Annotated in this window: 48 protein-coding genes (1 of these 48 running past the window's edge); 22 read left to right on the forward strand and 26 right to left on the reverse strand. The window is 41.9% G+C overall.

Going from position 1 to position 57671, the window contains the following annotated elements; translation table 11 throughout:
* Window positions 1-197 precede the first annotated feature (197 nt).
* Window positions 198-362, forward strand: coding sequence for a hypothetical protein (locus RM347_RS12740; RefSeq protein WP_322720404.1), 165 nt, complete (start codon window positions 198-200; stop codon window positions 360-362).
* A 47-nt stretch (window positions 363-409) separates the two neighbouring features.
* On the opposite strand, the gene topA is transcribed toward RM347_RS12740, so the two are convergent.
* The 6 genes from topA to ftsH all read right to left on the reverse strand — a co-directional run bounded on the left by topA (window position 410) and on the right by ftsH (window position 9380).
* Window positions 410-2578 (reverse strand): type I DNA topoisomerase, encoded by a 2169-nt coding sequence (gene topA, locus RM347_RS12745; protein ID WP_322720403.1) that lies wholly within the window; start codon window positions 2576-2578, stop codon window positions 410-412.
* Between the two features lie 140 nt (window positions 2579-2718).
* Window positions 2719-2916 carry a hypothetical protein gene (locus RM347_RS12750; protein WP_428850549.1) on the reverse strand — a complete coding sequence of 66 codons (198 nt, stop codon included), beginning with the start codon at window positions 2914-2916 and terminating at the stop codon, window positions 2719-2721.
* Between the two features lie 105 nt (window positions 2917-3021).
* The gene (locus tag RM347_RS12755) at window positions 3022-3573 is read right to left on the reverse strand and encodes a hypothetical protein (RefSeq protein ID WP_322720401.1); all 552 of its coding nucleotides are present in this window, start codon (window positions 3571-3573) and stop codon (window positions 3022-3024) included.
* Window positions 3570-5777 (reverse strand): CHAT domain-containing protein, encoded by a 2208-nt coding sequence (locus RM347_RS12760; RefSeq protein WP_322720400.1) that lies wholly within the window; start codon window positions 5775-5777, stop codon window positions 3570-3572. The genes RM347_RS12755 and RM347_RS12760 overlap by 4 nt, the downstream gene beginning before the upstream one ends.
* A 596-nt stretch (window positions 5778-6373) precedes the next feature.
* Complete coding sequence (locus RM347_RS12765; protein ID WP_322720399.1) at window positions 6374-7294, reverse strand: DUF928 domain-containing protein; 921 nt, start codon at window positions 7292-7294, stop codon at window positions 6374-6376.
* Between the two features lie 196 nt (window positions 7295-7490).
* Complete coding sequence (gene ftsH, locus RM347_RS12770; RefSeq protein ID WP_322720398.1) at window positions 7491-9380, reverse strand: ATP-dependent zinc metalloprotease FtsH; 1890 nt, start codon at window positions 9378-9380, stop codon at window positions 7491-7493.
* Between the two features lie 430 nt (window positions 9381-9810).
* Here ftsH and RM347_RS12775 point away from each other — a divergent pair, with 430 nt between their 5' ends.
* Window positions 9811-10356 (forward strand): NADPH-dependent FMN reductase, encoded by a 546-nt coding sequence (locus RM347_RS12775; RefSeq protein WP_322720397.1) that lies wholly within the window; start codon window positions 9811-9813, stop codon window positions 10354-10356.
* Between the two features lie 48 nt (window positions 10357-10404).
* On the opposite strand, the gene RM347_RS12780 is transcribed toward RM347_RS12775, so the two are convergent.
* Window positions 10405-11523, reverse strand: a complete 1119-nt coding sequence (locus RM347_RS12780; RefSeq protein WP_322720396.1) for a ferrochelatase — start codon at window positions 11521-11523, stop codon at window positions 10405-10407.
* A 533-nt stretch (window positions 11524-12056) separates the two neighbouring features.
* Here RM347_RS12780 and RM347_RS12785 point away from each other — a divergent pair.
* Window positions 12057-12650 (forward strand): hypothetical protein, encoded by a 594-nt coding sequence (locus RM347_RS12785; RefSeq protein WP_322720395.1) that lies wholly within the window; start codon window positions 12057-12059, stop codon window positions 12648-12650.
* Window positions 12651-12745: 95 nt separating this feature from the next.
* Here RM347_RS12785 and RM347_RS12790 read toward each other — a convergent pair whose 3' ends face one another.
* Window positions 12746-12943 (reverse strand): hypothetical protein, encoded by a 198-nt coding sequence (locus RM347_RS12790; RefSeq protein WP_322720394.1) that lies wholly within the window; start codon window positions 12941-12943, stop codon window positions 12746-12748.
* Between RM347_RS12790 and RM347_RS12795 the strand changes: the two genes are divergently transcribed.
* Together RM347_RS12795 and ilvB are read left to right on the forward strand one after the other, a co-directional pair.
* Window positions 12934-14196, forward strand: coding sequence for an MFS transporter (locus tag RM347_RS12795; protein WP_322720393.1), 1263 nt, complete (start codon window positions 12934-12936; stop codon window positions 14194-14196). The genes RM347_RS12790 and RM347_RS12795 overlap by 10 nt on opposite strands.
* A 133-nt stretch (window positions 14197-14329) precedes the next feature.
* Window positions 14330-16243: a biosynthetic-type acetolactate synthase large subunit gene (gene ilvB, locus RM347_RS12800; protein WP_322720392.1), complete on the forward strand. Its 1914-nt coding sequence runs from the start codon at window positions 14330-14332 to the stop codon at window positions 16241-16243.
* A gap of 105 nt (window positions 16244-16348) precedes the next feature.
* On the opposite strand, the gene RM347_RS12805 is transcribed toward ilvB, so the two are convergent.
* Together RM347_RS12805 and RM347_RS12810 are read right to left on the reverse strand one after the other, a co-directional pair.
* Window positions 16349-16747 (reverse strand): DUF4351 domain-containing protein, encoded by a 399-nt coding sequence (locus tag RM347_RS12805; RefSeq protein ID WP_322720391.1) that lies wholly within the window; start codon window positions 16745-16747, stop codon window positions 16349-16351.
* Between the two features lie 52 nt (window positions 16748-16799).
* Window positions 16800-17120, reverse strand: coding sequence for a hypothetical protein (locus RM347_RS12810; protein WP_416211928.1), 321 nt, complete (start codon window positions 17118-17120; stop codon window positions 16800-16802).
* 202 nt (window positions 17121-17322) lie between these two features.
* Here RM347_RS12810 and RM347_RS12815 point away from each other — a divergent pair, with 202 nt between their 5' ends.
* The gene (locus RM347_RS12815) at window positions 17323-17784 is read left to right on the forward strand and encodes a tellurite resistance TerB family protein (protein WP_322720390.1); all 462 of its coding nucleotides are present in this window, start codon (window positions 17323-17325) and stop codon (window positions 17782-17784) included.
* A gap of 157 nt (window positions 17785-17941) precedes the next feature.
* Here the strand turns inward: RM347_RS12815 and RM347_RS12820 are convergent, their stop codons facing one another.
* Window positions 17942-18541: a hypothetical protein gene (locus tag RM347_RS12820; protein WP_322720410.1), complete on the reverse strand. Its 600-nt coding sequence runs from the start codon at window positions 18539-18541 to the stop codon at window positions 17942-17944.
* A gap of 210 nt (window positions 18542-18751) precedes the next feature.
* On the opposite strand from RM347_RS12820, the gene dacB reads away from it, so the two are divergent.
* A complete protein-coding gene (gene dacB / locus RM347_RS12825) occupies window positions 18752-20224 on the forward strand; it encodes a D-alanyl-D-alanine carboxypeptidase/D-alanyl-D-alanine endopeptidase (RefSeq protein WP_428850550.1) in 1473 nt (490 codons plus the stop codon).
* A 29-nt stretch (window positions 20225-20253) separates the two neighbouring features.
* Window positions 20254-21156 (forward strand): S66 peptidase family protein, encoded by a 903-nt coding sequence (locus RM347_RS12830; protein WP_322720388.1) that lies wholly within the window; start codon window positions 20254-20256, stop codon window positions 21154-21156.
* 31 nt (window positions 21157-21187) lie between these two features.
* Here the strand turns inward: RM347_RS12830 and RM347_RS12835 are convergent, their stop codons facing one another.
* Window positions 21188-21967 (reverse strand): class I SAM-dependent methyltransferase, encoded by a 780-nt coding sequence (locus tag RM347_RS12835; protein WP_322720387.1) that lies wholly within the window; start codon window positions 21965-21967, stop codon window positions 21188-21190.
* A gap of 395 nt (window positions 21968-22362) precedes the next feature.
* On the opposite strand from RM347_RS12835, the gene RM347_RS12840 reads away from it, so the two are divergent.
* The 4 genes from RM347_RS12840 (at window position 22363) to RM347_RS12855 (ending at window position 26607) form a co-directional block, all read left to right on the forward strand.
* Window positions 22363-23469 carry a class I SAM-dependent methyltransferase gene (locus RM347_RS12840; RefSeq protein WP_322720386.1) on the forward strand — a complete coding sequence of 369 codons (1107 nt, stop codon included), beginning with the start codon at window positions 22363-22365 and terminating at the stop codon, window positions 23467-23469.
* A gap of 47 nt (window positions 23470-23516) precedes the next feature.
* Window positions 23517-24485: a glycosyltransferase gene (locus RM347_RS12845; protein ID WP_322720385.1), complete on the forward strand. Its 969-nt coding sequence runs from the start codon at window positions 23517-23519 to the stop codon at window positions 24483-24485.
* Between the two features lie 130 nt (window positions 24486-24615).
* Window positions 24616-25269 (forward strand): glycosyltransferase family 2 protein, encoded by a 654-nt coding sequence (locus RM347_RS12850; protein WP_322720409.1) that lies wholly within the window; start codon window positions 24616-24618, stop codon window positions 25267-25269.
* Window positions 25270-25287: 18 nt separating this feature from the next.
* On the forward strand, window positions 25288-26607 hold the full coding sequence (locus RM347_RS12855; RefSeq protein ID WP_322720384.1) for an ABC transporter substrate-binding protein: 1320 nt from the start codon (window positions 25288-25290) through the stop codon (window positions 26605-26607).
* A 226-nt stretch (window positions 26608-26833) separates the two neighbouring features.
* Here the strand turns inward: RM347_RS12855 and RM347_RS12860 are convergent, their stop codons facing one another.
* Both RM347_RS12860 and RM347_RS12865 read right to left on the reverse strand, forming a co-directional pair.
* Complete coding sequence (locus RM347_RS12860) at window positions 26834-27457, reverse strand: hypothetical protein (protein WP_322720383.1); 624 nt, start codon at window positions 27455-27457, stop codon at window positions 26834-26836.
* A 34-nt stretch (window positions 27458-27491) separates the two neighbouring features.
* Window positions 27492-28229, reverse strand: coding sequence for a hypothetical protein (locus RM347_RS12865; RefSeq protein WP_322720382.1), 738 nt, complete (start codon window positions 28227-28229; stop codon window positions 27492-27494).
* A gap of 221 nt (window positions 28230-28450) precedes the next feature.
* On the opposite strand from RM347_RS12865, the gene hemE reads away from it, so the two are divergent.
* The 3 genes from hemE (at window position 28451) to RM347_RS12880 (ending at window position 32722) form a co-directional block, all read left to right on the forward strand.
* The gene (hemE, locus tag RM347_RS12870; RefSeq protein WP_322720381.1) at window positions 28451-29512 is read left to right on the forward strand and encodes a uroporphyrinogen decarboxylase; all 1062 of its coding nucleotides are present in this window, start codon (window positions 28451-28453) and stop codon (window positions 29510-29512) included.
* Between the two features lie 182 nt (window positions 29513-29694).
* Window positions 29695-30648, forward strand: coding sequence for an NAD-dependent epimerase/dehydratase family protein (locus tag RM347_RS12875; protein WP_322720380.1), 954 nt, complete (start codon window positions 29695-29697; stop codon window positions 30646-30648).
* A gap of 475 nt (window positions 30649-31123) precedes the next feature.
* Window positions 31124-32722, forward strand: a complete 1599-nt coding sequence (locus RM347_RS12880) for a B12-binding domain-containing radical SAM protein (protein ID WP_322720379.1) — start codon at window positions 31124-31126, stop codon at window positions 32720-32722.
* A 198-nt stretch (window positions 32723-32920) separates the two neighbouring features.
* On the opposite strand, the gene RM347_RS12885 is transcribed toward RM347_RS12880, so the two are convergent.
* From RM347_RS12885 to RM347_RS12925, 9 genes are all read right to left on the reverse strand, one after another.
* Window positions 32921-33763 (reverse strand): 2-isopropylmalate synthase, encoded by an 843-nt coding sequence (locus RM347_RS12885; protein ID WP_322720378.1) that lies wholly within the window; start codon window positions 33761-33763, stop codon window positions 32921-32923.
* A gap of 51 nt (window positions 33764-33814) precedes the next feature.
* Window positions 33815-33997 (reverse strand): type II toxin-antitoxin system RelE/ParE family toxin, encoded by a 183-nt coding sequence (locus tag RM347_RS12890; RefSeq protein WP_416211927.1) that lies wholly within the window; start codon window positions 33995-33997, stop codon window positions 33815-33817.
* Between the two features lie 104 nt (window positions 33998-34101).
* Window positions 34102-34395, reverse strand: a complete 294-nt coding sequence (locus tag RM347_RS12895; RefSeq protein WP_322720376.1) for a ribbon-helix-helix domain-containing protein — start codon at window positions 34393-34395, stop codon at window positions 34102-34104.
* Window positions 34396-34463: 68 nt separating this feature from the next.
* Window positions 34464-36524, reverse strand: coding sequence for a ribonuclease catalytic domain-containing protein (locus RM347_RS12900; protein WP_322720375.1), 2061 nt, complete (start codon window positions 36522-36524; stop codon window positions 34464-34466).
* Between the two features lie 314 nt (window positions 36525-36838).
* Window positions 36839-37054, reverse strand: coding sequence for a 30S ribosomal protein S18 (gene rpsR, locus RM347_RS12905; protein WP_012411240.1), 216 nt, complete (start codon window positions 37052-37054; stop codon window positions 36839-36841).
* 2 nt (window positions 37055-37056) lie between these two features.
* On the reverse strand, window positions 37057-37251 hold the full coding sequence (rpmG, locus tag RM347_RS12910; RefSeq protein ID WP_094333178.1) for a 50S ribosomal protein L33: 195 nt from the start codon (window positions 37249-37251) through the stop codon (window positions 37057-37059).
* A gap of 43 nt (window positions 37252-37294) precedes the next feature.
* Window positions 37295-37852: an RDD family protein gene (locus RM347_RS12915; RefSeq protein WP_322720373.1), complete on the reverse strand. Its 558-nt coding sequence runs from the start codon at window positions 37850-37852 to the stop codon at window positions 37295-37297.
* 203 nt (window positions 37853-38055) lie between these two features.
* Entirely contained in the window at window positions 38056-40008 is a 1953-nt protein-coding gene (locus tag RM347_RS12920; RefSeq protein WP_322720372.1) for a DCC1-like thiol-disulfide oxidoreductase family protein, read from the reverse strand.
* Between the two features lie 36 nt (window positions 40009-40044).
* A complete protein-coding gene (locus tag RM347_RS12925; RefSeq protein WP_322720371.1) occupies window positions 40045-41349 on the reverse strand; it encodes an NAD(P)/FAD-dependent oxidoreductase in 1305 nt (434 codons plus the stop codon).
* Window positions 41350-42089: 740 nt separating this feature from the next.
* Here RM347_RS12925 and RM347_RS12930 point away from each other — a divergent pair.
* Together RM347_RS12930 and RM347_RS12935 are read left to right on the forward strand one after the other, a co-directional pair.
* On the forward strand, window positions 42090-42716 hold the full coding sequence (locus RM347_RS12930) for a PEP-CTERM sorting domain-containing protein (RefSeq protein WP_322720370.1): 627 nt from the start codon (window positions 42090-42092) through the stop codon (window positions 42714-42716).
* A 49-nt stretch (window positions 42717-42765) separates the two neighbouring features.
* The gene (locus RM347_RS12935; RefSeq protein WP_322720369.1) at window positions 42766-44079 is read left to right on the forward strand and encodes a molybdopterin molybdotransferase MoeA; all 1314 of its coding nucleotides are present in this window, start codon (window positions 42766-42768) and stop codon (window positions 44077-44079) included.
* A 93-nt stretch (window positions 44080-44172) separates the two neighbouring features.
* Here RM347_RS12935 and RM347_RS12940 read toward each other — a convergent pair whose 3' ends face one another.
* On the reverse strand, window positions 44173-45405 hold the full coding sequence (locus RM347_RS12940) for a cysteine desulfurase-like protein (RefSeq protein WP_322720368.1): 1233 nt from the start codon (window positions 45403-45405) through the stop codon (window positions 44173-44175).
* A gap of 306 nt (window positions 45406-45711) precedes the next feature.
* Here RM347_RS12940 and RM347_RS12945 point away from each other — a divergent pair, with 306 nt between their 5' ends.
* Complete coding sequence (locus RM347_RS12945; protein WP_322720367.1) at window positions 45712-45933, forward strand: DUF4327 family protein; 222 nt, start codon at window positions 45712-45714, stop codon at window positions 45931-45933.
* A gap of 732 nt (window positions 45934-46665) precedes the next feature.
* Here the strand turns inward: RM347_RS12945 and RM347_RS12950 are convergent.
* Window positions 46666-46917 (reverse strand): hypothetical protein, encoded by a 252-nt coding sequence (locus RM347_RS12950; RefSeq protein ID WP_322720366.1) that lies wholly within the window; start codon window positions 46915-46917, stop codon window positions 46666-46668.
* A 785-nt stretch (window positions 46918-47702) separates the two neighbouring features.
* Here RM347_RS12950 and RM347_RS12955 point away from each other — a divergent pair.
* The gene (locus tag RM347_RS12955) at window positions 47703-51977 is read left to right on the forward strand and encodes a PAS domain S-box protein (protein WP_322720365.1); all 4275 of its coding nucleotides are present in this window, start codon (window positions 47703-47705) and stop codon (window positions 51975-51977) included.
* 207 nt (window positions 51978-52184) lie between these two features.
* Window positions 52185-52568, forward strand: a complete 384-nt coding sequence (locus tag RM347_RS12960; protein WP_322720364.1) for a beta-lactamase hydrolase domain-containing protein — start codon at window positions 52185-52187, stop codon at window positions 52566-52568.
* Window positions 52569-53434: 866 nt separating this feature from the next.
* On the opposite strand, the gene RM347_RS12965 is transcribed toward RM347_RS12960, so the two are convergent.
* The gene (locus tag RM347_RS12965) at window positions 53435-53638 is read right to left on the reverse strand and encodes a HetP family heterocyst commitment protein (RefSeq protein ID WP_322720363.1); all 204 of its coding nucleotides are present in this window, start codon (window positions 53636-53638) and stop codon (window positions 53435-53437) included.
* Between the two features lie 636 nt (window positions 53639-54274).
* Here RM347_RS12965 and RM347_RS12970 point away from each other — a divergent pair.
* Together RM347_RS12970 and pgmB are read left to right on the forward strand one after the other, a co-directional pair.
* Window positions 54275-56686: a sucrose synthase gene (locus tag RM347_RS12970; RefSeq protein ID WP_322720362.1), complete on the forward strand. Its 2412-nt coding sequence runs from the start codon at window positions 54275-54277 to the stop codon at window positions 56684-56686.
* A gap of 204 nt (window positions 56687-56890) precedes the next feature.
* Window positions 56891-57671: the start of a beta-phosphoglucomutase gene (gene pgmB / locus RM347_RS12975; RefSeq protein ID WP_322720408.1), read on the forward strand. Its footprint extends 2378 nt past the window's final position; 781 of the gene's 3159 nt are visible here — the first part of the coding sequence; it begins with the start codon at window positions 56891-56893; the stop codon falls past the right edge of the window.

Here is a 57671-nt window from a genome sequence, read left to right on the forward strand (position 1 = left end):
TTACAACCCGCAGAAAGATTGTGGACTTTGGTTGATGAACCGATCGCCAATCAATCGTTTGAAACCCTAGATGATTTGGAGGAAGTTTTATTTCATCGATGCCAATCTCTGCTACAAATGCAAGATTTGATTCAAGGGTTAACTGGTTTTCATTGGTCGAATAAAATCGGAGTTTAATCGTAAGTCATTTACCGGACATGATATTACCTAAAGTTGATTTGATTGATGAGCAGATAAAGGAATCTTCTGAATCAGATGACTCCTTTGCTGAAGTTCGAGATTTGCTTGACTCTTCTGAGGAGGATGAAGAGGAATCTGATGAAATTGAAGATGATGAGGATATTTTTAAAGAAACTGAGTAAGTAAAAGACTAAATGTAGTGACCTGCAACACTAATAACTAAAATTAGTTAAGTTTTTGATATCTCCCCAAACTTAGGACTCCACCACCCTTTTGGCGTACTGAAATAAGCCACATCTTTATGTTTGGTATCCTTACGCGATTGTGGGTCAGAACATCGCAACATTTTTTTACTCTGCCCCTCTTTGATGTAACTGTACTCCTCTAAAGGTTTCTTACATACTGGACAGGGATATGCCGTCATTTTCACGGGAGGCTTTTGTTGATTTTCAGCTTGGACTGTTTTAGCTTGTGGTGGCTGCCAAGTTTTGTTAAAGTCGCTCCAAAACAACACGACATTTTCACAACCTTTTGTGCATTTGAGAAAATATTTCTTTTTAACTTTACTACTCGGAATTTTGGCAAGAAAATTTTTGCATTCAGGGCATCGAGTCTTGGAAGTTTCATATTTCCGCTCAGTTATCACATGAGCTTTACCTGTTGGGGAACTGGCAACTACAGTTTTAGCTTTTGAAAGTGCTGGTACAAAATAATTCTGATTCCAACTAGTTAAATAATGCTGCCAAGAGTTTTTTCCTTCAGAAATTGCATCAAGAGCATCTTCCATTTTCGCTGTGAATTCTGCCTCTAGTAAATCAGGCAATGCTTTGAGCAAAAACGCATCAACTTCTAACCCTAATGCTGTCGGTTGCAGATGGTCTTTTTTCAACTCAACATAATTTCGTTTTTTTAAAGTAGCAACAGTAGGAGCATAGGTACTTGGGCGACCAATTCCTTTACGTTCCATCAGTTGCACTAATTTTGGTTCGCTATAACGGGGTGGTGGCTGCGTCTGCTTCTGCTCATGTCCAGCATTCTCCAGTTTCAATGCTTGTCCCTGTTGTAATGAAGGTAAAACACTGTCCTTGCTGAGATTATTCCAGTACCGGGCATAACCGTAAAACTCAATCACTTGCCCTCTAGCTGACCACAGTAGAGAACCAGACTGAGTAATCACCAGAGTTTTACGCAATTGAGCAGCACGACACTGAGAGGCAATTGAGCGTTTCCAGATCATCACATACAGATTAAACTCATCATCAGGAAGTTCTAAACGCAATTGAACTGAGGGACGAAATACATCCGTTGGACGAATCGCCTCATGTGCTTCTTGAGCCGATTTGCTACTGCGATGCTTGGCGACTTGCTGCGGTACATTCTGCGGATCATTTTGCTCTAACCATTTACGGGCGCTGGCACAAAATTCTGGACTCAGCATTACTGAGTCTGTTCGCATATATGTTATCAGCCCTGCCTCATAGAGCTTTTGGGCGACAATCATGGTTTTATCAGGAGCAAACCTCAACTTTGAACCGGCTGCTTGCTGAAGGCTAGAAGTTGTAAATGGTGGAGGTGGCTGGCGGTTAACGATTTTTCCTTCAAAATGAATCACCTGATGAGGATGTCGCTGTGCTTCTTCTACTAAACGTGTAGCCTCTGCTTCGGAAAGAACGCGCTTAGACTCCGGTGTTTCTGGATTATTACCTACCTTTGCGTCATCGTGAGTTTCAGTTTCTTGCTCTGCTGCATCTTTTGCAGCATCAACCGTCCCTTTGTAAAAAGCCCGAAATCCTTCAGCATAATCGACCCAAACACTCCAGTAATCTTGGGGGACAAAAGCCAGAATTTCGTTTTCTCGCTGACAAATCAAGTGCAACGTCGCGCTTTGGACTCTGCCAACACTCTTAGCGCCGTTATTCAATGCCCAAACTAAAGGACTACCCTTATAACCTACCAACTTATCTAGGCAATCTCGGCACAACCCAGCACCGATTAAATTTTGGTCTAGCTTTCTGGGATTAGCGATCGCACTCTGCACTGCCGATGCTGTAATCTCAGTATAAATTACTCGTTTCGGTTCCCTTAAACCCAGCGTTTCTTTGAGATGCCAAGCGATTGTTTCACCTTCCCGGTCTGGGTCAGTTGCTAAAACAACTTCATCAACTTGCCTCACCGCAGACTTGAGCTTCTGGATTGTTTCTTTCGCTCGTTGGTCACGCGGGACGTAGTTGCATCTGACATTACTACCGTCCATGACAAAGCCCAAGGAATCGTCCCCTTCATTGCTCAGTTCTCGGATGTGACCACAACTGGCTAAAACTTTCCAATCCGAACCCAGAATTTGACTGAGTTTTTTGACTTTTCCCGGAGATTCTACCACAAGCAGGCGTTTGATCATAGCAACTGCGTTCTAGATTTTGAGCAATAAACTGGCAATTGCAATGAGCGATCGCCTATTCTCGTGATATCGATTTTCTAAAATAGTGTACCAAAAAGCTTTGGAAATTGCTTAACTGTGTAGCTCTAGCAAAAAATAAGTCAAGGTTTTCCAGCTAATTCCCCAATTGTACGTATACACAACCAAACGGAGACTAGTCCACCGAGTCCCATTGCAACTACACCATCATTACTGACAAGTTTCTCAAGGCTATCGTAATGTGTCAATGTTTTAGATATTAAATAGCTACCAGAAATTCCCCCGGAAACAGCAAGTGCTATGTGAAATACTTCATTCAATTCAAGTTTCCACTTAGAGGTTCGACGACCACGTATAAGCAAAATGATCAGTGCAGCAAAAATAGTAAGAATAAGCCAAGCTGCGTATAGATATTTCTGAGTCATCTAACCATTCCTATCCGATCTAGTCTGTGGGTCGGTAAACCATGCATAGATAGCGGCAAGCAGTCCACCAATAATAGCACCAGGAATTTGAGCTAATAAAACTCCCAGAAATGCACCTCCGCTTGCTAACGCCATAACACGATCGCCCCGTTTCCAAAAGTCAGCTTGCTTAGAACTATCTGCTAGGTGAGAATCCAAGCGAGATATGAACCTCTTTGCTGCTCCAGGGATATCATCTGCGTTCAAAATCTGAGCAATCTGACTTTCAAGATCAAGCGATGTTGATCCATTTACTGCAATTGCTAAACTCTTTGTTCGTTCCTGAGCTTGGTACTGCTTTAGTAAATTTTTATAGGCAGATTGATATTGCTCATTGAGAACAATATCCTGTTTCACTAAGCTTGGTATCTCTTTTATAACTTCAAGCTCATGATTTTCTAAAGCACGGCCTACTCTAAGAATTTCCTGGTGTAAATCCTGCGACAGCGGTTTTTCCATCTGAGAAACAGCTCTCAGAAAAGCCTCAAGTGTTCTAGCTTCAAAGGAATTCATACAAAACCTCTTCCAGTGAGGGTAAAAGCTGCCCAGTAGTAGGGATTAGCATACGGAGAAGACAATAGTTCAATTGTACTATATTCTTCCAGAATGCTATATGCTTGTTGTTCTAAATCCTGTTTAATTAATGGATCTAAGCCTTCTAGAGTGCTAAGAGTACAGAGCCAAGTTGCAAGGTCAGCACTCGTAACAGTGCGGAGCCATTGTTGTGCTTGATTCAGTGCCCTTGCTGGAGGCATACCTTCTTGAAGAAATTGATAAAACCGAATCATAATCCAAGCACTGGAAGTTTCTTCAACTGTCCATAAGGAGCTAAGGACGTTAGTAACTTTAGCCCGCAGAAAAGCACTAACTAGCCCGACATATTCAGTGGTGATAGTTTGGTTTCCGGTCAAAGCGGTTTCACAAGCAGCAATTGTCACTAAATCACAGGACTCAAGATTGAACTGGCTAATTTCCTTTGCACTCAGATAATCGTCATTTGCCAAGCCAAGTCGAGAGTTTTCCGGCTGATCGCTATTGTATTCTCCGTGTCCAGTGAAATGAAATACATGATAATTGTTATCTAACTTCTCAATAACATTAGCTTTGGTAGCTTGGTCTCCAATAATAGCAGTGGAGTTGGCAAACAGTTGCCGAACTATTGCGGATTCCAGTTGAGCATAGGGCATTGGATCAATACCGTCAATTGCAGGATCGTCTACATTTAATAACGGTTTTGTATGCCATCCCTCCATCGGATCTTGATTTTGCATATTCAGTCCAACTTGAACACTAGGTAGATAGGCAATAGTAAAACGCTCATTAAACAGAGCATGGAGGGGAAAACGGTGTAAATCCCGGTGAGGAATTAAAATCAGATCGTTGACACCAGTAAGTTGAGCTTCAATCGCAGGAATATCCAGAATGCGTTTGAGTTCCTCCAAAGTAGTGTCCATAGTGATTCGCCAAGGATTGTTCTGCTGGTCTCTAGTCTCCTCTTTACCCTTATCTCGGTAGTTTGAATATACTTGATCCCAGTCGCTGACCCACTTTTCAAATTCCAGTAAGCGTTTTAGAGATTCTGGTATTTTGCTGTGGTTGCTAGATGGGCTTGAATTAATCAGGACAGGAACTGGGGTATTGGGTTTCAAAACAAAAGTGGTCAGCGCAGCGGGACTGAGATGCCAATAAATTGCTGCTGTTGAAGTATTGAGAAACTGCTGAGTTTGTTCATACGTAGGAATTAACAAATCCTGCTCCCATAACAGCCACTTCAAACAAATATTTTTTCCTTCTTCTGCTGTTTGCCAAGCTTTTAAAATTTTTCCATTCCTTACCAAGATATCTACCGTTAACTGATTGAAACCTGTAAATTCAAGAGCTAGTAATCTTTTTTGTCGAAAGCTTTTAGCCTCCGCTAATAAACGGTTCAACAAATCTAAGCCTACTCTCTGCAAATGTTCTGCTTCCTGAATTTTTCCCAAAGCTAGAAAGACTTGAATTAGATCCTCAATGACCTTCAAATATTCTTTTGTCTGAGCATTTAAAAACCGTAAAGCTTGTTGATAACTTTTCTCAGCCTCCTTCCAATACGGGAAGGGATCTGCTGACTGCCGCAATCCATGTTTGTAGTGAATTTTTCCTTTAGCGCGATGGAGTTGCCCACAACCTTGTTTATGATAATTACGTACTCCTGAACGTAAATGCTTTAGTTGAGCTTGAGATAGCGGCAATCCTTCATCCAGTTTTTCCAAAGCCGTCGAGTATTCATGAAACCAACTAAATATTAGCGATCCCCATCCCTTACGAGCTTGCCAATAGCTTGGATCTATCTTTAGTGCTTCTTGATAAGCATCAATGGCATAATTATTCCTAGTTAAATCCTTTAGAACATTGCCACGACCATTTAAAACTTGTTTGCAGAAATTGTTTTTCTCAGTTTCTGTACGTAAATTGTTGTCGTCAGTAACAAACTTGAGTGCATTATCAAAAGCTTCGAGGGCTTGTAGCGATTTTTTAAGATTGTAAGCTAGTATTTTCCCTTTCTGATACCAAAACTTGGAATTTCTGGGTCTTAGAGCAAGAGCCTGATCCAGTAAATCAAGTGCAGCTTGGTATTCACCTTCTTGAGCTTGCTGATCAGCTTGGTCAAACAACTGCTCTGGAACTTTTAAAGCAGACTGAATTGCTCGCCCAATTTCTTTAGCTTTTGATAACATACTTTGAGTTTGAATAATTTGACCAAATATAAAGACTAAGTAGTAGTAAGAGGTTAAGTGTAGAATAATCGATTTTACACTTAACTGGAATTGAGCCGAGATAGGTTCAAATCCCTGTATACTTAGTCCTTAGACTGCTTATCCCCAAATTTAACTAGTGTTTTCGGGTTGTATATGCATATTTAGATTAGCGCTAGTCTCTCCATATATTACGTTCAAAATACAAACCTTTTTCTACGAGCATTTGCGTGATATCACGGCTTTTACAATCCATGCTAGCCTGTTTGCAGAGAAATATGCATATTTTTGAGTGTCAATAAGACGATCTAGCTTGGTTCTTTAATAAGCTAAAACATTAAGAATCTAGCTTTGTCATGCAAGTTAACCAACTCAACTATTGAGTTTGTGTAGCATGATCACTAATTTTTCTTCTAAGGCGATCGCACTTCCTGTTTCTCTACCAGCTTGACTTACAGCAGTAATTAGCGAGAATTGATACCGTCCACGCCATAAGTATTTGCGATCGCTTAATCTTAAATTGAAGGGTAAAAAACCCGGCTTCTCTATGAAAACCGGGTTTTTAAGTAATTTTTAACTTATTTCTGAGCAGTACAACAGGGCAATAAAGGCTTATTTACAACTTCTTTAATTTCTACTGAATTTAACAAATCTTCCCAATACTTCTGAACTTCAGGATCGTTAGGACGCTGGCGACGTAAATTAGCTAAGGTTCTCAGAGCATCTTCCCAAAACCCAGCTGTGGCAAATAAAACTGCACGATCCAAGTCTGTGTTTGGTTGGTTTAGCTGAAGAGATAGGTTTTCATCTTGCGATCGCACAATTGTGCCTTCTACATACGAGTCTTTATCGCGGTTACTCAGATCGCAAATCATCGAAAAAGTCCAATTATACTCTTTACCGATTTGTAGAGATGGCTGATTAACAGGTAAGTTTACACTAACAATACCATTCTGCCCAACAGGTTTGAAAGTTCCCTTATACAATGGGTCAACGCTATCATCATCCTGCAAAACAAATTCTAGTGCTTGCACTGTTGTCGAGGTTTGAGGAATGTAGAAAAAGAATGTGGGACGCTCTGCTGTAGTTCGTTGAGCTTCTTTATCTGTTGGTGTCAGGGGAATAATATATTGTCCAGTTTGAAAGCAACTTCCTCGTGTTCCTGCTGACCTTACCCTACCAGGTCTACCTGGGACAAAGGCGATACGATTTCTAGCGTTACCCCGTTGAATGTAACCTCTAACATTTCTAATTGCAGCAGTAGCATATCTATCTCCAGGACGTAGCCGCTCTGCTTGCTGAAAATTCAATAAAGCTTTTCTATAGTTTCTTCGTTTGGTTTCATTATAGCCTAATAGCATATATTGGGTGTAAGCAGATTTGGCTTGTGCCACTTGGTAAACTGACTCTGTTGCCAAAACCTGAGTAGTGCTTACAGGCTCGAAGGGGAGAAATGCTAAAGCAGCAAGCAGATAGCTTGCCCAAAATCTATGTTTCATGATGTTTATGTCCACTTGTAGTACATTGCTTGGCTATATATAATACAATAGCCTAAGCTTTACAGTGGCAAGACTTTGTCTGTGCTAGTTTTTGGGAAGGCTGAGGTAGCCTTCTAACTTTTTTTACAAAAAGATTCCCGACTTCTTAAAAAAGTCGGGAATCTGAGCCTTTAGATTTTCACTAGTCTAAAGTTGATTAATGAGGTACAGCCAATTTTTCATCAGTTACGTGAGCATTATCAGCAACAATTTTGCGGAATAAATCGCCTTCAATAGTCTCCTGTTCTGCTAGCAAATCTACTAAACGCTCCAAAACTACGCGGTTTTCTTCCAACAGTTCTTTAGCCTTGATGTAGGAATTGTTAACAATTTCGCGCACTTGCGAATCAATTTTGGCGGCAATTTCCTCAGAATAGTCTGATTTATTCATCCAGTCGCGTCCTAAAAATACCTCTGCACTCTGATTTTCCAAGGACAGTGGCCCTAATTCTGACATCCCGAAGCGTGTCACCATCTGCCGCGCCATCCCTGTCACATGCTGCAAGTCATTGCTTGCACCTGTGGTCACTTCTGGCTTACCAAAAACGATTTCCTCGGCGGCGCGGCCACCTAAAGTAGCAGTAATCCTGGATTTGAGTTGGGAACGGGAAATTAACCCCTGTTCTTCGTTGGGAGTAAACCAAGTTAATCCTAGTGCTTGTCCTCGTGGAATTAATGTAACTTTCTGTACAGGGTCATGGTCTTTGAGCAATGTGCCCACTAAAGCATGGCCAACTTCATGATAGGCAATCAAGCGCTTGCTCTTGCTGTCTACTAAGGCGGTACCTTCCATACCTGCAACAACTCGGTCTACAGCAGCATCAATTTCTAAAAGGGTGACAGCTTCTTTGCGCCTCCTCGCAGTGAGAATGGCGGCTTCGTTGAGTAAGTTGGCTAAATCTGCGCCAGTAAAACCAGGGGTACGGCGAGCGATCGCTTCTAATGATACGCTAGGGTCAATTTTCTTATTCCGGGCGTGGACTTTCAAAATTTCCAGTCGTCCTTTTAGATCCGGTGCATCCACCATCACTTGTCTGTCAAAGCGTCCTGGTCTGAGCAGCGCTGCATCTAAAACATCTGGACGGTTAGTGGCAGCAATAATAATAATGCCTGTGTTACCTTCAAAACCATCCATTTCGGTGAGCAGTTGGTTGAGGGTTTGTTCGCGCTCGTCGTTACCACCACCGATTCCAGCACCCCGTTGTCTACCTACTGCGTCAATTTCATCGATAAATATTAGGCAAGGAGCATTCTCTTTGGCTTTTTTGAAGAGGTCACGCACACGAGATGCACCCACACCAACGAACATTTCCACGAATTCCGAACCGGAAATACTGAAGAATGGTACACCTGCTTCACCTGCGATCGCTTTTGCTAGTAAAGTTTTACCAGTACCAGGGGGGCCAATTAACAGCACTCCTTTGGGAATACGTGCGCCTACAGCAGTAAATCTTTCAGGCTGTTTCAAGAAAGTAACAACTTCTTCGAGTTCTTCTTTAGCTTCTTCGACCCCGGCTACATCTTCAAATTTAACTCCAGTTTTTGCCTCCATTTGGAAGCGAGCTTTGGATTTGCCGAAATTCATCGCTTGGCTAGAAGCATTAGTAGAGCGCCGGAGGAACAATAGCATTAAAGCTACCAGTGGCAAAATCCACATCAAATTGATCAACAGCCCAACAGCAGCTCGACTGTTAGCAGAGGAAACCTCGCCAAAATCAACATTCTTATCTTTGAGAATGTTAATCAACTCTGTGTTTTGCGCCAGAAGTCTCACCTGTTGCGGTGGTGTATTCTCCTTTTGCCCCTTGAGATAAACCCTTGCTACCTGTTCGGTTTCGTCAAGCTCTACTTTTTGGATTTCTCCCGCCTTCGCTTTCTTGATCAAGTCGCCATAATTTAGAGAAGTGGTCTCTGCTTTTTGTGCCATAACAGGAGTACTTCCGAAAATTCCTGGCAACATAATCAAACTAGCAGCAATCGCACCAACCCAAGCAACGCGCTTTGACGACTGCCTTTTTATCAATGCTTTTTTTCCCAAATTTGTCATAATAATTACCCTTTGTCTGCTGGCACAAGTTGAGCGCTGGTTTTATGCCTATTCTTCTAGCAAAAATTGTAATAACTGGAAATTACACTTTTCTTATCTAGTCTAACTTCCAGACAAAAACATTCCCAAATGTCTTTCGACTATTGCATAAACTCGATCAGCCTGGATAATTTTACGAAGAAGTAGTCAGGAGCGGAGCAAGGAAAGCTCCGCCTTTAGTCATAAGCCAGAAGCTAGAAGACTTGTGTGCAACTGGCTCCTAAATTGTTGGTCAAAGCCTTACCCTTAGGGGGCGAAAAAACCAAAAATTTTTTCCAAAATTTTAATTTGACACATTGCGATACAAATAGCTAAGATAAACATAGTCATAACGACTTCGTTTTACAAAAAGCCTTGTGATAGTAGCTAGTTAGTAACTTGTGGGTTAATTATGGTGAGAATTGTTGGTATTGGCGGTAGTTTAAGACCCAATTCCTATACTGAGCTTGCTTTGCAGGTTGCAACGCAAAGAGTAGAAGCCTTGGGTGCAGAGGTAGAAATTCTTGATTTAAAGCAATTGCAGCTACCATTTTGCACTGGGGCTAAGGAGTATCCAGAATACCCAGATGTTCAGCGTTTGCAGGATACTGTCAGTCAGGCCGATGGATTAATTTTAGCGACACCTGAGTATCATGGTGGGGTTAGTGGTGTACTGAAAAATGCTCTGGACTTAATGAGCTTTGATCAGCTGTCTGATAAAGTGGCAGGATTTATTAGTGTCTTGGGTGGTCAGTCTAATAGCAACGCTCTAAACGAACTACGGTTAATTACCAGATGGGTGCATTGTTGGTCTATCCCTGAACAAATTGCGATCGGACAAGCTTGGGGTGCGTTCAGTCCTGAAGGCAAGCTAGTAGATGAGAAACTCTCCCAAAGATTTGATGAATTTGCTCAGAGTTTAGTTGATAATACTCGCAAGCTGCGGGGCGTAAATTAGTTTATAGGGTGGTCAAAGCTTTGCCCACCCTACAAACTCAAACTTTACTTAATGATGATGGTGGTGATGATGGTGATCCCCTGCGAGTTGGGGATTAACCGCCAAACTTTGCTCTGACAACAACTCTGCAATATGAGCATCAGCCCATTGGGCTGCCATAGCCAAAAATTCTGGATGGTCGTTGACGCAAGCCATTTGCACGTAGTTCGTACCAGGATGCTGTTTCTCTAAAGCATGGATGATATGGTGTACATCCAATAAAGTTTCGTGGTTTTCTGTGGCAAAGCCAATTGGCATAAAAATTACCACTTTTGCACCTAGTTGAATCAGGTTATTTGCCGCTTGCTCTGCATTTGGCTGTGTCCAATCAATTAAGGGCGTGTCATGATTGAGCCAACCCACGGAGATTAGGGGATAACGGTTAATCAACTTATCCCGAACTAAATCGTACATTGCTTCACTTTCGGCAATCCCAGAAGTAAAGCCTTTGGCTTTATGGGGACAACCGTGGTTCATTAGCACAATGCCGATTTGAGAAGGGAGATAAGCTCCTGCTAATTCAGCAATTTTCTCCTCAACCAGATGAGCCATCAAATCGATGTAGGCTGGTTCGTTGAAGAAAGAAGGAATGTAACGCTGTGCTTTAACCCAGTGCTCCTCACCATCAGTCAACTCAACGAGAGCATTGTTAACTTGCTCGATCGCAATCCCACTGGTAAAAATAGAATCAACAACCAGCAGTGGGTAAATCAGCAGCTTCGAGAAGCCTTGGTTTTTGATTTCTGCTAAAACTTGATTGGGTAGAAAAGGGGCACAGAAGTTGAAAGCCTTGAAAACTTCAACCTTATCACCCCATTTTTCTTGTAAATTCTTCTCAATCCCAACCCGTTGCTGTTCAAAGATGGCATTGTGTGGGGAGATAAAATCGTGGTGTGTGTGTCCCCACTCATGGCGGTCAAATAGCGCCAAAAGCTTTGCCAGGGGAGGATAAATCCAGGTTGGTACTGGTGCGAACTTTGCTGTCAGTAGATTTAAAGCCTGTTCGTTATAGTTGGCGAAATCTTCGTAGCTTTCGACTTCGCCGTAGCCCATGAGCAATACGGCTACACGGTCTTTACCTGATAGATGCTCGTGGGTGTGTTGTACTTTTTCCGGCGTGGCAACCACAATTAGTTCCTCAATATAACCAGAGTGCAGAGAAATATAAAGTCAGGGAATAGTTTGCACATTTTCCCCACTTGTAACTTATTATCCCACCCAGGGGGATAGGATAGATGGGAAAATCAAGATAATACATCAAAAGACATACAAGACTTACGCACAGATAACGGAAAATCTAACCACAGAGACACAGAGAACACGGTGAAATAAGAGTTTGAGAGGTATTTTGCGTAAGTCCTTACATATAAAACATACGTCGGGGATTGGGTATGCAAAATTGAACCAATGTGCCATCTGCCATATTGCTGGAATAGCGAAAGCGGTTATATTCCGAAAAGTTGCGTTTTCAGCGAAATTAATTTGGTGCAGCTTTTTGCTAAATGCCTCTATCAAGATTTAAGTCTTGAATAATTCCCAACATCAAGTTCAGAGTTTCAAAATATTCTCTTAAAGGCGCAAAGCTTAACACACTTTATTACTTGATTTTTGAAAAAGCTCTGTACATTTGAAGAGTCAAAAAATCAAAGGTAATGTTAAAGATGAGTATAATTATTTGCCCTGGAATTCATGAGCCAGAGTTAACTGAAAGCTTTAGAGTAGGATTATTAGATGTAGTTGGGAATAGCGCGATCGCTCCTAATGCCGAAAATATACTGATTTATCCGGGTAAAGATTTTTTAGTTTTATCAGCACTTCATATCTTGCAGTTTTTATGCGTTAGCGTAGCTCACCGCAGGTATCGCTTGACCGGCTCTTTAAAATCACCAATTATATTCATTAGCTTTAGTGCTGGTGTAGTCGGGGCAATAGGAGCAGCGCATTTGTGGCAACTCTTGGGTGGTCGTGTCAAAGCGTTTATTGCTATAGATGGATGGGGAGTACCACTACAGGGTAATTTCCCTATTCATCGGATGAGTCATGATTATTTCACCCATTGGAGTTCTTGTTTGCTAGGTTGTGGGCAAAATAACTTTTATGCAGAGCCAGCAGTTGATCATTTGTCCATATGGCGATCGCCCCAAACTGTACAAGGCTGCTGGGTAGATTCGTCCATTGAGATTATTCCACCCAAAGGTCGTCTGACAGCTACTGAGTTTTTGCTTATGCTGTTAAAGCGCTATGAAGCAAATTAATCCGGACAATGGAGTAAGTAAACAGGAGTTAGGAGTGAGGAGTTAGTCATTTGTCATTAGTTCCCCCAACTCTCCAATCCCCAGTACAGACGCGATTAATGAGCCAGCGCGTTGCGGTGAATCCAGCGCTGTAGGCGGGTTTCCCGCCGTAGGCGACTGGTGAACCCGAAGGGGGGTTCCCACGCCACTTCCTTCAAGTCGGCAAAGCCGCCCAACGGAGTGGCTCCCCGTTGTAGCGACTGGCGTCGCGTCTCTCCCACTCCCCATCTACCCAAAGTATCTAATGTTTCCAACTGAACCGGCTGCTGTTAATAACGGGTTTGGCGCACTGCTAAAAAACCGTGGTTTTATGCTCCTGTGGATTGGGCAACTGTTGTCCCAGTTAGCAGATAAGGTCTTTTTTGTTTTGATGATTGCTCTCTTGGAGAACTACTCACCGCTTCCTGGGTTGGCGCAAAACTCGATGTACTCAACCTTGATGCTGTCGTTTACAATACCAGCAATTTTGTTCGGCTCTGCCGGTGGTATCTTTGTTGACCGCTTGCCAAAAAAGCTGATTATGGTTGGCTCAGATGTTGTGCGGGGAATATTGACGCTATGTCTTCCCTTGTTACCACGAGAGTTCCTGATTCTGTTAATCCTGACTTTTGCCATTTCTACGGTGACTCAGTTTTTTGCACCAGCTGAACAAGCAGCCATTCCCTTGTTGGTGAAGCGAGAGAATTTGTTGGCAGCTAATGCGCTGTTTAGCAGCACAATGATGGGAGCTTTAATTGTTGGCTTTGCTATAGGAGAGCCGATTTTGAGTTTGGCGAAAAGCTGGATGGGAGAAGAATACGGTCAAGAGCTTGTAGTTGGCGGATTATACATATTATCGGCTGCGATCATGCAGCCAATTAAGTTTAAAGAACACAAACCCCACCGGGAACATCGGGCATCAAATCACCCTTGGGCTGAATTCACCGAAAGCCTACGCTATCTCAAGAAAAACCCTTTGATCTTGAATGCCATGCTGCAACTGACAACTTTATATTGTGTATTTGCAGCCTTAACAGTGCTGACGATTCGATTAGCCGAGGAGTTTGGTCTAAAAGAAAAACAGTTTGGCTTTTTCTTGGCAGCAGCAGGGGTGGGTATGGTATTTGGTGCAGCGATTTTAGGTCATTGGGGTGAGAAATTACATCACAAGCCCTTACCTTTAATTGGATTTTTGATGATGGCACTAGTATTAGGGGTGTTCACTTTTACGCACAACTTGTTGCTGGCACTAGGATTATGTGGATTTTTGGGTGTAGGTGCTGCCTTAATTGGTGTACCCATGCAAACTTTAATTCAACAGCAAACACCACCTACCATGCACGGTAAAGTATTTGGCTTTCAAAATCATGCCGTCAACATCGCTCTGGCGTTACCTCTGGCGATTACTGGACCATTAACTGATGCTCTGGGCTTGCGATTTGTGCTTGTAGCAATGAGTATTATTGTTGTGGTTGTCGGTGTTTGGGCTTGGCAAAATACCCGCAAAGTCTTGCAAGACGTAATTTAATTAATGTAGGCTAATAATCTAGCTTTATATTTAATATATAAAATTCTCAGAATTTGATTGAACTTTTCAATTAAAATGAAATCTTAACTACAGAAATTCAGCATTAACTTTAGCTATAGTCTGAGGTTTGACCGTGCGTTCACGAAGTGTCTCCGCAGGAGAATCGCTCTCCCAAATTAGTCTCCCACAAACCGAGAATCACAAACAGTCTCGTATTTCTAGCCCGCCAGTCGTGCCCAAACGTGCATCTGGCGGTTTTGCTCTGCTTGACAGCCTTCATCGCCACGGCGTTGATTATATTTTTGGTTATCCTGGTGGGGCAATTCTACCAATTTACGACGACCTGTATAAGGTGGAAGCAACTGGTGCTATGAAGCACATTCTCGTGAGACACGAACAAGGCGCAGCCCACGCCGCTGATGGTTACGCCCGTGCTACTGGGAAAGTAGGAGTATGCTTTGGTACTTCTGGCCCAGGAGCAACTAACTTGGTGACAGGGATCGCCACAGCCTACATGGACTCAATCCCGATGATTGTGGTGACAGGGCAGGTAGCACGCCCGTCGATTGGTACAGATGCGTTTCAGGAAACCGATATTTACGGGATTACGCTACCAATCGTGAAGCACTCTTATGTAGTGCGTGACCCCAAAGATATGGCGCGAATTGTCGCCGAAGCCTTCCATATCGCTAGCACAGGGCGTCCGGGGCCAGTTTTGATTGATGTCCCCAAAGATGTAGCTTTAGAAGAATTTGACTATGTGCCTGTAAAACCAGGTTCAGTGAAGTTACGCGGTTATCGTCCCACAGTGAAGGGAAATCCCCGGCAAATTCATGCCGCGATCCAGTTGATTACTGAAAGTCGCCGTCCGCTATTGTATGTGGGTGGTGGTGCGATCGCAGCTGGTGCTCATGAAGAAATAAAAGAGCTAGCTGAGTTATTTAATATCCCCGTCACCACAACCTTAATGGGGATCGGTGCATTTGACGAACATCATCCCCTAGCTTTAGGAATGTTGGGGATGCACGGCACAGCTTACGCTAACTTCGCTGTTAGTGATTGTGACTTGCTGATTTGCGTTGGCGCTAGATTTGACGATCGCGTGACAGGCAAGTTAGACGAATTCGCCTCCCGCGCCAAAGTAATCCACATTGATATCGATCCAGCAGAAGTTGGCAAAAATCGCATTCCCGAAGTGCCCATCGTCGGCGATGTGCGGAACGTGTTAGTAGACTTGTTGCGTCGTTGCAAAGAAACAGGCGTTAAGGCTACACCGAATCAAAACCAAGAGTGGCTAAATCTAGTTAACCGTTGGCGCGAAGAATATCCTCTAATCGTGCCGCAGCATCACGACAGCATTTCACCCCAAGAAGTGATTGTAGAAGTCAATAGCCAAGCACCCCATGCTTTCTACACCACAGATGTTGGACAACATCAAATGTGGGCAGCACAATTCCTGAAGAATGGCCCAAGGCGCTGGATTTCTAGCGCTGGTTTGGGAACGATGGGTTTTGGCTTACCTGCGGCAATGGGCGCGAAAGTGGCGTTTCCTGATGAAGAAGTCATCTGTATCAGCGGTGATGCTAGTTTCCAAATGTGTTTACAGGAACTAGGGACAATTTCACAGTATGGAATAAATGTCAAGACAATAATTATCAACAACGGCTGGCAAGGGATGGTACGCCAGTGGCAGCAAGCCTTCTATGGTGAACGTTACTCATGCTCCGACATGGAAGTAGGGATGCCAGACGTAGAGTTGTTGGGAAAAGCTTATGGCATTAAAGGCATGGTAATCAACGATCGCAGTCAATTAAAAGATGCGATCGCCGAAATGCTGGCACACAAAGGGCCAGTAATCTTAAACGTCCACGTCACCAGAGACGAAAACTGCTATCCAATGGTAGCTCCAGGCAAGAGCAACGCTCAAATGGTCGGCTTGCAGAAGCAACCGCCCAAAGCAGCAGCAGAGCCAGTTTATTGTAGTAACTGCAATGCCAAAAATGCTCCTAACCACAACTTCTGTGCTGAGTGTGGGACGAAGCTGTAACGCTTTTTGATAATTCAGACTAGAGAGGTAGGGGAGCAAGGAGAAGGGGAGAAAGATACAGGAATTCCCCTAATTCTGCTCCCTTTCCTTTTGCGTAGAGATAGCTTAATCTTCCTGATTGGGTTGAGGTAAAAAGATATTTCCTAAGTAATTCACTAAATCGCTTTGACTGGAGAAATCTAACAGCGCCTCAGCTAAGTCTTCTAGTTGAGTAATGGATAATGTGCAAATCTGCTTTTCTATCTCTGGCTCAATTGCAGCAAAGCGTCGTGTCAAAAGACGCATAATCAGTTGTAGCGCCTCCTGTTTCTTTCCTCGTTCTTCTCCCTTTTGCAGAATGTCTTGGTAAATCACAGATTCTTGCATAATTTCCTCTCTGAAAAGCTGTGTAATCAAACTTTTGTCAAACCGTAAACCAGTTAAAACCTGTACACAAGCTGATATATTCTGTCGCTCGTCTGTTTCTTCAATCATATCCACAGCAGTCGCGACTTGAGTTAACAAGTCTGCGGGTGAGTCGGTTCTGGCTAATGTCGCCAGTGGTAAAAGTGCAGGGTTAGCTAGCAGTGGTGTGGGATCTTCTTACTTCGCCAGGATTAGCGGTTGGTAGTAGTTGACTCCAGTCTCCAACACTTGCATAGCCAATTACCTGCAAATAGTGAATTGTACTGGTGACGGCTTTCGAAGAACCAATCAATAAGTGTTTAATTGGTTCTCTATTAGAGAATCGCATTTGAGCAGATTGTTTTTGCTGTTTGAGAATAAGTGCAATTAGCAACTGCGATCGCCCAATCAACAAATGCGATCGCCAAAATAATATTAGAAAGGGGAAACTAGAACATCTAATTCCCTCCCCTTTATAAGCTATGGTGTACACACAAGTACTAAAAACCTCGATCGCTTAAAGCAATTTAACCGTTTTTATACGCAGACAAATATATTCTCTGCGTATTTTTTATGAAAAAAAGATTCATCCCAATGTATATTTCCGCATTATTTTGGGAATCATAAATCGAGGAAGCATTATAAACCGCAAAATATGACTTCCTAAAATATCACGTAACTTTTAGAGGATAATTATGTCTAAACGCAAGTTGCCCAAAGGCCGTAGTGTTAGTTCAGTTGCTCTAGAACCAGAAGTTGCGATCGCACTCCTTGGACTTTTTTCCGCAGCAGCCGATGGTGAAGGTATTTCTTCCACAGAAGAATATGCTTTAAGTGAATTTCTCAGTCGGGTTGACTTATTTGAAGATTACTCTGAAGAAGACTTTGAAGAATTGACCGAAAAAGTTGTCAGCTTGATTGAAGAAGAAGAACCAGAAGATTTAATCGCCCAGTCCATCGAATCCTTACCCAATAGAGGTTATCGTGAAGCTGCATACATCACAGCTATCTTAGTGGTGGGGATTGACGAAGAAGTACCCGAAGCAGAACAGGATTATATCTCTGAGCTTCAGGAAGCCTTAAATATTTCAGACGAACGCGCACAAGAACTTATAGACGCAGTGTTCGGAGAGGAAGAAGAGGAAGAGGAGGAATAATCCTTTTTGAATTGCAGCCTCAACCATCTACCATCGTTAATTTGGGGTTGCTAATTTAGAGGATGAAATAATTTTGTTTGAGTTAAGTTATTCAGATTCCCGACTTCATGAAGAAGTTGGGAATCTTGCACGTTATCAAAATTAATCCGATAGAGGACTAATTAGAAATTGGTACATTTTTAAATGCAGCTGTATCTGGCACAAAAATGTCCAAGTTATTAACACCATCAGGAACTCTTAGCCAGATATAAGCATCTGCGGAGGCTTGTGGACGTACTTGAAACAAAGAAACGCTTTCTGTTGAGCGATTAAGAGCAACTCCTTTGTAAGTTACGCTAGTCTCAGGATTGCGGGCTGTTGTACTAGCAACCGATATAATATCGCCACCAACAACTCCGTCTGTGGCAAGGCGACGAATCCGCATTTGCAGATTTACCACATCACGGTTTCCAGTTTCTGGATCTTTAATTCTTTTTGCTGAAAGTAACTCAACTTCTGCCTTTTTGCCAAAAGCAGGCTGCACAAATTGACCAGGGCTAATTGCTGAAGTTGTAGCACTAGCTGGGGATGGTGAGACCGTTGCTTGTGGAGAAGTTGTAGCTGTAAGACTTGGCACTTGAGTGGGAATGCTGTTACTGACTGTATTAGTAGTATTTAGTGTCTGCCGTAACGTGAAAACTTCATAAGCTACATAGCCGCTACATCCCAGAGCCAAAGTAGAGAGTAATACAGCTACACCAGATAAAAATGTACTCACACCGTTGCCTCGATTTCGTATTTCTGTATGTGCAGGTTGACTTACGTTTCTATTTTGTAGTCCCATAAATTATGTTTGTGCGCTCGCCCACGTATGAAACATGTGAACATCTTCCCTATACTAGTTAAGTAACTTTACTGAGCCAAGTCTTCTCTCTCCGGAAAGAAGTTGTTGGCAAGCTAAAAATATCTATCTTTGGGATAAGGAAAATTGGTGAGACTAAAGACTTTCAATCAACCACTGGGTGTTTTGTTAATATTTTTGACTAGCCAGATAGGATTTAGTTCTATTGCGAAAGCACAAACCCAAGTCGCGCCAACAACTACCACAAAATCAATTTGCTCTACCCAACTGGGAACAGCTATAGATGCTGTAATTAATCGTCCCTTATTTAGTCGGGTGCGCTGGGGAATTTTGGTACAACCCCTATCAAGCGGGCAAACTCTTTACAGCCGGGATGCTCAGAAATATTTTACTCCTGCGTCTAACCTGAAATTGCTGACAACAGCAGCTGCATTGCAGCAATTGGGTGCTAATTTTCGGATTCGCACTTCTATTTATCAGAATGGCAATGGTGTTTTACGTGTTATCGGTAGGGGAGATCCCAGCTTAAGTGATACTCAACTGCAAAAATTGGCACAGCAGCTAAAACAGAAAGGTATTACCCAGATTCAGCGGTTGATTGCCGATGATAGTTATATTCAAGGTGATATTGTTAACCCCACCTGGCAATGGGAAGATGTGCAGTCTGACTATGGCGCACCAGTCAACAGCTTTATTCTGAATCAAAATATTTTTAGCTTAAAACTTGTACCGCAAGCTGTAGGTAAATCTTTACAAGTGGTATGGACGGATGCTGGCGAGGCGAAACAGTGGCGGACAATTAATCAGTCAGTAACCGTTGCCCAAAATCAACCAAGCTACATCAACGTTACCCGCGAATTATCAGGAACAGTATTACGAATTCAAGGACAACTGACAACGAATTCTGAACCGTCTTTAATAGATTTGCCTGTAGTTGACCCTAATTATTACTTCTTACGGCGCTTCCGCACTGCTTTGGCAACAGAAAAAATTACCTTGGGACAAATATTAGTAATAAATGGTGGTGTTAATCAAGAGGAAATAGCATTTGTAGAGTCGCCACCTTTATCTGAATTATTAATGGAAACTCTTCAGAATAGTAATAACTTATATGCTGAAGCATTGCTGAGAGCATTAGCTGTGAAAAAACCCAGAGTGAAAAATCAGACTAGCGCTGATGTCGGTTTAGAAGTTGTCAAAGCGAGTTTAACTCAATTGGGAGTTGATCCAGCAAATTATATTTTAGTGGATGGTTCGGGTTTATCACGTCGTAACTTAGTGACACCAGAAGCTTTTGTACAAACTTTGCGAGGAATAGCAAGAACACCAACAGCATATATATATCGTGCATCTTTACCCGTGGCGGGTAAAAGTGGAACTCTAAAGGGCCGCTTTCAAGGTACACCTGCTGAGGGCATTGTACAAGCAAAAACAGGTACGTTAACGGGTGTAATTTCTCTATCTGGATATATGAATGCGCCGAAGTATGAACCGCTGGTTTTTAGTATTATCGTGAATCAATCAGAACAACCTGCAACAGTTGTGCGGCAGGCAATTGATGAAGTTGTTGTGTTGTTAACACAGTTGCAGCATTGTTAATATTATACTTTTCACTCATAACTTTTTTCATGCCAGCCAAAATCTTACCACCGCCCCTGAAACCTGGAGATTTACTACGAGTAATTGCCCCTAGTGGTGCTTTGCGAGAATTTGAGGCATTTGAACGGAGTATAGAAATTTGGCGATCGCGCGGCTACCAACTAGAAATCAGCCCCAAGATAGATGACAAATGGGGTTATCTAGCAGGAACAGACGAAAACCGTCGTCAGCAATTAGCAGCAGCATGGCAAGATCCTGATTGTCGTGGTCTTCTTTGTACCAGAGGCGGTTTTGGCAGCACCCGCATCTTAGAAGATTGGAATTGGCCAAACTCAGCGCATCCTAAGTGGCTCATAGGCTTTTCGGATATCACAGCTTTGTTATGGAGCCTTTATACAGCAGGAGTTTCTGGCGTTCACGGTCCCGTGCTGACGACTTTGATAGATGAGCCAGATTGGTCGATTGAGCGATTATTCGATTGGCTGGAGGGCCGCACTATCGCTCCTCTTAAAGGTTACGGTTGGGGTGGTGGTGTGGTTACTGGTACTTTGTTGCCAGGTAATCTCACGGTGGCTACTCACCTTTTGGGTACACCAATCTTGCCACATCTGGATGGTGTAATTCTCGCATTGGAGGATGTTACGGAAGCACCTTATCGTATTGACAGGATGCTGACGCAGTGGCGTTTGAGTGGTGCTTTGTCTAAAGTCTGCGGTATTGCTTTGGGGGGTTTTACTCGCTGTGAAGCGCCGCCAACTGTGCCTAGCTTTAGTGTAGAAGAAGTATTGCGCGATCGCTTGGGTGATTTGGATATTCCGATTGTCTCTGACTTATCTTTTGGCCACGATAGTCCCAATGCAGCGTTACCAGTGGGTGTAGAGGTAACTTTAGATGGGGATGCGGGGATATTAGCGATCGCGCATCCACATTAAGTTAAAATCAGATCCGCTTCTGGTTAAACAGTCATAATCCACTTACAGAATAACCTTCTAAATGCTTTGGTAAATTCCAATTAACTTTCGGATCTGGCTGATGTTTTACTGGCTCAACATTCCCACGCCAAGCAGCACCCATAATTTGCATAGTTTGGTAAATGATTGTATTCCAACCTTTTTCCTTTAAATAGTCTAAGCCTTGTGCTACATCAGGGGAAGTTAAATCATGGAACAAAATTAAAGCATCATCCTCTGCCAATGGTTCACAAATAATCGTATCATTGAGCGGAGCCTGCGCTTCATGATCGCCATCAATGAAAATCAATGACCACTTGCGTTGTAACTGTTTAGCTAACTCCTCTACCTTTTGTGGACTATAACCAGCTACTAAATTAACTGAGTCGAGAACACCAGCAAGCCGTAAGGAATTACTTACACTTTCATAAACATCTTCTCTGGCTAAAGCAGGATCAATTACATCTAATTCCACTCCACCTAATGCCAGATGGCAGGCAGACCAACCCCGCAAACAACCAATTTCTAATGCTTTTTTCCCAGCAAATTTGATTGCCGTATTATATAAAATATGTGTCTCATCTCGATTGAGAAACCCTATAAATGGCTCATCTTTATCCACATACCAGTTATGGGGAATCTCTCGACGTAAATAAGACCAATAACAATTATTGAGGTCTCCAATAATCATATTGGGGAAAGATGAATCAGGATGAGCTATTTCAAATTCAGGTGAAATATAGTCCCAACTAGACAATGAGATATTTGGAACAACTTCATTAGTTTTTGTCATTCTTTCTTTTTCTCCAAAGATTCATTATGTACTAGTTTTGTTAGCTTTAACAATTAAATTACGTAATTCAGGATTAACAGTAACACACTATGGTTCAATAGTTAATACTGAGATCAAGTCAAATCCCCAAGCAAAAGGTAATCGCCCCTAATGCTGCCCTGCGGTAATTAGAAACATCTAGGCGCGGGTAGAAAGTAAGGCGATGCCTATGGCGGCAAGCTACGCAGGGCTTTTACTAAATGTGAATCACCCCACCAAGCCGTACTAGATTTACTGTAGAGAAAGAGAAAATCTTCTCTGCATAATCTGTGAACTGTCAGTATAGATAGATTCCAAAATAGCTTATAATGCCTAAGTCATCCTCCTTATTAAAATTTTTTGAGTCATTTACTTGTATGCCCAAACAATATGTACCTAACGTCTTCTTAAAAATTGAAGATTCACAGTTATATGCAATTTTTGCTTGGAGTCAGCGAACAGCAGAAATTGTTCCATCAAAATCGTGGCTGACAATACTAGAAATATTCGTTCACGAACATTCACTAGGGAATGCTTACCAAATATTCCAAAAAGTTAAATACGCTTCCATAGCAGATAAAGTCATTCAGGAACTAGATCAATATGAACAACTTCTTCAAGATGCTATAGTTTTTTTAGCAGATGGCAGCCTGACAATTTTCGGTAAAGGCTTTCGGAGTTTTATCGAAAAGGAAATGCAATTTGAACTTGGTTCATTAAGTAGAGAAACTTACCAAGTCCTGCCACAATTATTTTCTCAATACAAATTAGAAGATGACCTAGAATCTATTGAGAGTATAGAAGACTTTCGTAAATTAGTAGAACACTTAGAAAACCTTGGTTTCCTATCACCTGCGACAGGTTCAATAGATTGGGGTGATTTGAAAAAAGCAGTTCCCATTTGTCAAGCATTTGGATTGACAAGAGGTAAACCCGTCGATAGATACTATCTGAGCAAATTTCTTCAGGAAATTCAAACCCAAATCGGGGATAATATCTTGGAAATAGGAGGAACACCAAAAGACAAAGATTTTTATCAAATTAATCCAGGCACATCATATCAAATTCTCAACTTAGAAGCAGGCCCAGGAGTAGATATAGTTGGGGATGTTCACGATGTATCTGTTATCAAACCAGAAACTTTTGATTCAGTGATAATTTTTAATGTTTTAGAACACTGTTATGCTCCCTGGATAGCGGTGGAAAATATCCACACTTGGCTAAAACCCGGTGGAAAATGTTTTGCGATGGTACCAAGTGCGATTAGAGTTCATGCTACTCCCGTTGATTATTGGCGACCTTTACCTGATGCTTTCGCCTGGATGTTTAGAAACTTCTCACAACAGAAGTTGTATGTCTATGGCAATCCTACCACTGTCATAGCTAGTTATCACGGAATAGCCGTAGAAGAACTAACATCTGAAGAACTAGACGCTTATCATCCAGATTATCCGGTCGCAACTTGTATTTTGGCTGAAAAGTAAATCTAAAAGTTTGAGGAGAAAAAGTGTGAGGAGAAACTAAATTATTTATGAAAATTGCTCTTGTCGCTTGGGGTTATATCCCTGAACCTCCCCTATCGCATTCTGTTTTAACTGTGATAAATGAATACAAAAACTTTTTAGAGAAAATTGGACATCAAGCCGATATCTTAAACGAGAAAGATGTTAACGAGGTCATAGAATATATTAATAATAATAATTATGACTTTGTGCATTTACACGCCTATAGTTTTGTAAGCGAATTTAATCGGAACCTTAAGCAGAAGTATTGTTTTACCTGTCATGATGGCTATTTGTTTAAAACAGATAAATGGAATGAAGAATTTAGAGAAGCATATCAACATTATTTCAATGCACCTGGGATAATTGCTCTTTCTCACTTAACAAAAGATTTTTTACTGAAAGCAGGCTATTCTGGATACATATCAGTGCAAGTGAACGGTATTGATAGTCAGAAAGTAAATTTTCAAGCTAAAGGTAATAATAAAGCTATTTGTTTAGGTTGGATTCAACCAAGAAAACAGCAGAAATTACTGGCAAAAATCATAGATGGAAAGATTGGAATAGATTTTGTTGGCCCTCTAGATGATCCTGATTTTGTTGAAGGAACAACAACAAAACATTTAGGTGTATGGAGTTTAGAACAAGTTTATTCTCGGCTCACAGATTATAGCTGTTTAGTTTTAATTAGTGAAGGAGAAGTTGCACCACTTGTAGTATTAGAAGCAATGGCAGCAGGTTTATGTATCGTTGTTTCTGAATCTGCTAGCGCCAATTTACATCACAAAGAATTCATTAAAATTTTGCCAGATAATATTTTAACTGACACCACGCCAGAAGCTCAACAAGTTGTTACCGATACAATTAGCGAGATGATTGAGAAAAACCAATCTTATCGCCAAGAAATTTTAGAATATGTCAGAGAAAAATTTGATTATAGCCGGATAATTTATAATTATAATGATGTTATGCACGAATTTATAAACTTACACAGTTAAAGAGTAATTTTTTAGATTGTTAATAACTTTGTTATGTTAAATACAGCTTAATGCTTTACTCCTCAATAATTAAAAATCCCTGTTTTATTAATGGGATTTTTGTGTGAACAATTACGATGATGATTTAAAAATGGAAACTGTAATTTTTGATTTCAATTATGAAGTATCAATTATCCTCTGTACCTACAATCGAGCAAAATATCTAAATAATTGCATTGATAGTGTTATCGCTCAAACTTTTAAAGATTGGGAACTGATTATAGTTGATGACGGCAGCCAGGATAATACTTTTGAAATTGTCAATCCTTATCTTGAACAATTTCAAAATATCCGGTATTTGAAACATCAAAATAGGAAGCTATGGTATGCTAAAAATGCTGGTATTCAAGCATCTTTTGGCAAATATATAACATTTCTGGATAGTGATGATGCTTATAAAGTCAATCACCTGGATGCGCGAATTGAATATATGAAAGCTAATCCAGAAATTGATTTGATTGAAGGTGGGTTCGCCACAGAAGAAGAGATTTTGGTTGCAGATTATTTTCAACCAGGTAAAAAAATTAATCTCCGAGAATGTGTTTTAGGCCCAACCTTTTTTGGGAAGAGACAGGTATTTTTTGAGGTGAAAGGGTTTAATCATATTGCTTACGGAGAGGATACAGACTTTTGGTATCGGGCAGCAAAAATCTTCAGAACCGAAAAAATAACCGAACCCCAAACTTATATTTACACAAGAGCAGAAACTAGTATTACCAAAAGTGTTTTGGAGAATATTTCTTAATCTGGTTAACTACCTGGTATGAAGATTATCCTTTTTCTATCCCAAATAAGCCATTATTATCGCCGGGTTATTGCTTCTGTTTGGCAAATGTTACTTATAGGGATTGTCCTAAGTTCGTTTCTTATATTTTTATCTGGTTGTCAGGGACTAGCACAGAAGGATGATGGAGTAATTCGTTTAACCCTATGGCAAGCAATCAATCCCCCTGCTAATCGAGATGTGTTTGAAAAACTGGTAGACAAATTTAATCAGACTCATCCTAATGTCCAGGTAGAATCTGTCTTTTTAGCTCAACCCCACTTGCCGAAAATATTAACAGCAGTTGTGGGTAATGTGCCTCCAGATATCCTGGCATTCTACCCGCAAATTACAGGTCAGTTGGCAGATTTAAGGGCAATTATACCTTTAGAAGATTGGTTAGACAAATTGCCACTAAAGTCAGAAATCAGCCCTAACCTACTTGAAGAATTGCAATTGGACGGTCATCTTTGGTCAGCCCCATTATATACAAGCAATATAGGCATTTTTTACAGACCTAAGCTTTTTGAAGCTGCGGGAATTACGCAAATGCCTAAGACTTGGGAAAAATTGAGGGAAGTTGCTAAAAAATTGACCATAGACCGCAATGGCGACAACCGACCAGAACAGTACGGAATTGTACTGCCTTTAGGAAAGGGAGAATGGACTGTTTTTAGCTGGTTTCCTTTTTTATTGAGCGCTGGAGGAGAAGTACTAACAAATAACCGACCAGATTTAACGAACGCTGGAGCGCTGAAAGCTTTACAATTCTGGCAGCAGCTATTAAAAGATGGTTCAGCAACGCTTTCTTCTCCAGAAAGGGGTTATGAAGAGGATGCTTTTATAGCGGGTCGCGTTGCTATGCAAATTACAGGCCCTTGGACTTATATCACTAAATCTAAAGTTGATTATGATGCATTTCCCATACCTGCAAATGTTGGTCAAGCTACGGTCACAGGTGGCGGAAATCTGTATGTGATGAAAACTACACCAGCCAGAGAGCAAGCTGCACTCAAGTTTTTAGAATATGTTTTGAGTGAAGAATTCCAAAAAGAATGGAGTATCGGCACCGGTTTTTTACCAGTTAATCTTAAAGCTGCACAAAGTGAGGCTTATCAGCAATTCATGAACCAAAAACCTTGGTTAAAAGTGTTTATGGAACAAGTTCCTCTGGCTGGTGCTCGACCGATTATTGCTGGATATAGCCGCCTTTCTGACAGTCTTGGTCGAGCTATTGAGGCTACATTGTTGGGTGAGTCTCCTGAAAAAGCTCTCAAAATAGCACAAGAGCGTTTAGAAACTATTTGGGATAGCAATTAAATCAAACTGGGTAGCTCGTGATATCCTCTGAGGTGCAGTGGCTTGAGTACATAATTAACGGGAGCATCCCATTTTTGTAAACGTCATTGCGAACGCGAGTGCGTCTCGTAGAGAGGAGGAACGACGAAGCAATCCCAGTCTTTGCGATTGCTTCGTCGTTCCTCCTCGCAATGACATATTAAATTTTATTATTTCATCGAATAATAAAAACTGGGATGCTCCCTAATTAACTAGTAGCATTCGTAAGAATTCCCACAAGCACTCGCACTAATTCTTCCAAACCTTCTGGAACGCGATAAAGTTTGATATCTTGCATGATCCGTTTATCTTGGCGATAAAATATTCCAAATCGCCAATCTTCTCCATTTGTTACAGCACCATACAAAGTTGGGGTTTGAGAATCTGTCCATTGGTCAAGTGCTATCAATTCAATTGCAAGTTGAGTAAACCCTCGACTTAAATCGGATTGCTTGGCTTCAACTACTAACAGTGAATTGGAAGATGAAATATAGTAATCAAAACTTCCTTTGAGTTGTTCGCTAACATTAATGGGATACTCAATGTTCAGTTGAGTTTGCGTTTGGTCGCAAATTTCCAGCAAAATAGGAGCAATTAAAACTTCACGTTTTGCAGCTTCACTGATAGGGTTGACGCGCATGATATTGCGCCGTAAGTAACGCTGCAAAAACTCTAAATAGTCAATTACGCCTGAATATTGTGGTAGTTGTAGCGATGCGCGTTCGTAACTACATCCCAGTTCCGCCAAGATGTCTGCTGGGGTATATGGTAATTCAAAATACTTACTAAATGTATAACTTTGACCGGGTTGGAGAATTCGCGGGCGAGTCATAAACATTAAAATTAATGGAATATATCGACAAAAGTCAGGGAGAAACTTCAGTTTTGCGATGTAAATTTCTTTTCAGTGTACACAAACCAATTGCTGGGATGGCTCCCAAAATTATAGCTGTCAGCCCTTGTCCGCTCCAATATAATATGGGAGTCCGGTAGGTTTCTGGAATCAAATTTTGTATAAGAAAAAGCAACCAAACCAAAATAGTAATCAAGAAGAAAGAGATTGAGGGTAAAAAATTCCACCACCAAATGCCTGCGGTATATCGCCTCAATACCAGCCATTGGCAAATACCTAGCCAAATTCCAGAAATTATATATGCGATCGCAGACAAAAATCCGAAAATAAAAGTTTCTTCAGGTGATGATGAGGCAATGGTTGAAATGTAGTTAATCCAGGCTGTAGAAACGCCGTTGGCAATCAGCCAACCGACGCTAGTAGCAAATAGCCACTGCCAACCTAGTAAATATCGGTAAAGGACAAGGCTCTGGTCAGCAGCAAAAATTACAGCAAATACAACGTTACTGAGACTTCTGACCAAAATGCTCCATGTTTGTGGTTGGATAGCAACGTTAGGTGAGAGACTTTGGAGAATAATTTTCTCTAAGGCGATACTGGCAATGCCACCCACAACCCATCCGATCAGGGTCATTAAGGTAAACTGAATAAAGAACCTCTGTCGCTGCGATCGCGGAATCAAAAACTTTCCTGGATTAGGCTCATTATTAGCAGATGCAAGATGTTCGGGACTGTTAGAGTCAGTTTGCATAAGAAGTTAGGGGAGTAGAGAGTGGAGACAACACAAAAGAGTGACGAAATTCTTTTATATTCCACTTTTTTTGTTAATTCTTGTTTTATCCTATTCCCGACCCGATTTCCCTTTGGTGTAAAGGAACTAGGGCTTTTGCTGACAACTTGCTAATAAAGCGTAATCCCGGAATGATAAGCTAAACAGTGGCATAAAAATTGTGACTTAGGATGAAGTGATAAATGGGTGTTTATTCAACGACTCCTCATCTGTTACGGGCTGCTCGTGGTGAAGTAGTAGATCGTCCCCCTGTATGGATGATGCGACAAGCGGGACGATATATGAAAGCATATCGAGACTTAAGAGATAAGTATCCTTCGTTTCGCGATCGCTCGGAAATTCCAGAAGTAGCAATTGAAGTTTCCTTGCAACCGTGGAGAGCTTTCCAACCAGACGGAGTAATTTTATTTTCTGATATTGTCACCCCATTACCTGGTTTGGGCATTGACATGGACATTGCGGAAGGTAAAGGGCCAATCATTCACTCGCCCCTCCGCACTCAAGAACAAATTGAGCTTCTGCGTCCTTTAGAACCAGAAGCAGCTCTACCATTTATCAAAACAATTTTGCAAGCGCTACGTTCTGAAGTAGGCGATAAATCAACGGTGTTGGGCTTTGTGGGTGCGCCGTGGACCTTAGCAGCTTATGCAGTAGAGGGAAAAGGTTCTAAAACCTACTCCATCATCAAAAACATGGCATTTTCAGACCCGGTGATATTGCATCAACTGTTAGCTAAATTAGCAGATGCGATCGCGATCTATGCCCGCTATCAAATTGACTGTGGTGCTCAAGTTGTCCAAATGTTCGATTCTTGGGCGGGTCAATTGAGTCCTCAAGATTATGACACTTTTGCTCTCCCCTATCAGCAGCGAGTTTTCCAGCAAGTTAAGCAAACCCATCCCGATACACCTTTGATTTTGCTAGTTAGCGGTAGTGCGGGTGTGTTGGAAAGAATGGGACAATCTGGCGCTGATATTGTCACTGTAGACTGGGCAGTAGATATGGCAGACGCAAGAGCCAGATTGGGTAAACAAATGAAAGTTCAAGGAAATCTTGACCCAGGCGTACTATTCGGCTCTAAACAGTTTATCCGCGATCGCATTCTCGATACCGTTCGCAAAGCTGGCAATTGGGGTCACATTCTCAATCTCGGTCATGGTGTCTTACCAGAAACTCCCGAAGAAAATGTCGCTTTCTTCTTTGAAACAGCAAAGGAATTGAATCTGGCAGGAGTTAAGGGTTAGGAGTTATGGGTTATGAGTTAAGAGTTAGGAGTTATGAGTTATGAAGTTATCAGTTGTGAGGTGTAGAGTTATTTTTAACTCCTCGCTTCTAACTCATAACTTTATTTTTAACTCCTGATTCGGAACTTTTAACTTTATTTTTAACTCTTCACTTTTAACTCCTAACGTTTGATAAATTATCTATGAGCCAGAAACGGATTTTAGTGACTGGTGCAAGTGGTTGTGTAGGTCATTATTTAACAGAAACCTTAATTAAAGAAACAGATCACGAACTGTATCTACTAGTTAGGAACCCAAGTAAACTACAAGTTGATACTAAGGCCCGTTCAGGTATCAACGTTTTACAAGGTGATATGCAAAATATTCGCCAGTTTGCCGATTTGCTATCCACAATCGATACGGCGGTACTCACAGCCACAGCTTGGGGTGGTGATGAGACATTTGATATTAATGTCGTCAAGACTATAGAGTTGCTGGAACTGCTAGATCCAGAACGTTGTCAGCAGGTTATTTATTTTTCGACAGCGAGCGTTTTAGATCGGTACAATCAACCATTAAAAGAAGCCGGGGAAATTGGAACAGATTATATTCGTTCTAAATATGAGTGCTTACATAAAAAAGAAAAATTAGCGATCGCACCCAAAATTACCACAGTATTTCCAACTTTAGTATTGGGTGGTGATGCCAATAAACCCTATTCTCACCTCACATCTGGCATTCCAGAAGTGACAAAATATATTAATGTGATTCGCTTTTTGGAAGCAGATGGGAGTTTCCACTTTATCCACGGACGAGATATTGCGACTGTAGTACGATATTTAATTGATCATCCTGGCAAAAATGAGCAATCACGTCGGCTTGTTTTAGGTCAAGCACCGTTAACTGCTAATCAAGCAGTGAAACAAGTTTGTGCATATTTGGGCAAAAAGATTTACTTTCGCATTCCCATATCTATAGCATTGGCTAATTTGATTATTGTTCTGTTCCGCATTCGGATGGCCGCTTGGGATCGGTTTTGCATGAACTATCGGCATTTCACATACGAAAAATTCATCAATCCCGATAGTTTCGGCTTACCAAATTATTGTGCAACCATGAGTGATGTTTTAAAAATTAGTGGCGTTAAACGTGCATGATAAAATATCTATTCTTTGCTAATGATAGCGGTCATTTCTTGCGAAGATAAGCCGACACAAGCTGCTAGTTCTTCCAATACTGACAAATGTAACGGCAAGGAGAACCCTGAAACTTTGTGCAAAAGCTTTTGAGAGCCATTGTGCGATCATCTGATTGATTTATTCTGAAGCGCTACACTTGTTTTCTAATTTGCTTCTTTTTTTACGATACAGCTAAATGACAATAATTCTTATATATGTGGGAGTCTTTTTAAAGAAAGCCTAGTACAGGCGAAATTTTACCTATCTTTAACCAGTTTCTCTGAGCAACTTGTCTGGTTAATTGAGATAGTAGCTGGATTTACGCCGTACTGTACTAGTCGCCGATTTGAGGTAAAAATATCAGTGGTAAAATAAAACAACTTTAATAAAAAGTCAATAACTCTTTATTTTCGTTAGAGTGGGATAACAATCAAAGTGTGAGGATTGATACTACATGCGAATCTTGTTAGTGTATCCAATATTTCCCAAAACCTTTTGGTCTTATGAAAAAATCTTGGAGTTAGTCGATCGCAAGGTTTTATTACCACCTCTGGGTTTAGTAACAGTAGCCGCAATTCTCCCCCAAGAATGGGAATTCAAGCTGGTCGATCGCAACATCCGCCCAGCAACAGAAGCAGAATGGGCATGGGCAGATGTAGTAATTCTCTCGGCGATGATTGTCCAGAAACAAGATTTACTTGAGCAAATTCAGGAAGCAAAAAAACGTGGCAAGCTAGTCGCAGTTGGCGGCCCTTACCCCACTTCTGTACCTCATGAAGTTGAAAATGTTGGCGCAGATTTTCTAATTTTGGATGAAGGGGAAATCACCCTGCCCATGTTTATTGAGGCAATCAAAAGGGGAGACACATCCGGCACTTTCCGCGCCACAGAAAAGCCTGATGTCACAAGTACACCAATACCCCGTTTTGATTTATTAGAATTGAATGCCTATGACATGATGTCGGTGCAGTTTTCGCGTGGGTGTCCCTTCCAGTGCGAATTTTGCGACATTATTGTTCTCTACGGGCGCAAACCACGCACCAAAACCCCAGCCCAATTGTTAGCAGAGTTAGATTGTCTCTATGAATTGGGTTGGCGGCGGGGTGTGTTCATGGTGGATGACAACTTTATTGGCAACAAGCGAAATGTGAAATTGTTGCTGAAAGAGCTAAAAGTCTGGATGGCAGAACATAAGTATCCCTTCCGATTTGACACGGAAGCTTCAGTTGACTTGGCACAAGACCAAGAAATGTTGGAGTTGATGGTTGAGTGTGGTTTCTCGGCGGTGTTTTTGGGAATCGAAACGCCGGATGAGGATAGTTTGCAAATGACCAAGAAGTTTCAAAATACTCGCAGTTCTCTAACTGAGGCAGTGCAAACCATCACCAAAGCGGGATTGCGCCCAATGGCTGGGTTTATTATCGGGTTTGATGGCGAAAAAGCAGGTGCAGGCGATCGCATTGTCCGCTTTGCTGAACAAGCAGCAATTCCCTCTACTACCTTTGCCATGTTGCAAGCGTTACCTAACACCGCGCTTTGGCATCGCTTGAAAAAAGAAGGACGACTACGGGAAAACCAAGATGGCAACATCAACCAAACAACATTGATGAACTTCCTGCCCACCCGTCCCCTGGAAGAACTTGCCAGAGAATATATTGAGGCGTTTTGTACTTTATATGACCCAGTGCAATACCTGGATCGCACCTATCGCTGTTTCTTGATGATGGGTTTGCCAAGTTGGAAAGCACCAGCCAAAATGCCAGAGTGGGTAGTTATTAAAGCGCTACTAATTGTAATTTGGCGACAAGGAATCAAACGGGAAACGCGCTGGAAATTCTGGCATCATTTGTTTAGCATTCTCAAGCGTAACCCTGGAGTTATTGAGCATTACATCGCTGCTTGTGCCCACAACGAGCATTTTCTAGAGTATCGCCAAATAGTGCGCGATCAAATTGAAAGTCAGCTAGCTGAATATCTAGCACAAGGTGCAGAAACGCCTTATGTGCTAGTGAAGGAAAAAGTAGAAGAAAAAGCTGAAGCAGTAGTCAGTTAACGGCCAATACAGTTCAGATAAGACCAAAACACTTGTGGAGACGGCGATTTATCGCGTCTCGAAAACCCAAAATTTTTGCCAGAGTCCTTAAATGAACCGTATTGAGTTAAGGGTGGTAAATTGCAAGCCGTAGATCCCCGACTTCTCAAAAAAGTCGGGGATTTTGTTTCTCACGAATGATTTGGGATTGCTATATAGCTATTTTGCTTTTCCAATCCCAGTTATTTGAAAAATTAACTCTGCTGCTTTACTCATTAACGAAGTGTTAATCCCAAGTTGATAATTCCCCTGTTTTAAAACCTCTATCACAACTTGACTGAAATCTGCATTGCCTTTTCTCGCACCCAAACCATTAATTGCACATTCAATTTGCCTCACACCACAACTTAAAGCAATGAGTGAATTGTCTACTGCCATGCCCAAATCATCATGACAGTGTACTGAAATGACAACTTCATTAATATTAGGTACTCGATTAAAAATCATTTGCAGAAGTTGCGAAAACTCTTCTGGCGATGCCAAACCTAAGCTATCAGGAATACTAACAGTAGTAGCACCACTCTTGATTGCAGTTTCAATAGATTTACACAAAAAATCTGGTTCACTTCTGGGAGCATCAAAAGCGCTCCATTCTACATCGTCACAGTAATTGTGTGCTAGAGAAACACTCTCTTTTATTGATGTTAATACTTCTTCTTTACTTAATTTAGATTGATTTTTAAGATTTACCGGAGTATAAGTGTGAATTCTACCTTTTATAGCTGGTTTAATTGCTTCAGCAAGAGTGATAATTTCATTGGGATTAGAACTCGCTAGTCCACAGATAGTACAATTTTTAATTATTTTAGAAATTTGAAAGACTTCATCAAAATCTTTTTGAGAACTTGCTGGATAACCAACTTCAATAATATCTACTCCCATTTCTTCGAGTAATTGGGAGATGGTAATTTTTTGTTGCAGATTCATCTTTACACCAGGTGTCAATTCTCCGTCACGCATGGTGGTATCAAAAATAATGACTTTGTTATCATTTATTGACATATTTCGAGATCAAGCGATCGCTTACATCAAATACAATTTTAAGGAATATCCTCACTTAAGAAAGCTGTCTCTAAAATAACCACTGACAATACGTACAATTTCCACACCGCCATCAATGGGACGATAAAATATTAAGTAATCTTCTACTGGGAAACTCCGTAAACCACTGACAAAAGTATCGAAACTTTGTCCCATATTAGGAAAATCAGCCAACAGTTTACACTGCTGTTTAATTTTTTAGTTGAGTCTTCGAGCCGCATCAAGATTATAGCGGGCAATATAACTGCTAATTTCTTTCAAATCTAATCTAGCTGAAGGCGCTAAAATACACCTACTCATTATTTAGCAGCTTCAGCTTGTTGCATTTGGGCTTGGGCGCGTCGAATGTCTTCCTCTATTTCTGCAAATACCTCTTCACCATCAATTCCTTCACCACGTTCGAGTTCTTCAATACCTTCTTGGATTTTAGCTTTCAATTCTGCTAGACGTTGTTCTTGAACGCGTTGGCGTAGCCCGCCGCAGGCATCGCGTTCATCTAGCAATCTTAATGCTTCACCCATCACCTCACTTACTGAGTGATATAGACCACTATTAACTTTATCCTTAACCAACTGCTCCAATTCTGGGGTCAAAAATATATTTACAATTATTACCTCATTCAATTTACTCTATATGCTAACCGAAAGGAGTTGGAGCAAGGTTAATTCGCTGCTGTTTGAGCTTCTTGATAAATTATTTCTTGAAACTGGATCATATCTTTTTGTGGATCGGCGTGGCTAACTTTCACCACTATCTGTTCACCCAAGTTCACAGAACGTTTGAAACTCATTGGCAACTGCAAGCCCAAATCTTCTATCAAAATTAGGGCTAAGTTGCTGTCTTCTCGCAGCCACATCAACACTGTTACATCCCAAGTTTCCTCTGGATGACGGCGTAAATACTCTAGAGCATAATATCTATTCGTTTGTCGTTCCACCATCGTCACCTCTTGGGTAATGCCGGTGACAGTCATCATCACTTCTTTAAGTTGTTCTGCGGAAAATGGCAGAACTTCACCCCGCAAATGGGCTTTAAGTTGGAAGTGAGTCAGTAAGTCACTGTAGCGGCGGATGGGAGAAGTTGCTTGGGTGTAGGTATCCAAACCCAAACCAGCATGACGCAAAGGCGTAATGCTCATTTCACTCTTGGGCATACAACGACGCATAGCGCAAGCGCGAACGAATCCGGCGGGAAGTAGGAGCAATTCCTCATCTGGAGGTAATTCTGGTTGCGGCTGACCGCGAAACGGCAAAGGTATGTTATGAGCTTTACCATAACGAGCCGCAACTTCACCGGCAACAATCATCATTTCTGCTACCAGTTGGCGCGACGGGGAATCGTCCAAAATGTCAATGTGGATTTCCTCACCTTTGACTTTGATCGTCGCTTCGGGCATAGTGATGCTAATTGCCCCTTGAGCGTAACGCCAAGCTTTGCGCCGCTGTGCCCAAGTAGCGATCGCAGCAATTTCCGGTTCTGCTTGCACCCGTAATTGCAGCATTTCATCTACATCTTCGTAGGTGAGGCGATAAGTCGGCTTAATCAAGCTGGTATGAATGCTGTAATCTTCTACTACCCCAGTTGTACCTAAAATAATCCCGAAACTGAGGGCGCAACAAACTTTTCCCTGGATCAGACTCATTGGCCCAGTTGCCAATACCTCTGGGAACATGGGAATCATTCCCGTAGGTAAATAGACTGTGCTACCCCGCTTTCTGGCTTCTAAATCTAATTCATCTTCGGGCACTAACCATCTAGTGGGATCGGCAATATGCACCCACAGGCGTTCCCGTCCATCGGAGAGTACTTCCCAACTCAGACCATCGTCGATCTCTGTGGTAGTTTCATCATCAATGGTGTAGACCTTCAGGTGAGTCAGATCCAGACGGTTTGCATCTGAGTCAATCGGCGGGAAATCCAAACGCTGTTGCGCCACTTCTAATACCTTATGAGGAAATTGAATCGGAATTGAAGAACGACGCAGGAACAAGTTTTCATAAGGACTCCAGCAACCCAAATCCACCAACAGTTGAAAGGCTCCTTGGGGTGTTGTGGGTCGTCCCAGCATGGTCATAGTTTCTAATACTGGAGCGCTTGGCGGATAAGCGCGAGCCAAGGAGTCATAATTTACTCCCGTCCGCACGGTGTCAGCAAGCAGCGCTGCGTATTTTTCTAGTCCTTCTAAACGCTGGCGATCGTGGCGCTGCCACTCTACTGCCTCACCTTTGAGCGCCTGCTCTACACGAGTTAAAAATTCCTGCTGTCCCTTAGCTTTTAGTGCCTCTACTTCCATCTGGTGCTTGCGTTCTGCCACCTGAGCAGCAGTTCGCGGTTCGTAAGCGTCTCCTTTTTGCTTGAAATAAAGTTTGTCGTCTGACAACAAGCAATAAGCGGCGTAACAATGAGGTGCGGCTGATTCTGAAAATAGCAGATACGCCATTTGCTCTGGGGTGACTGTTTCCCCATCTTCAACCAGTAATTCCCAAGCCACTTCTAAACTAGATGGGTCTAAATAAGGCTTGACCTGCTCCAAAAAGCTGGCAATCTCAGAGGGCTTGTAAGTCTCTTTGGTAACTGTATAGGTTATTTGTCTAGGCGCGAGGCTGTGGGATTGACCACGTTCGTCTACCACAAACCAGCGGGTTTTACCGTCTGGACGTTCTACGATGCCCAGACGGCGATCGCCTTGAACCCTAAATTCAACTAGCGTCCCCTTCTCCACAACTCTCGCACTTTAATTTGGTGAACAGTTTAAATAGTTTTAAGTTAGGAGTTAGGAGTTTTGATTCTTAACTCCTGTACAGACGCGTAGACGCTCGAAGAGCGGCTTCTCGTAAGAGTATAATCGCGTCTCTCCTGTACAGACGCGATTAATAGCCAGCGCGTTGCGGTGAATCCAGCGCTGTAGGCGGGTTTCCCGCTGTAGGCGACTGGTGAACCCGAAGGGGGGTTCCCACGCCACTTCCTTCAAGTCGGCAAAGCCGCCCAACGGAGTGGCTCCCCGTTGTAGTGACTGGCGTCGCGTCTCTCCTCTTTTTAGCCTTCGGCATTAATAAATGGCAACAAAGCCACAATCCGCGAACGTTTAATTGCTAATGTCAACTCTCGTTGTTGCTGAGACGTTAGCCCAGTAATCCGACGTGGCAGTATTTTACCCCGCTCGGTGACAAACTTACGCAATAAATCAACATCTTTATAATCGATTGGTTCTCCCGGCTTGATCGGAGAAAGGCGACGACGGAAATAACTCATCTCTACTTAATTTCCTTGTGAACGGTATGTTTGTTGCAGTGGGTGCAGAACTTTTTCAGTTCTAGCCGGTTAGTGGTGTTGCGGCGATTCTTGGTACTGGTATAACGTGAAACACCAGCAGAACGCTTGTCTGAATTTGTCCGACACTCGGTACACTCTAGTGTCACAATAATGCGGGCACCTTTACTCTTAGCCATAATCTTACAAACAGTGAAGCCTGAAGAGAATTAACACAAATGACTATCTTCTCACATTCCGCCGGATATTTTCAACTAATTTTTTGACTTTTATATCAAGCGAGTAGCCACGACGCGACGAAACTATGAAAGTTCCACAATAGCGATCGTGTAAAGCCTGCCGCATCTGGGCATCAGAGAAAGCAGTCCCACAATCAATTGCTAGGGGAAGTACTAGCAGTATAGCAGTGGGATTGGCTCTAATATTGCTTAGAGCAATTGACACCAAAAGAGCACCCAAGCCGATGATCGCCTCTCGCTTCACTAGTGAGAGCAAATCTGGAATTCTACCCATTACTTGCCCATCTTCGACTTCCAACACCTTTAAATCGAATGCCCAACGCCCTAAACTTTGCCCTTGATTGTTGTATACCAGCAGCACCCGCAAAACTAGCCAAAATATGACAAAAACTAGGATTTGCACAAATTGAATCCCGATATCGCCGCCTCCCAGTAGGGAACTGACTAACCAGACAGCGAGGAAATCAAGTCCCAATGCCATACCTCGCCGCCTAATCTCAGCCTTGGGATAGTGTTTTTGGGGAACTCGTTCGATTGTCATACAAAACAAGTATTTTTATTTAGGGGTTGGGAAATAATGATTGCTCCTGTTTTTAATATTAAGGTGATGACTTGGCTGCTGGCTGCCCTCTGAACTCAAAAAAACCAGCCAACCAACAGAAATTTGTGCAACTGCCTCCTGCCTTCTGCAATAGCTCTGCTTAACATTTCGTTGCATACTTGGAAATTTTCTCCCCGACTTACTTAAGATTTGGGTTTTAAATTTAGTTCAAATATCAGCGATTGCTGAATTGGCTTCTCTAGTCGCCTTTCAGGAGCATTCCATATTGTAGTTTCATAAAATTTAACTGACTTGGCTTGCTGGAATTCGGGGTAACTACGGCTATACACCTGCCAAAGTGCGTTGAGTTGTTGCTGTTTCTTAATTGGGTCGTCAGTTTCTTTAAGAATTGATTTAGTCAAGCCAGTAAATCTATGAGCAGCAAATTCTTTTTTGAGGTCTTTTGGAGCAGAGGGAATAGGTGTACCTGTTGAGCTTATAGGGACAAGTTCAAGAATTACTGTTTGTGGGCCTGAAAGTGAGGCAAATGGGGGATAGGCGGAAAAGGGCCAACCAGTGTAAACCACAGTCAAACCAGCTATAAGATTGGCGATACACAATGTAGTGCCCACCACCATGACTACTTGCGAATAAGTTCGTGGTTGGTAATTTGGTTTTGAAATCTTAGGAATCTCTGCCTGAGGCAGACTACAGGTACGAGAATCGGCAACACGCCGATAAATTCGCTTGGCAATTACTGGTATAGGCCAAACATACAGCAAAGGTAAGATTGGCCACAGAATCGGCATTCTCCGTAATAAAACACGATAGGCTAAGAAACCCTTCCAAGACTTTGTTTCAAAAACTGTGTGCATATCAGCCATCAGTGCCTGTGAGTCTAACCAAAGGAGATTGTGGTTGGTTAGAGCTTGATTATCCAACGCATTGACAAATGTTAACCGTCCCAAAATATCAAATACTCTTAAAGTAGCAATTGTTCGACGACAGAGTTTGCAGTTACCGTCGTAGACAACATACATATCTTTGGGGAAAAGCCGATGCCCAATCCCATGAAAAATAGCATTGAAATCAAAGAATGTTACGTAGGCTTTTAGAAGACTTGTGAAGTCAATTTTCATTAGCTGATAAATCATAAAATGAAAACTGAATCCTGCAAACGGCAGTACAGTTCGAGTTCTAGAAAAGAATATTAGAAAAATAAAAGACAATTCAAAAAAGATTGAGCCAAGCGCTGACAGTTGATACAAGACCGGATACTGATCTAATCTAAACGCTGGTATCCACCCGTCTCGATCCAGCCATATTGAATAGAGCCGATATTTTAGATTCTCGCTGAACGCCCAATCAAAACCAGAATTCAATAATTTATAAAGTCCTGGAAAAAGATAAATGATACTTAATAAAAGCCAGATAAAACGTAAGGGTAGTGCATAGGCTCTAGATAAGCCAGGAGATTCTAATTGACCGCGGTCAGCCCGTTTCCAGGACTTAAAAATAGCATCTAATGATAAAACATCGGCACATGGACTAGCAGCCAAAATTGCCGCAAACCATAATAAATGATGGTAGTGATCTACCTTTCCATAAAACTGGGGAATACCAAGAACGTAGAAACTCAGGATCACGGTTAGCCATGCAGAGGTACGCGTAAAAAGCCCAATCATGGCTGTAAATGAAAATATTTTTAATAGTAAAGTACCTATCTGAGCTATTGTTGCATTTATCGGAATAATATTAATTAACCATCCTGAACCAATTGGCGGAAACAGAAGCTCTTTTGGTAGTTCGCTAAACCATACAATTTGTGAAAGGTCAAGACTAAATATTGATTCAAAAAGAAGAATCCGAAATATAGCTAGGTTAATGGGATATGTTGTTCCTGTAAAAAATTCCCTAATTTTTTTGACTACAAAATGGCGTTTTTGAACTCCCAGCACAAGGAGTTGAAGACAAATGGCAATGAAGATGACTCTTGAAAGCAGTATTCTAGTTTTCAGTTGATCGGGAAACAGGAGGTACATCAACCAAACGGCTATGGGCCACAGAAGAGCAACTAATGAATGAATGAGTACAAGAGTTTTATTGTGTTTATAAAATCTCTCTACTTTTGCTTTTAAAGATACGTTGGATATCATGAAATTTCTACCTTCCTTGTGTAATGTTCGTAATGGTTACTTATGTTGGTTAACTGAATTATTATCTACAGTTTTCCGCGAGTCCCGGTCAGCATAGCTAGCTGACTGCCAGCGATTTTTACTTACTCTGCGCTTTGATCTGTTCCCAGACAACCAGATGTGAAAGAATCTGAATAGCCAATGCTTGCCGACTTGTATGCGATGTCTAAGAGTTGGCATTCGCAGTAGTAGATAAACTAATTGGCGACTTAGATGTCCTATATATCCCTTGAGATTAATGAAGCCGAGACTAGAAACGATCGCTGTGTTTATGCCCAAGGTGAGCATTTCTCCTAAATGCAGATAGTGAAAGTGGCGCAGAGAACGTTTGGTAAGCGAAGCTCGGAGGTTATAGGCGGCACAACTAGCCTGTTGGTAAGCAGACTGTGCTGTAGCCGGGATTGGTTTACCTCGGTAATCGCAGATATTGGCTAAATCACCTAAGGCAAAGACTTCTGGATAATCTACCAGTTGTAGTGTCGGACGAGTCAGCAGTTGACCTTGAGGGTTTTGCCGACAATCTAGATGCCGCAAGGATGAGTTGACACCAGTCCCTGCCGTCCAAAGTACTAAGTCTACGGCAACTGTTTTCACTTGACCCTGGTTTTCTAGGGTCATGGAGTCATAACCTATAGATTGAATGTTGGTTTCGAGATCAACTCTGACTCGATGTGCTGCTAAAACCTGATGGGCTGTTTTCTGGCTAAAGGTTGTAAAGGACTTCAGAAGTGTTGCCCCTCGTTCAATCAGGTGTATCTGACCTCGCTCTTGCAAACGGTCAGCCAGTTTGCCGGCTAACTCTACACCACTTGGGCCACCACCTGCGATCGCAACTCGGATGATAGATTGTTCTGAAGCTTCTAGAGATCGCAGTTTTGCTTTAAGTCGGTCTGCATCAGCTAGTGTCCGAAAGGGTAAAGCATAGCTAGCAGCACCAGGAATAATGTCTAACGAGGTCTCTCTTCCTACTGCCAAGACTAGTCTATCGTAGGTTAAGACCTGTCCTGCTTGCAATCGCACTTGGCGATTTTTGAGATCAACTTGCTCTACTGTACCTCGACAAAACTGAATATCAGTACCTACTAGTAACTTGAGATAGGGAGGTGCAATTTCCCACTGCTGGAATTCTTGCGTAACGAATTCATAAAGAAATGGTGTAAATAGAAACCGGTCGTTTTTATCAATCAGAGTAATCTGAGGTTTGAGCGATCGCTTCCAAGGGAATCTATCCAACTGCAAAGCAGTGTATAGTCCAGCAAATCCACCACCCAGAATATAAACTTGAGCAGGGGTTACATTCATAAAATTTTTTAAGGAGGCAGAAGGCAGGAGGAGCAAACTCTAAGAGAATTCAACTCCGGATGATTTCGAGCCACGTAAAAAGCCTTACCCTGCGGGAAGCTGACACAACAGTGGGGTCTTAGACCCTTGCTCCCTCTGGTTGGTTTTATAAAGCAGACGGCAGTTTTCCTCCCGTCCCCTGTTTTTCTTGATAAATATCAACTACAATTCACGGCTAGAGATTGAAGTAGCATTTAACCTAAGCAATTACAAATTCTGGTTTTTAATTTTTTAAAAGTTAAGCTTGTATAAGGTTAACAACAGTAATACTACCATGATTACTAAAATCGGACTAATAAAAGCTGAAACCTTTACCTAGACTGGGTGTAGGGGTAGGGTTGCAAGTTTTGGAAGAATAAAGAAAAATACAAACAAGTCCAAACATCAATGCGTGTCCGTTCGTGCAGCCTGTCCGAAGGGCTTAGGATCAGAGTTCAGTGCCTTTATGTATATGAAGTTATTATATACATTGAATTTTTCTCGCCGCCTTACTTAAATTCGATATCTACTGAGCAATGAAAGCGTTATTTTTTAGTGAGTGTCTATATCTCTGAACCTTCGTAAACACTACTACCGAAGAAAACTTCCTATTTTCTTGATTCCTGCTAACTTTCCCAGAATGGCTTGAGCTTTCATTCTGTTTTTGAGAAATATTGTATTGTTGTAGAAACTTAATTTTAATTAATTTGGAAGTTGTATCTATGACACATCTGTTTACTAAAACAGCTATTAGTATGGTGACGACTACTGCTTTAGTATTAGCGATCGCCATCACAACTAACGATTTAGCTCATGCTGCTGAGTTCAACTTTAACTGGAAGGGAGACACTGGTTATTCAGTTAAAGGTTCATTTAACTACGATACAACAACTGCTCCAAGCGTAATTTCTGAAGCAGGTTTGGGAGCTACGAAGAACTTGCAGTCCCTCTCAATTTCCTTCTTTGATCCCTTGAGTACTCTCATAAATAGTTTCACCCCAGTGCTTAATGGTGTATCTAACTACAGCTTTTTGAGATTCAATTTTGATAACACTACTCAGCAAATCTTTGGCCCATTTGATGTTGGCAAGGATGATAACCTTCCTGGTGATACATGGCTCAATAATAATCTCGCACTCATAGACGAAGGTTTTAGTGATGAGGTTCTAGCTAAAGAATTTGGTTTTAACAATAGAGATGCAGCAGGCACAAAGCAAATACTAGATTTAAGTAACAATTCGGTTAAGGTATCCAAAGTCCCCGAAGGGAGCATAATTATAGGTTTACTAGCAGTGTGTAGCTTGGGATTTAGCGCTCAGAGAAATCTGGACAAAGCTACTCAAGAGTAGACTCAGTGTTACTTTACAGGGATAAAGAAAAAAGTCGGAGGCGATCGCTATGTTATCAGTCAGCGATGCAGAAGCAATTATTTTAAATTTAGTCCAACCGTTGGACGATCAACGGGATACAGAAGTTGTAGATTTATTGGCAGCCGATAGTCGCATTTTGGCAACACCTGTCACCAGTCCCCTAGATTTTCCCCATTGGGATAATTCGGCAATGGATGGTTACGCAGTTCGCTATCAAGATGTGCAGCACTCTAGCACCGAACAACCAGCCGTTTTAGAAATTGTTGAAGAGATTCCGGCTGGGTATCAGCCCAAGTCTACGATTCAACCAGGGCAAGCCGCGCGGATTTTCACAGGTGCGGCGATCCCAGCAGGTGCGGATACTGTAGTCATCCAAGAAAAGACACGTCGGGAGGAAAACCGCGTATTTATTCTGGATGCGCCAAAACTGCAAGAATTTGTCAGACACAAAGCATCTTTTTACCAAGCTGGAACACAACTACTACCAGCAGGAATTAAGTTAAAGGCTCCAGAAATTGCCGTATTGGCAGCAGCACAATGCCCGCAATTAAATGTTTATCGTCGTCCACGTGTGGCAATTTTTTCCACTGGTGATGAGTTGGTGACAGTCGATCAACCACTGCAACCAGGGCAGATTGTGGATTCCAATCAGTATGCGCTGGCAGCTTTGGTAAAGGAGAGTGGGGCAGAACCGTTAATTTTAGGTATTGTTAAGGATGATCCAGTTGCTCTGGAGAAAGTCATTACCCATGCCGTTGCGATCGCTGATATAGTTCTCTCTTCTGGTGGCGTCTCTGTAGGAGATTATGACTATGTTGACAAAATTATAGAGTCGCTAGGAGCAAAAATCCACATTCGGGCTGTGGAAATGAGACCAGGAAAACCCCTTACCGTCGCCACTTTCCCCAATACAGACGCGATTAATCACGCCAGTACAGACGCGATTAATCATGCCAGTACAGACGCGATTAATCGCGTCTCTACTCGTTCCCCACTTTATTTTGGTTTACCAGGAAACCCTGCTGCTGTGTTGGTGACATTTTGGCGGTTTGTGCTACCAGCAATCAAGAAACTTTCGGGAATTACTGAAGGTTGGGAACCAGTATTTTTGAAAGTGCGATCGCATCATGAATTGCGATCGGATGGCAAGCGTGAAACTTACCTTTGGGGTAAATTGCATTTAATTGATGGAGTTTACGAATTTCACAAAGCTGGTGGTAGTCACAGTTCCGGCAATTTAATTAATTTAGCTCAAACCAATGCCTTAGCTGTTCTCCCGGTGGGTAAAACATTAATTTCTTCACAAGAAGAAGTGCAAGTTTTGCAGCTTAGTAATGAGTAATGGCGAGTGGGAACGCAGGAAAAGAAGCAAGGAGAAAAGTTTTCCCCTCTGCTCCCTGCTCCCTGCCCCCCTGCCTCTTTTCAATCCCCAATTTTAAAATACCTGCTCAAAAGCCTCAATCAAGCTGTTAACTTCCTCAAGGGTGTTGTAATGCACCATACTCACCCGGACTATTCCACCTTGTGATGCTAACCCCAGGTATTCAATCAGCCGTTTAGCATAAAAGTCGCCGTAGCGAATCCCAATATAATGCTGGTCAATTTTTGCCGGAATGGTTGAGCTATGCATTCCATCTACCACAAAAGATATAGTTGGCACACGGGATTGACGGTCAGGCTTTGATTGACCAATCACTCGCACATTAGACTTGCTGTTGAGGTAATTTAGGAGGCGATCGCTAATCTTTTCTTCATGTATGCTAATTAAATCAAATGCCTGCACCATTTGATTTCTCAAATCAGGTGCAGCTTCATTCCCGTAATGCAGTTGTGCTAACTCACTTAAATAATCACATAAACCTAACATTCCATAACTTAATTCAAAATTGACATTCCCTAACTGAAATTTATAAGGTATATCTGTCTGTTCAATAAAATAATGGTTCAGACCAGGCAATCTTAATAAATGTTCTTCTTTGCCATAAAGTAAAGCATGATGTGGCCCATAGACTTTATAAAAGCTCAAAGCATAAAAATCAACATCCAAATCTTGAACATCAACTAATCTGTGGGGTGCATAAGCTACACCATCCACACAAATCATCGCGTTGCGATCGTGCACAAATGCAGCAATTTCTTTGATCGGGTTAATGGTTCCCAGAACATTAGATGCATGAGTCAAAGCTACTATTTTGGTGCGCTGACTCATCAATGGTTCTAAATCTGCTAAATGAAGTTCCAAGGTATCTGGGCGAACTTGCCACACTTTAACCTTCATTCCTTGTTTTTCAAGAGCGACCCAAGCACCAATATTGGCCTCATGGTCACAATTAGTAACAATAATCTCATCACCAGGTGTGAAGGTTTGACCCAGACAAATTGAGAGAACTTTCAACATCATTGTAGTAGATGGGCCCATGACTACTTCTTTAGAAGAATTGGCATTAATGAAAGTAGCCATTCCTCTAGTTGCTAGAGCCAATCGTTCTCCTGCAAGTTGAGAAACCCCATAAGAAGCTCCCAACTGGACATCAGAACTCAAGAGAAATTCGCTAATTCTATCTACTACTTTTTTCAAGGTTTGTGACCCGCCAGCATTATCAAAAAAAGTCCATTCACCAGCTAGGGCGGGAAAATATTGGCGAACTTTATCAAGATTCAGGAGCATAGTATAAGTGTTCTAGAGAATGTTCTTTACCCTAGCCTACCTTTTGGCAAGTCGCCCAGAGAGCACCTACATCCTCTTTTAGTGTTTACAGCTTGTTGTGCTAGCGTTCCTGCTCTGTAAGAATCTATCTAGAGGGGGTATACTTGGGACTCAAAGAGTATCTTACTGAGATATCTAACTTCCAGCAAGGATTAATGTCTTGATTCTTCACAATTTTCGCCAATTTTATTTGATAAGTTTAAGGGAGAATAAAAGCAACTATTGTTTTGATTCTTAATTCCTTGATTGAAAACAAAGGAACCAGTTATGAACACTACGGTTAAATACGACATCGAGGTTATCAAGGAAGAAGCGCTTCAACTTGTTAAAAAGAGACTTGTTAACCGTCAGCAGCCAATTTATACCCTCTGTAAATATATTCCTCATCGTGATTGGGTTAATTTTGAACTTGAGTTAGAAAAAAACGAGTTTCTACTCAGAGATAGAATTATTGACCTACTGAATCACGAATCGTGGGAAGACGATTAAAGCTGCATTTAGGAGCTAAACCCCATCAACAGCATCCCAATAAAATACAAAATTACAAATTAATTTTTCAGCATTAAAAACCCTCGCATTAGTCGGGGGTTAGAAATAAGAGATTATTCAAGTAATCAATAAATCTTGATGGATGGGTTAGGCGTTTGAGAAAAGGAGAGAGCCAACGTTAGCATCGCAATCATTCTCTGTTAAAGGCTACAGTGTACTCATATAGCAGTTTTGTTTTGCATGAAGTAAAAGTTACGGGTTTGGAGGCAGGAGGCTGAAACTCTTTAGGGACTTCCAGAAAATAAATTATCCAAATTTACTCAGATAAGATTTTTCTTTCTCCCCCTGCTCCCTGCTCCCTGCCCCCCTGCCTCCACAGCAATAGGATATTTTTTTAGTTGGAAGTCCCTTATATCTGATGCGTGAGTCCTGCATTTTGTACCTCACTTACAAAGCAAACTGCTATAAGTCTTTTAGAGTTGCCCCACATGCTTACCATTGTTCTCTCATTCCCATGCAGAGCATGGGAATGGCTGATGGAGGCAGAGCCTCCATTCGCCTAACCTCAGAAGCAATCTCACCTCTTTGGCTGTGGGTTTTAGGAAATTCCTTGTTTTTGGTCTAGCTGTATTAGTTAGTACCTTATAGTTTGGCTACAGCCTCGCTTTTATGGCAATTTACTACTGAAATCAAGAAAAAACAATTATACTAAACTATTCCAGTCAATTGGTATTAGGTAGATAACTCTTCTAGCTCTATCCATTCGGTTATAGATTGCCATCGGCTTGCGTAAACAGTACTATTTCTACGTTTTTCTTTTTGAGCTTTTCTAGGTAGTTTTCCCATAACAGTATCGGCGAATGAACTGGATTCGTTCCAATTATAAACAGGCATTTCCTGCCAGCAGTGGCGACAAAACCAGTAAGTCTCTGCACCGCGTATATGTTCTAAAAGTAAACTTGAACAACAAGGGCAGTAATTCATATTTTTTTCAAATCCTGTTAATAAAAGTGTTGTTTAAAATCAGGGCGACCAGTTGATAAGACCGTAGATATTTAAAACAACCTGTCTATATTTTGACTATAGTCTTTGAATATGAGGAACTTGTGAGGAAAATAGAATACTTAATGCTTCAGTAAAACTTATACATATTTCTTAAGTAATGCTCTCTAGCTTATTTAGCTATCTCTTCACAAGATCCTCAAATTATCTTTCGTATAACTATATATAGTGGAAATAGTGGAACTTAGGAGCAGCCTGATTGGCGGCGTGCCACCTACTATGAATAGAATAAACAAGTCAAATCCTCTTCCCTTCTGCTTTCTACCCTCTGACTTGTTTGTTGAAGTATTGCTGGAGGTTTTTTATCAAAACAGCCGAAAGCAAGAACTTTCTGGCGACGTTCACGAGCAAGGGATTAATATCTCCACTCATCAATTAATTTCAAAGATTTCACACTAACAAGACTACTAATATTCTCAATTAAGATAATCTCTTGAGATAACAGATCATCTATCTGTAATTTGACAATAGAATGAGTTTGGCGACTCTAAAATTCTATCTACTTCCTGGTTTAGTTACTAACTTGCACTATGTCCCCAGTCTTAAGTCTTGTAGGATTTACAGGGCGTATTTATCAATTTAGTTGATTAATTCTCGATGAGAGCCAAATAATTCTTGATTTTCACCAGATTGCTTCTTTTAGCTCTCACTAGCTTCTGCTAGCACGTCCTAATATCAAAAAGATCATTAGAATTGACAAATTAACCATGCGATTCAACGATCAAGTGATTAACTTACCCAGATTAAATCATGTTATTAATCGTTCTCCATTAACGATTAGCCCTGATAGTTTTGTAGTCGAAGCTATTGTCTTGATGAGTCAGGAAACATATAGTAATTATACACATACTAATTTAAATTATTCATTAGATTTAAACCCTGGAAATCAAACATTAACTGGTTGTATCTTGGTTTTGGAGGGAGCGGATTTATTAGGTATTTTTACTGTACAAGATGTAATTAGGCTTATAGCTTCGGGAATAGACTTATCCACCGTGACAATGGCTGAAGTGATGACGCAGCCAGTCGTTATGCGTAGACAATCAGATTCTCAGGATATTTTCAGCGCCTTATCGTTATTGCGTCAGCATCAGACTCACTATTTGTCCGTTTTGGACGATCGCGGGCAATTGCTAGGAATTATCACTGAAACTAGCTTGCTACAAGCCTTTGACCTGATCAAAATGGTTGGGGTGGTTGAAGGCTTACAGCAATATTTACAAAAACCCACAGATGAAGTCAGCCGAGTTAATCAGCCAATTGAGATAGAGCAAATCTGCTGCCAAACTCAAAATAACTTAAAACTATGGGTTGAGGCACAATCAGCTGAAATCAACCAAGCTAATCAGGAACTTCAGCAAGCCCTCGAAGAACTCCAGGTAGTGGAAGAAGAACTGCGCGAACAAAATGAAGAGTTGGCCGCTGCCCGTGAGCTAGTAGAATTGGAGCGTCAACGTTACCAAAATTTGTTTGAGTTCGCTCCAGATGGTTACTTGGTCACTGATACAGCAGGTGTTATCCAAGAGGCTAACCGAGCAGCAGCAACCTTGCTGGCTGTCCGCCAAAAATATTTGGTCAACAAACCATTAATTTTATTTATTGCTCGCCAAGACCGCCAGACTTTTGCCACCCGACTGAATAATTCGCAGCAGGTACAGGAGTGGGAAGCTTACCTAAAACCAAGGGTAGGTAAAGCTTTTCCAGTTAGGATTAGAGCCGCTGCCATGTACGATTCAGAGGGGAAGCAAGTTGGCTGGCGCTGGTTACTCTGCAATATTAGCGAACGCCAACAGGCAAAGGAAGCACTGCGCCAAGCTTACGATGAGTTAGAACAACGAGTGGCAGAACGGACAGCAGAACTTGTTATGTCCAATGTCCTGTTGCAACAAGAAATTACCGAACGCCAACGCGCCGAGAAAGCGTTACAACAAAACGAAACCCTCTATAGCCAACTCGTAGAAAGCCAAACTGACATAATTATCCGCATTGATTTGCAAGGACAGATTACCTTTGCCAATGTGGCTGCTTGTGAAACCTTCGGCTGGAAACGAGATGAGTTTCGTGGTCAGTCATTTTTCCAGTTTTTTCATCCAGATGACTTACCTCAAGTGATAGAAAAGATCACAGCTTTCGGATCTTCATTCCATCCCTTGACTAATTGTGAGCGACGTGCATTCACCGTCAATGGTATCCGCTGGTTTCAATGGAATGCGATCGCAATTCATGATGACAAAGGAGAGGTTGTTGAAATACAAGGGGTAGGCAGAGATATTACCGAACAGCAAGCCGCGCAGCGCGATCGCCAACTTGCAGAAGTTGCACTGCGCCAAAGCGAGGAGAAATTTCGCAATTTTGCCGAAAACACCCAGGCTATCATCTGTATTGCTAGCCCAGATTCATTCCATCCCTTGTACATTAGTCCTGCTTATGAGACTATTTGGGGTCGCTCTTGCCAAAGTCTTTACGACCAGCCAGACTCTTGGCTAGACGCAATTCATCCAGACGATCGCGATCGCGCCACCCAATCAGTAGAGCAACTACTTAGTGGTAGTCAATCTAGTTCAGCAGAATATCGGATTTTGCGACCTGATGGATCGGAGCGCTGGATTTGGAATCGGGGCTTTGCTGTCTATGATGACCAAGGAGAAGTTGACTACTATGGTTGCATTGCCGAAGATATCACCGAGCGCAAACTGGCAGAAGAATCACTGCGCCAAAGTGAGGAGAAATTTCGCAATTTTGCCGAAAACACCCACGCAGTTATCTGGATTTCCAGCCCCAATTCATTCCAAACCTTATACGTTAGTCCTGCCTATGAAAAAATTTGGGGTCGCTCTTGCCAAAATCTATTGGAGCAGCCTGAGTCCTGGATAGACTCCGTTCATCCAGACGATCGCGATCGCTTAACGATTGCAGCAAAGCAACAGCTTATTAATAAGTCGGTTTCAATAGAATATCGAATTTTGCGACCTGATGGATCGATGCGCTGGATCTGGGATCGGGGCTTTGCTATGTATGATGAGCAAGGAAAAGTTCAGTACTATGGTGGTATCGCCGAAGATATCACTGAACGCAAACTGTCCGAAGAGTCACTGCAAGAAAGTGAAGCGCGATTGAGTTTAGCTACCGAAGCTGCCCAAATGGGTATATGGGATCGGAACTTGAGCGCCAATACTAGTATTTGGTCTGCCAACATGGGGCCACTTTATGGTCTGCCGAGCAACACCTTGTGTCCAACCTATGAAGACTATCTCAACTTAATCCATCCAGAAGACCGCGAATCTGTAGCTGCGAGTATCGCTCGGATGATTGAAGAAGGAAAGGGATCTATAGAATATCGAGTTGTCTGGCCCGACGGCAGCCTACACTGGTTAAACTGCAAAGGTCAGGTCTTCTATAACGAAATCGGTCAGCCGATCCGGATAATCGGCACAAATAGGGATGTCACTGAGCGCAAGCTGGCAGAACAAAAAATCTCTGAACAAGCCGCTCTACTTGATATCGCTACCGACGCCATATTAGTTCGAGATTTCCAGTCTCAAATCTTATTCTGGAATAAAGGTGCAGAGCGGATGTACGGTTGGCTCTCTACAGAGGTTATAGGACAAGACCTCCAGGAGATTTTGTACCCAGCAGAAACTCAGCAGCAACTGGAAGTACCGCTAAAAAGCGTAATTGAGAGTGGCTCGTGGCAAGGTGAGTTATCTAAAGTTATAAAATCCGGTAAGAAAATTCTTGTGGAAAGCCGCTGGACATTGATGCGCGATCCTGAGGGAAAACCCAAATCTATCCTGACTGTTGAAACTGACATCACCGAAAAGAAACAACTCGAAGAGCAGTTTTTTCGCACCCAGCGATTGGAAAGCCTGGGTACCCTTGCAAGTGGTATTGCCCACGACTTGAACAATATATTGACACCAATTATGGCAGCGGCTCAGTTGGTAAAGGGAAAATTTTTCCAAGATGAGGAGCGTTCTGGGCAACTGTTGGCACTCGTAGAAACCAACGCCAAACGCGGAGCAGCTTTAGTGAAGCAAGTCTTGTCCTTTGCACGAGGATATAAAGGAGAGCGGACAATTATCCAAGTTGAGTACCTGATTTCAGAAATTATCCAAATTGCTCAACAGACATTTCCCAAATCTATTGAATTTTCCACGGTTATCTCAGAAAATATTTGGGCGATCGCTGGGGACAGCACACAACTGCATCAAGTGCTGATGAATCTGGTAGTAAATGCCCGCGATGCTTTGCCAGATGGCGGCAATATCAAAATTTCTGCGGAAAATAAGTTTATTGATGAAGCTTATACCAAAATGAATCTCGATGCCAAAGTTGGGCATTATATTGTGATTACCGTTGCAGATAACGGAATTGGGATACCGCCAGAAATATTAGATAGAATTTTTGAGCCATTTTTCACCACAAAAGAGGTCAACACAGGTACGGGACTCGGTCTTTCAACAGTGCTAGGAATCATTAGAAGCCACGACGGTTTTATCAAAGTGTCTAGCAATGTTGGTAGAGGCAGCAAATTTGACCTGTTTTTACCAGCAGTGCAAGCAACTCAAGCATCCAAGATAGAAGAGATGGATCTACTCCCAGGAGAGGGAGAATTGATTTTGGTTGTAGATGATGAAGCCCAAATTCGAGAGGTTGCCACAATCATCCTAGAAAACCATAACTATAAGATACTAGCTGCCAGTAATGGCATAGAGGCGATCGCACTCTATGCCCAACACAAGCATCAAATCAATGCCGTGTTGATGGATATAATGATGCCGGAGATGGACGGAATCACCGCTATTCGCACCTTGCAAAAAATGAACAAGCAGGTTCAAGTTATTGCCTGTAGCGGACTGAACTCAATGGAGGTGTTTGCTCAAGCTGCCGATGCTAATGTGCAAGCATTTTTATCAAAACCCTATACGGCCAAAGAATTATTGAACAGTTTACACAACTTATTCAGAGGCGAGGAAAGATAAGGGGAAGCAGAGGGGCAGGGGAGGCAGAGGGGCTGGGGAGGCAGGGGAAGAAGAACTATTGATTATTGACGAATGACTAATGACTAATGACGAATGACGAATGACTAATGACTAATGACTAATGACTAATCCCTCACAAGTTCCTCAAATTGTTTTCCTATAATCTCAAGTCTGGGCAACGTCGGCAAAATAGGGTTAATCCGGCTGATGAATATTGTTAGAAAGATTAATGATGAGTTAGCGATCGCAGGGCAAATTACACTAGATCAGCTACAACAAATAGCTGATGAGGGTTATAAGTCTGTCCTTAATCTCTGCTTGCCCGACGAAACAGGCTGGCTGGCTGACGAGCAGGAGAAGAGTAAGTTTTTGGGATTGTACTACGTTAATCTCCCAACTAAACCTGAAGACATTAATCATCAAGGTACGCTCCAGATATATCAGGTCATTACTGAATTACCCAAGCCCATTTTGATACATTGTGATAACTCAATTCGTTCAGCCGCAATAGTATTGTTGTATATCGCCATCAAACAAGGCATAACATTTGAAAAAGCATTTGAAAAAATTATTAGCTTAGGTTTGATATAGCTATCAAATTATTATCAAAATATTATTTGACGTTATAAAAAATATTCTCTAAATTAATTAATGCAAATTTTCTAGATATTTAAATATTGGTTTACTTAGTGAACTTATTCTAGTAGTTTAGGACATAAGGCAATCATAAATCATCGACAATAAGAGAGTTCCAAGCCTATTCTCTGTTCCTTGATATAAATGAGTTTGCCGCCATACACTATCTGTTTTTGGTACGTTCCACTCCGCTTTAACACACGCTACAAGTTTAATAATTATATCAAGTGCGATTAATCACTTATGATTACCACATCTGTGCAAAAATCGTAAAAGCCTCTTTCCCCCTGCCCCCTGCGGTCTAAATGATAAGTGGTTACCCGAACACGATATTACTTTGGGTTTTCACCCTAAATCCCTCTCCCAAATTTGGGAGAGGGACTTTAAAGCTTGCTTGTAACTTATATAAGAATCCGATTTGATTTCTGAAAAAATCTAAGTATCTGTAGGGTGTGTTATCGGCGAGAGTACGGCACCAAAGCCTTCGGACGGTGCGTTAGCCAGAGGCATAACGCACCCTACTGGCGTGTCAAGGCTAAATTGTTGCAAAAAAATTTGTAGGTTGGGTTGAGGAACGAAACCCAACACTCCTATTAATGTTGGGTTTCGCGTTGCTCAACCCAACCTACATCTAATGCATCATTTTAGCTGTGCCAGGCCACTACTGGCGTGGCAAGGCTAAAATAGTGCAATATAAAATTTGTATTTTTCCTAAAAAATAAGGTTTTACCACAATTATCTATTGCATCAATTTAGTCTTGTCACTCCACTACGTATATTTCAAAAATCAAATATGAGTCCTATAGCAAACTTTAAAGACATCATAACTGGCTATTATCTTTCTTTAAACGACTGTAAGTTCGTTGGGGAATATAGTGGGGTGGATTGCAACCAACGAAACGCAAAATTAGTACACAAGCCCAGGAATATCGACCATCAGTAATGGCTTCTATAACCTGGTCTAATTGTTCTGGACTAATAGCTTTGTGAAAATTTTTTTGAGAAGAAGAAATTTGGTAGTTCATAGCTAACCCTGATGTAACTTATCTAAATTGAGGTGTATCAGTTTATCGCACCATATTCTGTTTCCTGAATTGGGTTGAGCAACATATCTGCAATACAACGACAACAGATGATAATTTTGGCAGTGACTATTTGATCAGCCTTTAATCTGCTTACATTTGGTTTGATTATGCTAAAACCTGCTGGATTTAATTCATTTATGGGGTGATGTTCTACTGGCGATCGCTCAAATTTTGCTGTATTGCTTAATCGGGAATAGTGTTTTATGCCTGATTGAGAACTAACTTATATACATAGAATAATCTGTCTTTGCCGCTACTCCAGCCAAATTGGCAGTTTTTTGAATTGGGGATTAGGCAAAGAGGCTGAGGGGAAGGGTGCAGGGTGCAAGGGGCAGAATGAAAATTTACCTCTTTCCCCCTCTGCTTCCCCTGCTTCCCCTGCCCCCTGCTCCCCTGCCTCCCCTGCTTCTCCCCCAGTTCCCACTCCCTAATCCCATAGACTCGCAGCGTTTCATCCTAGAGCTAGACGCAAAAGTTTTTATAGTTATTTACTATCATGGGGGAAATGTGCCTCAGAGAACTGAAGACCGGAAAAAATGAGGTCGTGACCTAGCTAAAGTTCTGGGATTCGTCATCATGTATGAACTAGTTCAAGCTGTCTTCAACGGTGATGAAAAAACTGCTCTACATCAGTTAATTTATGCGTTGAGTGCTTCAGGTAAGCGTTACTTCCTGAGAAATGAGATTTTACAAGCTTTTGCAGATTACTGTCATCAATCCCAAAAGCCAGCCTATTTTTTTCACTCTTCGTCTGTTGGCAAACTGATACAGTACACCCACGAAATAATTCTCGAAGAGGAAAGTAGCTGGTTCGTGATTCGACCCAGGATTGCTAACCAAGAAGTTTGGAAGCTGACAGCCGACTTGAGTCAGTTTGAGCAGATGACGCCTCAAGCCCTCTTAGATGTGAGAGATCGCTCAGTCAACCGCTATCAACCTCACATCCTCGAAATCGACCTCCACCCCTTTTATGAGAGTTCCCCCAGAATCGATGACGCCAGAAATATAGGTCAAGGTTTAGCCTTTCTCAACCGTTACCTGTGCAGTCAATTGTTGACTGACCCCCAATATTGGGTAGAAATGTTATTTCAAGCATTACATGGGCTGCAATACGATGGTACTCGCCTGTTGTTGAGCGATCGCATTCCCTCTGGTATTCAGTTAGCCAAACAACTTAAGCAAGCGCTCAAATTACTGAGTGAGCGATCGCCTCATGAACCTTGTGAAAAATTCCGCTTTGACCTCCAAGAACTCGGCTTTGAGCCGGGTTGGGGTAACACTGCGGCACGAGTCTGTGAAACTCTAGAACTCCTTGACCGACTTATTTATTCCCCAGAACCTGGCATCTTGGAAGCATTTGTGGCCCGCGTCCCCGCCGTCTTTCGCGTCGTCCTCATTTCCATCCACGGCTGGGTTGGACAAGAAGATGTTTTGGGAAGAAATGAAACACTCGGTCAAGTTATCTACGTCCTCGAACAAGCTCGCAGCTTAGAAAACGAACTGCGTGAACAAATCAAACTCGCTGGACTCGACCAGCTAGGCATTAAACCCCATATAATTATTCTCACCCGGCTAATCCCTAACTGTGAAGAGACATTTTGTAATCTGCCTCTAGAAAAAGTCCAAGATACTGAAAATGCTTGGATATTGCGCGTTCCTTTTGGCGAATTCAATCCAGCAATCACAAACAATTGGATTTCTAAATTTGAGATTTGGCCTTATTTAGAACAATTTGCTCTAGATGCAGAAAAAGAATTACTAGCTCAATTCCAAGGCAAACCCGATCTTATCATCGGCAACTACAGCGACGGGAATTTAGTGGCTTTTCTCCTATCTCGCCGGTTGAAAGTCACCCAGTGTAACATTGCCCATTCTTTGGAAAAACCTAAATATCTATTTAGCAATTTATATTGGCAAGATTTAGAAGATCAATATCATTTCTCGGCACAATTCACCGCAGATTTGATTAGCATGAATGCAGCCGACTTCATCATCACATCGTCCTATCAAGAAATTGTCGGCACGCCCGATACCATAGGTCAATACGAGTCATATAAATGCTTTACGATGCCGCAGTTGTATCATGTGGTTGATGGCATTGATTTGTTTAGTCCTAAATTTAACTTAGTGCCGCCGGGAGTAAATGAAAATATTTTCTTCCCCTATAGTCAAAAAGAAGACCGAGATTCTCACCTTCGTACACAAGCCCACGACCTACTATTTAGCCGCGAAGATCCCCAAATATTTGGTAATTTAGATCACCCTAACAAGCGACCAATCTTTGCTGTTGATACTATCACTTCAATCAAAAATCTTACTGGTTTAGCTGAATGCTTTGGTCAAAGTCAGGCGTTGCAAGAGCGTTGTAACCTGATCCTTTTAAGTAGTAAACTGCATCCATATCAAGCTACAAACATAGAAGAAACAGAAGAAATTCAAAAACTATACGACATTATTGAGCAATATCATCTCTATGGCAAAATTCGCTGGGTGGGGATGCGTATCCCTAGCAGCGATCTCGGCGAAGCCTACCGAGTAGTTGCAGATTCTCAGGGAATTTATGTCCATTTTGCCCGCTTTGAATCCTTCGGTCGGAGTATTTTGGAAGCGATGATTTCCGGCTTGCCAACTTTCACTACTCAATTTGGCGGTTCTTTAGAAATTATCGAAAACCAAGAAAACGGATTTAATCTTAATCCTACAGACTTAGAAGGAACAGCAAAGAAAATTTTAGACTTCCTCGATCAATGCGATACTCATCCTCAATACTGGCACGAAGTTTCAGAATGGATGAGTCAGCGAATTCATCACAAATATAATTGGCATTTACATAGCAATCAATTACTACTGCTTGCGAAAATGTTTAGTTTTTGGAACTTTGTTGTTCCAGAAAATAACGAAGCCAGAGATCGGTACATGGAAACCTTATTTCATCTCATTTATAAGCCCAGAGTCGAAAATATTTTAGAAAAACATAAGGGTGGCTGAGGAGTGAAGAGCAGGGGAGGCAGGGGAGCAGGGGAAGCAGGGGAAGCAGGGGGAGCAGGGGAGGTGGGGAAAGAAAAACTATTGATTATTGACCAATCCCCAGTCTCCATTCTCCATTCTCCATTCTCCATTCTCCATTCCCCATTCCCCATTCTCCATTCCCCATTCCCCAATCCCTACTCCCCAATCCTTACTCCCCAACTTATGCACACAAAAGGTCGTTCTCGCCATTTTATCTACACAGACTGGATATTAATCGAAACCCAGTTTGACCCTGAGCAATTGCACTCCAAAGAAACCGTCTTTACAATCGGCAATGGATACCTGGGAACGAGGGGCTGTTTTGAGGAAGGTTATCCTCATGCATTGCCAGCTACTTTTATTAACGGTGTCTACGATGATGTGCCGGTGGTTTACACTGAATTGGTAAATTGCCCTGACTGGTTGCCCTTGGTAGTGATTGTGAATGGCGATCGCTTCCGTCTCGATCAAGGTGAAATATTGCGCTACGATCGGCAGCTTGATTTACGCCAAGGACTCGTCAGCCGTTACTTGCGTTGGCGCTCTCCCAGTGGAAACATTATAGACATTAGCTTTGAACGCTTTGCTAGTCTTGCAGATCCGCACGTGTTGGGGCTACGCTGCCATTTAACGCCAGTAGATTTTGATGGCTTAATAGAAGTTCAAGCTAGTATCAACGGCTATCCAGAAAACCAGGGTTTCAATCACTGGGAAGGACTAGACCAGGGCAAGACCGACCAAGGAATCTGGTTGCAACGCCGCACCCGCAGCTCCCGAATTGAACTTTGTATGGCAGCTAAGGTGAGAATATTAGGTACTGAAGCATCTTTGCAAGTCAGTACCGCACCTGGATATCCAACCTTGAGCACGAGCTACCTAGCTAAAGCGCAACAGACCGTAACAGTAGAAAAATTAGTGACAGTTTTTACCTCGCGAGAGATTGAAACACCAGTCCCAGCCGCTC

The organism is Nostoc sp. ChiQUE02, from assembly GCF_034531305.2.
Taxonomy (GTDB): Bacteria; Cyanobacteriota; Cyanobacteriia; order Cyanobacteriales; family Nostocaceae; genus Nostoc.

Excerpts from the sequence above, each read along its gene's own strand:
- RM347_RS12740 (WP_322720404.1), top strand. The coding sequence starts at position 198 with ATGATATTACCTAAAGTTGATTTGATTGATGAGCAGATAAAGGAATCT.
- topA (WP_322720403.1), bottom strand. The coding sequence starts at position 2,578 with ATGATCAAACGCCTGCTTGTGGTAGAATCTCCGGGAAAAGTCAAAAAA.
- RM347_RS12755 (WP_322720401.1), bottom strand. The coding sequence starts at position 3,573 with ATGAATTCCTTTGAAGCTAGAACACTTGAGGCTTTTCTGAGAGCTGTT.
- RM347_RS12760 (WP_322720400.1), bottom strand. The coding sequence starts at position 5,777 with ATGTTATCAAAAGCTAAAGAAATTGGGCGAGCAATTCAGTCTGCTTTA.
- RM347_RS12765 (WP_322720399.1), bottom strand. The coding sequence starts at position 7,294 with ATGAAACATAGATTTTGGGCAAGCTATCTGCTTGCTGCTTTAGCATTT.
- ftsH (WP_322720398.1), bottom strand. The coding sequence starts at position 9,380 with ATGACAAATTTGGGAAAAAAAGCATTGATAAAAAGGCAGTCGTCAAAG.
- RM347_RS12775 (WP_322720397.1), top strand. The coding sequence starts at position 9,811 with ATGGTGAGAATTGTTGGTATTGGCGGTAGTTTAAGACCCAATTCCTAT.
- RM347_RS12785 (WP_322720395.1), top strand. The coding sequence starts at position 12,057 with ATGAGTATAATTATTTGCCCTGGAATTCATGAGCCAGAGTTAACTGAA.
- RM347_RS12795 (WP_322720393.1), top strand. The coding sequence starts at position 12,934 with ATGTTTCCAACTGAACCGGCTGCTGTTAATAACGGGTTTGGCGCACTG.
- RM347_RS12815 (WP_322720390.1), top strand. The coding sequence starts at position 17,323 with ATGTCTAAACGCAAGTTGCCCAAAGGCCGTAGTGTTAGTTCAGTTGCT.
- RM347_RS12830 (WP_322720388.1), top strand. The coding sequence starts at position 20,254 with ATGCCAGCCAAAATCTTACCACCGCCCCTGAAACCTGGAGATTTACTA.
- RM347_RS12835 (WP_322720387.1), bottom strand. The coding sequence starts at position 21,967 with ATGACAAAAACTAATGAAGTTGTTCCAAATATCTCATTGTCTAGTTGG.
- RM347_RS12840 (WP_322720386.1), top strand. The coding sequence starts at position 22,363 with ATGCCCAAACAATATGTACCTAACGTCTTCTTAAAAATTGAAGATTCA.
- RM347_RS12845 (WP_322720385.1), top strand. The coding sequence starts at position 23,517 with ATGAAAATTGCTCTTGTCGCTTGGGGTTATATCCCTGAACCTCCCCTA.
- RM347_RS12850 (WP_322720409.1), top strand. The coding sequence starts at position 24,616 with ATGGAAACTGTAATTTTTGATTTCAATTATGAAGTATCAATTATCCTC.
- RM347_RS12855 (WP_322720384.1), top strand. The coding sequence starts at position 25,288 with ATGAAGATTATCCTTTTTCTATCCCAAATAAGCCATTATTATCGCCGG.
- RM347_RS12860 (WP_322720383.1), bottom strand. The coding sequence starts at position 27,457 with ATGACTCGCCCGCGAATTCTCCAACCCGGTCAAAGTTATACATTTAGT.
- RM347_RS12865 (WP_322720382.1), bottom strand. The coding sequence starts at position 28,229 with ATGCAAACTGACTCTAACAGTCCCGAACATCTTGCATCTGCTAATAAT.
- hemE (WP_322720381.1), top strand. The coding sequence starts at position 28,451 with ATGGGTGTTTATTCAACGACTCCTCATCTGTTACGGGCTGCTCGTGGT.
- RM347_RS12875 (WP_322720380.1), top strand. The coding sequence starts at position 29,695 with ATGAGCCAGAAACGGATTTTAGTGACTGGTGCAAGTGGTTGTGTAGGT.
- RM347_RS12880 (WP_322720379.1), top strand. The coding sequence starts at position 31,124 with ATGCGAATCTTGTTAGTGTATCCAATATTTCCCAAAACCTTTTGGTCT.
- RM347_RS12885 (WP_322720378.1), bottom strand. The coding sequence starts at position 33,763 with ATGTCAATAAATGATAACAAAGTCATTATTTTTGATACCACCATGCGT.
- rpsR (WP_012411240.1), bottom strand. The coding sequence starts at position 37,054 with ATGAGTTATTTCCGTCGTCGCCTTTCTCCGATCAAGCCGGGAGAACCA.
- rpmG (WP_094333178.1), bottom strand. The coding sequence starts at position 37,251 with ATGGCTAAGAGTAAAGGTGCCCGCATTATTGTGACACTAGAGTGTACC.
- RM347_RS12915 (WP_322720373.1), bottom strand. The coding sequence starts at position 37,852 with ATGACAATCGAACGAGTTCCCCAAAAACACTATCCCAAGGCTGAGATT.
- RM347_RS12920 (WP_322720372.1), bottom strand. The coding sequence starts at position 40,008 with ATGATATCCAACGTATCTTTAAAAGCAAAAGTAGAGAGATTTTATAAA.
- RM347_RS12925 (WP_322720371.1), bottom strand. The coding sequence starts at position 41,349 with ATGAATGTAACCCCTGCTCAAGTTTATATTCTGGGTGGTGGATTTGCT.
- RM347_RS12930 (WP_322720370.1), top strand. The coding sequence starts at position 42,090 with ATGACACATCTGTTTACTAAAACAGCTATTAGTATGGTGACGACTACT.
- RM347_RS12935 (WP_322720369.1), top strand. The coding sequence starts at position 42,766 with ATGTTATCAGTCAGCGATGCAGAAGCAATTATTTTAAATTTAGTCCAA.
- RM347_RS12940 (WP_322720368.1), bottom strand. The coding sequence starts at position 45,405 with ATGCTCCTGAATCTTGATAAAGTTCGCCAATATTTTCCCGCCCTAGCT.
- RM347_RS12945 (WP_322720367.1), top strand. The coding sequence starts at position 45,712 with ATGAACACTACGGTTAAATACGACATCGAGGTTATCAAGGAAGAAGCG.
- RM347_RS12950 (WP_322720366.1), bottom strand. The coding sequence starts at position 46,917 with ATGAATTACTGCCCTTGTTGTTCAAGTTTACTTTTAGAACATATACGC.
- RM347_RS12955 (WP_322720365.1), top strand. The coding sequence starts at position 47,703 with ATGCGATTCAACGATCAAGTGATTAACTTACCCAGATTAAATCATGTT.
- RM347_RS12960 (WP_322720364.1), top strand. The coding sequence starts at position 52,185 with ATGAATATTGTTAGAAAGATTAATGATGAGTTAGCGATCGCAGGGCAA.
- RM347_RS12965 (WP_322720363.1), bottom strand. The coding sequence starts at position 53,638 with ATGAACTACCAAATTTCTTCTTCTCAAAAAAATTTTCACAAAGCTATT.
- RM347_RS12970 (WP_322720362.1), top strand. The coding sequence starts at position 54,275 with ATGTATGAACTAGTTCAAGCTGTCTTCAACGGTGATGAAAAAACTGCT.